This window comes from Streptomyces sp. NPDC004609, assembly GCF_042873655.1.
Lineage (GTDB): Bacteria > Actinomycetota > Actinomycetes > Streptomycetales > Streptomycetaceae > Streptomyces.
On record NZ_JBIALS010000006.1, the window covers coordinates 1 to 57,317 of the forward strand.

Below are 57,317 nucleotides of genomic sequence, written 5' to 3' on the forward strand. Positions count from 1 at the left end.
CGCAGCCCCATCACCTACGAAGCCACACTCGAAGCACCACCAACTACGCTGGCATCAGCCGCATAACCCGTGTTCAGGATTCGGGGTCAAGGCCCGTCAGCCCGACGGCCGCGCTGCTGTTCGCGGACAGCCCGCAGCAGTACTTCGACCAGACCCAGCTGATGGACCGGATGACGGACCGTCAGCGCGAGGTCATCACCGACTACGAGACCCGGCGGGCCGAGGCCACCGAGCAACGGGCGCTGGCCGCGCGGAGCCTGGAGTCACTCGCCGAGTCGCAGGAGACCCTGCGCAACGGCAAGCAGCGGGTGCAGTCGAAGCTGGCCGAGGCGCGCTCCCTGCTGTCCCAGCTGACGGCGGAGAAGAAGGCCCGGCTCGCGGCGATCGAGCGCGAGAAGGAGGCCGAGGCCCGCCGCCGGGCCGAGGCCAAGGCCGAGCAGGAGGCCCGGGAGCGGCAGAAGGCGGAGGCCGAGCGCAAGCGCCTGGAGAAGCAGCGCGAGCAGAGCCGCCCGCCCGGGAGCGGCACAGGCGGCGGCTCCGGAACGGGTACGGGATCGGGCACCGGTACGGGCCAGGGGCAGGGGTCCGGCAGCTCCACCGCCAAGGCCGACAAGGTTCTCTCCTTCGCCCGCGCCCAGCTCGGCAAGCCGTACGTCTGGGGCGCGGCCGGGCCGAGCTCGTACGACTGCTCCGGGCTGACGCAGGCGGCCTGGAAGGCGGCCGGCGTGACTCTCCCGCGCACCACCTGGGACCAGGTGAAGACCGGCACCCGGGTGGCGGCCAAGGATCTGCGCCCCGGTGACCTGGTCTTCTTCTACAGCGACATCAGCCATGTCGGTGTCTACATCGGCGGCGGCAAGATGATCCACGCGCCGAAACCCGGCGCGGATGTCCGCGAGGAGTCGATCTACTACATGCCGACCCACAGCGGCGTGCGCCCCGCCTGACGGCGCCCGCGCCCGGACCGGCACGGCGGCGCTGCCGTACGACCGCGCTCCCGGGCGCCCGGCGTCCTCCGGCGCCCCGTGCCCGCCGGGCTGCCGGGCGTGGGCGAGCCCGGTCGCGCACGTCGCCGGGAAGCCGTCGCCCCCGCGGTCCGGCTCCCGGCGGGCTCGCCGCCGCGCGGGGTACACGGGCCGTTGGGCTCCCCGTACCGCCGGGCTCGTGGTCACGGGTTCACGGACGGCTGACGTCCGGATCCGGCGGGCGGCGGGTCCCGGTCCGGCACCATGGGCCCGGGTACGGCGGGCGGGTCCCGGTCCGGAGCGACAAGGCCCGGATCCGGCGGGCGGCGGGTCAGGTCCAGACCGTCGCGATGAAGATGTTCGCCATCGTGAGGCCGCCGACCGTGCCGAACAGGGCCTTGTCCACCGTCTCCTCGTCCCGCTTGACGTACACCAGGCCCAGGATCACCACCAGCACCGCCATCTTGACGCCGATCTTGATGTTGTTGACCGTCTGGTCGTCCGCCTGGTTCAGCCCGACCAGCGCCACCCCCGTGACCAGCATCGTCAGCGCGCCGTGGAGCATGCCCGGGGTGAAGCGGGCGGTGCGCTGCCCCATCGCCTTCATCTGGGTGAGGAAGCCGCCCAGCAGGGCCGCGATGCCGATGACGTGCAGGGCCACGAAGACATTGATGAGTACGTCCATGTGGCGGAGCCTAACCTCCCCATTTCGCCCCACTCAGGGCAGGTGGACCTCACCCGGCGCCCCACCCCGCACCTCACCCGGCGCCGCCCCACCCGGCGCCTCGGCCGTGGAGCCCGTGGCCCTCCCCGAACCGGAACCGGAACCCGAACCCGAACCGGAACCGACGTCGACCGAGGGGCCGCCCGGGGCATCGGCCGGGCCGCCGTCCGGCGTCCGCCGCGCCCGGCTCCCGCCGCCCCAGTCCTCCAGGCCCATCCGCAGCGTCAGCCACTCGAAGAGATACGGGACCTGCGCCTTCCACACCCAGGTCGAGTGCCCGCCCTTGATGGCCCGCATGTCCACCCTCGTCGGCGGCTCGGCCTCCGCCCTGAGCGCGAGGCCGGGCAGATAGCCGTCCGCGCCCTGCCCCACCGCCAGCAGGGAGACCCGGGGCGGGACCGCCGCCGACCGCAGGATGTTCAGTACGTCGTTCTCACGGCGCAGCTCCGGGTCCGCGCCGGTGAGCGAGGACTTCTCCGCGGCCGGATCGTTGTAGCCGGACAGGCTGACGGCGGCGGAGTAGCGGTCGGGGTGGGCGAGGGCCAGCTTGGCCGCGCCGTGCCCGCCCGACGAGTAGCCCGCGATGGCCCAGCCTCCAGGGGCGAGGGAGACGCGGAAGTTGTCGGCGACCATGTTGCGGACGTCGACGCTCAGCCAGCTGTCCGCGTTGATCCTGCCCGGGATGTTCGCGTACCCGTGGTCCTCCGCGCCCAGCAGCATCGTGCGGGGCGCGACCAGGATGAACGGCGCGACCCTGCCCGACTCGATCAGCGGCTCGATCTGGTCGGGAGTCTTCAGCTTGGTGAACCAGTTCTTCGAGGATCCGGGGAAGCCCGGAAGCAGCTCAACGACGGGGAACTTCCGGTTCCGGTGGGCGGGGTGGCCGTACTGCGGCGGCAGCCAGACGTAGACCTCGCCCTCCACGCCCGAGAGCCCGCCCTTGAGATGGGTGCGGAGCATCTCACCGCCGGTCCCGGAGTCCGTCACCTTCTCGAAGTCCTGGCGCAGCGGCGGCATCGACGAGACGCGCCCGCCGCCGGTTCCGTCCGGCCCCAGGTCGGCGGCCCGTTCCACATGGCTCGACATGCCGAGAAGGTCGCTCCAACTGTCGTACAGGCCGTTGGAGTTGTTCACCATGACGAAGACCATCAGGACGGCCGCGGCCTGGGCGGAGACCACCATGAGCAGGCGGAACGCGCCCCGTACGAGCGCGGGTCCGCGCACCCGGCTCCACAGCAGGAGCGGAAGCAGCACGGTGATCACGACCAGCGCGATCGTGGTCGCGAAGAAGGTGTTCCCCGTCAGATTCATTACGTACGGCAAGAGGTGAACACTACGTGGACGGTTGCCCGGCGCTGTCCCGATCGGCCCACGCGACCGACCCGCACACACGCGAACACGGCCACGACGCCAACCACGGCCACGGCCATCGCGGCGGCCGCCACCACGACCACGGCACGGCCACGGCGACGACCGCGGCCATGGCCCCGGTCAGGAGTGCGCCCGCGCCGCGATCACGTCATGCACGGGAAGTACCGGACGGACGCTCCGAAGCGTCGGCCAATTCGTCCCGTCACACCAGCCGACGCGCCGTGGCCCACCTGGTCAGCTCATGACGGTTCGACAGCTGGAGCTTGCGCAGCACCGCGGACACATGGGACTCGACCGTCTTGACGGAGATGAAGAGCTGCTTGGCGATCTCCTTGTACGCGTATCCGCGGGCGATCAGGCGCAGTACTTCCCGCTCGCGCTGGGTGAGCCGGTCGAGATCCTCGTCGACCGGGGGCGCGTCCGTCGACGCGAAGGCGTCGAGCACGAAGCCCGCGAGCCGCGGCGAGAACACGGCGTCGCCGTCCTGCACCCGGAAGACGGAGTCCACCAGGTCCGTACCCGTGATCGTCTTGGTGACATAGCCCCGGGCGCCGCCCCGGATCACCCCGATCACATCCTCCGCCGCGTCCGACACCGACAGGGCGAGGAACCGCACGGGGTTCTCGGAGGCCGCCATCAGCGAGGCGCAGCGCCGCAGTACCTCGACCCCGCCGCCGCCGGGAAGGTGGACGTCCAGCAGCACGACCTCGGGACGGGTCGCCGTGATGACGGTGACCGCCTGGTCCACGTCGGCGGCCTCGCCGACGACCTCGACGCCGGTGAGGTCGGTCCGGCCGATCTCCGCCTGCACCCCCGTACGGAACATGCGGTGGTCGTCGACGAGCACGACCCGCACCCGCCGCCCGGCCGCGCCCTCCGTCTGTCCGGTCTGTTCGGCCGTCATCCGTCCTCCCTCTCCATCCTCAGCTCCACTTCCGTGCCCTCCCCGGGCGTCGAGGTGAGCCGCGCCGTCCCGCCGTTGCGCTGCATCCGTCCGATGATCGATTCCCTGACGCCCATCCTGTCGCGTGGCACGGAATCCGGATCGAAGCCCGGCCCCCGGTCCCGGACGGAGACGAAGACCGTACGGCCCTCGACCTCGGCGAAGACCTGGACCGCGCCTCCCCCGCCACCGTACTTGGCCGCGTTCACCATGGCCTCACGCGCGGCCTGCATACATGCGGCCATTTTCTCGTCGAGCGGGCAGTCGCCGACGACGACCACCTCCAGCGGCACGCCGTGCTGGTCCTCGACCTCGGCGGCGGCCTTCTTCACCGCCTCCGCGAGGGTGTCGGGTTCCTCGTCCTCCTCCTTGCCGGTTCCTTCCGGTTTGTACAGCCAGTTCCTCAGCTCGCGCTCCTGGGCGCGGGCGAGGCGGCGCACCTCCCCTGCGTCGTCCGCGTTCCGCTGGATCAGGGTGAGGGTGTGCAGGACGGAGTCGTGGACATGGGCGGCGACCTCGGCGCGCTCCTGGGCACGGATGCGCATCGTCCGCTCCTCGGTGAGGTCCTGGGTCATCCGTACGAGCCAGGGCCCGGCGAGCAGCGCGACCCCCGCGATGACGGCGATCGCGGCGGTGAGGACATTGCCGAGCTGGGCGGCGGAGCCGCGGACGACGATGAAGACCGCGAGTCCCATGCCGACCAGCGCCACCCCGGCGACGCCCCGGGCCAGCTGAAAGAGCCGCAGACGGCGGGTGTCGGCCTCGGTCCAGCTGGCACGCCGCGCGTTGTCCGCCTGGCGCCAGACCAGGATCACGCCCGCGCCGGTCAGCAGCATCGGCCAGACGTAGCGGTTGGCGCTGCTGGAGGTGTCGAGGTCGCCGATGAAGATCGCGCCGCCGAGGAGCAGCGCGAACATGGCGAACAGCTGGCCCTTGTCGGGCTTGCGGAGTCGTCGTCTGCCGTCGTCCGTGAGCTCGAAGAGGGAGCGCGGCTCGGCGGTCCGGCCCCCGACGCCGAGCGGGACGACGACCCAGAACACCGCGTACAGCAGGATGCCGAGGCCGTCCGTCATCACCAGCGCGAAGAAGACGAGACGCACCCAGATGACGGGCAGACCCAGATGACCGGCGAGCCCGCGCGCCACACCGCCGAGAAGCCGGCCGTCGGCACTGCGGTACAGCTTGCGCAGCGGTACGTCCTCGGCCGCGGGGGCGCGCGAGGATGCGGCGGAGCGTGGCATGGCGACGGGCATGACCCGATCGTCACACGGGATGACGGGTGCCGGGTATCAGGGTCGCCCCCCAATTGGATATCAGGGAAGCGCCAGGGTCACCTCGGGTGCCGTCGCGGGCGGGCGCCCGTCACCATGGGGGTATGACTCAGCACCATGGGGGTACGACTCGGCCGGCCTCCACCGAGACGCTGTGCGCTCCGGCCACCGGCGGCGGCCCGCGGCGCGCCGCGCCGTCGCCCGACGGCCCGCGCCGGGACACCGCGTACCGGGTCACCGCGTACCGGATCAGCGCCCGGCGGGTCACGGCCCCTCCCGTCATCGCTCACCGGGCCGGTCGCCCGCGGGTCGCGGTGCACCGGGCCGGCGCCCGCCGGGCGGTGTGCGCATGACCGGGCAGCCGACGGCTCCGTCCGGTACGGCCGAGGTGCACCCCGGCGGGCCCGGCGGCCCGCCGCTGCGCCGTGATCCCCGCCACAAGGCGCTGGCCGGTGTCTGCGGCGGGCTCGGCCGGCACTGCGACATCGACCCGGTGATCTTCCGGATCGTGATCGGGGTGCTCTCGGTGACCGGCGGTGTCGGCCTGATCTTCTACGGCTTCGCCTGGCTGCTGATCCCCGCGGAGGACGACGAGGAGAGCGAGATCCGGCGGCTGCTGTCAGGGCGGGTCGACGGCGCGGCGCTCACCGCGGTGTTCCTCGCGCTGATCGGCTGCGGGATCTTCCTGACGATGCTGAACAGCAGCGGAGCGCTCGCGTTCGCCGCTCTGCTGTCGCTCGCGGTCGCGGGCGGGAGCGTGTGGTCGCAGCGCCGCCGCGGCGCGCCTCCGGACGCCCCGCTGGACCCGGCGACGGCGCACGCGGTGGCCGACGCGCCGCCCGAGACGAAGGCCCCGCCCGCTCCGGACAGCCCGTCGTGGTGGCGGGATCCGATCGTCAAGGACGGTACGACGGGTCCGGTGCCGTCGGGATACCTGTGGGGTCCGGAGAACGCGGCGGACGAGAGCGCGGACAAGCCCTCGCCCTGGTACCGCAGCGGCGCCCCGCTCCGCCGGGAGCGGCCCCGCGGCCCGCGCGGGATCGGGAGCACGGTCTTCGGCCTCGCGGTCGTCGCGTGCTTCCTGGGCACCCGGCTGAGCTGGGACGGCAACCCGCTGGGCACGAGCCTGCAGATCGGGCTGGCCTGCGCGCTGGGTGTGTTCGGCGCCGGGATGACCGTCAGCTCGGTGCTGGGCCGCACGGGCATCGGTACGACCCTGTTGACGATGGTCACGGCCGTACTGCTGGCGGGCGCGGCCGGCCTCCCCAAGAGCATCAGCACCCAGTGGGTGGACGCCTCCTGGACACCGGCCACCGTCGCCGCCGTCGAGCCGCGGTACGACCTGGGCTCGGGCGTGGCGACCCTCGATCTGTCGGCGCTGAAGGTCCCGGCCGGGCAGACCGTCGCCACCCGCGCGGACGTCGGAGCGGGCCGGCTCAAGGTGGTCCTGCCGAAGGACACGCGGGTCACCCTGCTGGCCGAGACGGGCATCGGTGACATCCGGCTCCCCGGTGACACGCCGAACGACATCGACGTCGCCATCGGCCAGGAGCGGAAGCAGGTCCTGGCCGCGCCGAAGGGCGCGAAGCCCTCGGGCACGGTGACGCTGCATCTGGAAGTGGGCCTCGGACAGGTGGAGGTGTTCCGTGAGGCGTCCTGACCCTCTGACCCGGACCGGCGGACCGGCAGGTGAGCGCGGCGCCGCGAGCCGGCCGGGCGCGGACCCGGACGACCCGCGCCCCGGGCTCGTACACGGATTCAGGCCCGGCAAGGTGGTCGCCGGAGCGGCCGTGCTCACCGCGGCCCTGCTGTACGCGGGGGACGCGGCCGGTGCCTGGCGGATCCCCTGGTTCGTGGCCTTCCCGGTGGTCTTCGGCGGACTGTTCCTGGCCGCGGTGGTGAGCGTCGCCGACTACGGCATCCGCCGCCGCCGTTCGGCGATCCAGGCGTCGAGGGAGAGCATCGGCGCCCCGGCGAGCACCAGCGGCAGCCAGGCCATCAGATAGACGAGGTCGTTGCCGTAGTAGTACGGATCGGCCTGCCAGCTGACCGTCAGCCACAGGCTCAGGGAGATCAGCGCCCCGCCGAGCGCCGCGAACCGGGCCAGCAGGCCCACGATCGTGCCGACGCCGACGGCCACCTCGCCGAGGGCGATGGCATAGCCGAAGCCCTCCGGGTTCCTGAGCGCGAGATCGACCAGTTGGGGCACGGCGGAGCTGTCGCGCAGACCGCGCATCAGCGCGCCGATGGAGCCATCGCCGGTGGCCGCCAGGAACCGGCTGTCCGTGAGCTTGTCGATTCCGGCGTAGATGAAGGTCACGCCGAGGAAGAGGCGCAGCGGGAGCAGGGCGTACCGGCCCGCCCTCTCCCGCAGACCGGCGCCTTCCGGCTGCCCGCCGTCGACCGTGCCGTACCCGGTTGTGGTCCCGTATGTGTGTGTCATCGCTGGTTCCGCCTTCGGTGGACGCGTCCGACCCGTCAACTGACGATACGTACGACATCGCAGCCCCGCTCATCTGACCCCGACGCGATCCGCCGAAACGGTCTCACGGCCGGTCCTGAGCCCCGGAAGTGTCCTCGCACCACTGCCGCCACAGGGGCTGATAGCTGATCCAGGCGACCAGATCGGTGCCGAGCTGCTCCCTGGTCGCCACCGCGTCACGGTGCCCGATCGGTACCGGATTGCCCGCCGCGCCCGCCGCCAGCTGCACCTGTGCGCAGCGCTCCATCGAGATGAACCACCAGGCCGCCGCGTCGACCGAGTCCCCGACGGTCAGCAGACCGTGATTGCGCAGGACGACCGCTTTGTACGCCCCGAGGGCCACCGCGATCCGCCGCCCCTCCTCCTCGTCGACGGCCACCCCGGTGTACGCGTCGACCAGCGCGTGGTCCTCGTAGAACGCGCACGCCTCCTGGGTGATCGGTTCGATCAGCTGCCCCAGCGCGGCGAGCGCCCGCCCGTGGACCGAGTGCGTGTGCGCAACGGCGACGACCTCGGGCCGCGCCCGGTGGACCTGGGCGTGCACGGCGAAGGCGGCCTGGTTGATGTGGTGAAGCCCGGAGAGGACCTGGCCCTGCTCATTGACGAGGACAAGGTCGGCGGCGGTGAGCCGGGCGAAGGGGACGCCGAAGGGGTTCACCCAGAAACAGCCCGCGAACTCGGGGTCCCGCGCGGTGATGTGACCGGACACCCCGTCCTCGTATCCCAGCCGCCCGAAGATCCGCAGCGCCCCGGCGAGCCGCTCCTTGCGGTGCGCGCGCTCGTCGTCCGGGGACTCGTGCACGGCCGGAAGGGCGAATCGCAGCTGGTCGACCGGTACCGGGAGGGGGGCTGGCGTCTGCGTCATGCGCGGAAGGTAGCGCGCGTCGGTGCAGGTGAACAGAGACGTGCGGGATCAATCGGCCCGGGGGCGGCGACGGTTCACGGCGGTGAGGTCGATGTCGATGTCGAAGGGGGCGGTGAGCTTGAGACGGTCGCGGTGGATGCCGTTGGGGGTGTACGACTCGGTGGAGGGGTCCAGCTCGTAGACGTACACGATCGGCAGGCCGTTGTTCTCCTCCACCCGCCAGAAGTGGGGGACTCCGGCGGCGGCGTACTTCCGGGGCAGCACCTCGCGGTCCCGCGCCTCCGAGTCCGGGGAGACGATCTCGACGGCGAGGACGACGCCCTCGGGCGCGTACCAGGTCTGGTCGGGTCCGGTGTCGGCCTCGGCCTTGTACACGAGGATGTCGGGCTCCGGGCGGTTCTTGAGATCCAGCTTGATCGTCATCTCACGGTCGACGTCGAGATGATCGGGCATCTGCCCCAGGAGGCTGCTCTCCAGCAGGTACATCATCCGTCCGTGGAACTTGCGTTGCGGACTCACGAAGACGAGGCTCCCGTCGATCAGCTCCGTGTGCGGAGGAAGGTCCGGAAGCCGGTCGAGGTCGTCCGCCGTCCAGCCGCCCGGGGGCGGAACCGGATAGTCGCGGAACCGCTCATCCAGTTCGTACTCGGGTGCGGCGCTCATGATTGCTCCCATGCGACGCGTCTCGCGTCCCAGGCCAGCGTATCGAGCCGGTACGACAATGCCGTCGCTCAATCGAGTGAGCGACGGCATGACGTTGACGCTGCGGGCGCCCCGCGTGGGGCTACTCCCACTCGATCGTGCCCGGCGGCTTGCTGGTCACGTCCAGGACCACGCGGTTCACATCGGCGACCTCGTTGGTGATCCGGGTGGAGATCTTCGCGAGCACGTCGTACGGCATACGCGTCCAGTCCGCCGTCATCGCGTCCTCGGAGGAGACGGGACGGAGCACGATCGGGTGGCCGTACGTCCGGCCGTCACCCTGGACGCCGACGCTGCGGACATCCGCGAGCAGGACCACCGGGCACTGCCAGATGTCACGGTCGAGACCGGCGGCCGTCAGCTCCTCCCGGGCGATGGCGTCGGCCTCGCGCAGCAGGTCCAGCCGCTCGCGCGTGATGTCACCGACGATACGGATACCGAGGCCGGGGCCCGGGAAGGGCTGGCGCTGGACGATCTCCTCCGGCAGGCCCAGCTCCTGGCCGACCATCCGGACCTCGTCCTTGAACAGCTTGCGCAGCGGCTCGACGAGCTGGAACTCCAGGTCCTCGGGGAGCCCGCCCACATTGTGGTGGGACTTGATGTTCGCGGTGCCGGTGCCGCCGCCGGACTCGACGACGTCCGGGTAGAGCGTGCCCTGGACGAGGAAGGCGACCTCCTCGCCGTCGGCCGCGCCCTCCGCGACGATCTCGGCCTGCGCCTGCTCGAAGACGCGGATGAACTCCCGGCCGATGATCTTCCGCTTCTCCTCGGGGTCGGAGACTCCGGCCAGGGCGGTGAGGAACCGCTCCTCGGCGTCGACGACCTTCAGCTGGACGCCCGTGGCCGCGACGAAGTCCTTCTCGACCTGCTCGGTCTCGCCCTTGCGCATCAGCCCGTGGTCGACGTACACACAGGTCAGCTGGGAGCCGATGGCCTTCTGGACGAGCGCGGCGGCCACGGCGGAGTCGACGCCTCCGGAGAGTCCGCAGATCGCGCGCCTGGTGCCGACCTGCTCGCGGATGGCCGCGACCTGCTCCTCGATGACGTTCCCCGTGGTCCAGTTCGGCTCGATGCCGGCGCCCCGGTAGAGGAAGTGCTCCAGGACCTGCTGGCCGTAGGTGGAGTGCATCACCTCGGGGTGGTGCTGTACGCCGTACAGCTTCTTCTCGTCGTTCTCGAAGGCCGCGACCGGCACGACGTCGGTGGACGCGGTGACGGTGAAGCCCTCGGGCGCGGCGGAGCAGGCGTCGCCGTGCGACATCCAGACGGGCTGCTCGGCCGGGGTGCCCTCGAAGAGCGTGGAGCCCGTCTTGGAGACGTGGAGCGCGGTACGCCCGTACTCCCGCGCACCCGTGTTGTCGACCGTGCCGCCGAGTGCCGTCGCCATCAGCTGGAAGCCGTAGCACATGCCGAAGACGGGCACCCCGGCCTCGAAGATCTCCCGGTCCAGGCGGGGCGCGCCCTCCGCGTAGACGGAGGAGGGACCGCCGGAGAGGATGATCGCCCGCGGGTTCCTGGCCAGCATCTCGGCCACGGGCATCGAGGACGGAACGATCTCGCTGTAGACCCGGGCCTCACGGACGCGGCGGGCGATGAGCTGGGCGTACTGCGCGCCGAAGTCGACAACGAGGACGACGTCCGGGGTGTCCGGCGTGGTGTTGTCGGGCGCGGCAGCGGGGGACGCTGATGACACTGGCGGCCTTCCGGCGGGATGGGGCGGGGGTCGGTCTTTCCGATTCTACTTGGGGGCGCGGGGTGACCTCTCCGTGCAGGCGTGACTTCTCCGTGCAGGCGTGACTTCTCCGTGCAGGCGTGACTTCTCCGAGTACGGGAGGGCCGCGGGCCCGGTGCGGGTCCGCGGGCGGTGCCGGCCGGGGGTGTCTCACGATCCGGGTCCCGCTTTGTCCGCCGGGCGGCCACGGGGCCATACTGTCCGCATGCGTCAGCAGCTCAGCTCCGTCTTTATCTATGGCACCCGGCCCGTCCGGCTGCCATGGTCGTGCTGCTTGAGCCACTGACAAGCGACTTCCACAGGCGCCCCGGGCCGACAAGGCCCGGGGCGCTCTGCCGTTTCCGGACCCTGTGCCCGGGGGCCACCCGAGTACCCGACTACGAGGAGCCACCCGATGCCCATGAACACGAGCACGAGCACGAGCGTGAACCCGAGCACCAGCACGACCCCGATCCCGAGCGCGAATGCAGGTGCGGACACGGTGATCGATGTGAGGAGCGCGACGCCCGGGAGGAACCCGAGGCCGGCCGCCGCGGACACCGGCGCCCGTACCGAGGAGGCGGCCGATGTGATCGCCTCCGCCCGTGAGCGGATCGACGCGCTCGACGACCGGATCATCGGTCTCGTACAGGAGCGGATGGCGATCTCCGCGGTCGTCCAGGAGGCCCGGATCTCCTCCGGTGGCCGCCGGGTCAGCCTCTCCCGCGAGATGGAGGTCCTCGGCCACTACCGCGACGCGCTCGGAAAGCCGGGCACCTCGCTGGCCATGACGCTGCTGGAGCTGTGCAGGGGCCGGATCTGAGGCCCCGCGGCACCCCGGGGCCGCAACTGAGTTCGGGTCCGCTCTCACCCGTACGGAGCGTGACCGCGGGCGACGGGGCTTCGTTGGTCCCGATGTCCGTGCCAGCCAGGGGCGGCCCCGCAGGAAAACCACGCGTGGCTTCGCTGGAGCGTGTGACGTACCCGGGTACTCCCCGGGTACGTCGTGGGACCTCGCCCCAGCGCACGTGACCGGTCGGCAGGGGACAGCAGCCCGGTCACCCAGGCGGTCGGTTCCGGGGACGCCCGGAACCGGCCGCAATCCGTCCCCAACGGTTGCGCAAGCCGCGACTCGTCCAGGACGATGCAAAACCAGCGCATCCCCCCACTGCGCGCCCCCCGAGCGCTCCCACACGCCGGGCCGACCGACCCCTCCCCACGCGGCGCAACCCCCCGGCGCCGCGTCTCGGCACCGACGCTGCCCTGACGTCGGTGCTGACCGCCAAGGGCCCCGCGGCACACATCCCGCGGGGCCCTTGCCTTGCGCCCCGGCGCCCACGACGCCGGTACCGGCGGGCGCCCGGCACGGGTTGCCGCACACCTCAGCGAGGTCTCACCAGCTCCCCGTGACCGATGCCACATAAGGTTTTTGTGAAGCCGAGTGCAACCGTTTTGGCCATCCGGGGGTCATTCATGGCGTACCAACGGCCACATCCGTACATCCGAGTCACGGAGTGGCCCGCTCGATGCAGGTGCCGCGTGATGTGGTGCCCCTGGATTCACCGAGGTCTGAATGAAGCTCCGCCGCGCTGTGGCCGCCGCCGCCGCGACCGCAGTCATGGCTCCGGCCGTCCTCCTGGCCGCGCCGGCCGCGTATGCGACGGAGGCCGGCCCGTCGGCATCGCCGTCGCCGGACGGGTCCTCGCCCGCTGAGGAGCCCGGCGGAACGGAGAAGACCCCGGGTCAGGACCAGAAGCAGGACCAGGACCAGGGTCAGCAGGACAAGACCGGGGAGTCCAAGGCCGGCGAGTCGGGCAGCGACACGCCCGGGACGTCGAAGGACGGGGCGAAGGACGGCAAGGACGCCCCCGCCGGCGGCAAGGACGGCGCGGTAACGGCACCCGGCAAGGAGGACTCCCCCGCCGAAGGCGAGGAGGAGTTCCAGGAGTGCGCCACGGACTCCGACACCGAGGAGATCGTCACCGGGCTGCGCGGGCTGCCCACGAAGGTCGTGGCCGGATCGGGCTGGGTCGACTTCACCTACCGCGTGACCAACGAGTCCGAGAAGACCCTGGACTCCGTCGACGCCTATCTGGATCTCGGCGTCTTCACCGAGAAGGGTGAGGACGTCGCCGACCTCCTCACCTTCCAGTGGTGGTACGACGGCGCCTGGGAGGACATCGACCCCACGGATGACGCCTACATCGGTTCGCCCGAGCAGATCGAGCCGGGCGAGTACGCCGAGGCCAAGATGCGGCTGAAGGTGGACCGGAAGGCACCTGCGGCGTTCGCGGTGCTCATCACCTCCGGGGTGCACGTCACCACCGAGGGCGACTGCCTGTACACCGCGGACACGGAGTTCGAGTTCGAGATCCTCGCGGCGGGCAGCAAGCCCGGCAAGGTCGACGACGCGAAGGGCAAGCCGGGCAAGGGCAAGGACAAGCCCACCACCAAGACCGAACCGCAGGGCGGCCGGAAGGACATGCCCGTCACCGGCAACCTCGCCGCGACCGGTTCCAGTGACGTCCTGCCCACCCTCGGGATCATCGGCGGGATCGCCGTCGTCGCGGGTGCCGGTGTCGTCTTCGCCGTGAAGCGCCGCCGCTCGGACTCCGTCGCGTAGACGGGGGACGGCGCAGGACCGCGCCCGCCGGTTCCCGCGCCGGAGCAGGACCCACGACCGCCCCCGGCGGTCCACAAGAACACAGAGAGGCCGCTGCACTCGGAGGGGGGTGCAGCGGCCTCTCTGTCATGTCGTCCGGTCGTCGTTCAGGTCCGTCGTTTCGTCCGGTCGTTCAGGCCGCCCCATCCTCCGGTCGTTCCGGCCGCTCGGACGACACGACCGCCGTGAGACCACCGGGGACGGCCCGGTCGCCGTGGACGGTCAGGAGCGTTCACCGGGAAACGTGGGCATCCCCAGGAAGGGCAGCCGCAGCGCGCCGAACGCGTCCTCGGGCACCGCCGGGGACTTCGGGGCGACCGGAGCCGTCCGCCGGTACGGCTCCCCCTGCGCCGGACGGGGATCGGGCTCACCGCGGTTCGGCCACAGGGACATCGCCCGCTCCGCCTGAGCGGTGATCGTCAGGGACGGGTTGACCCCCGGATTCGCGCTGACGGCCGCGCCGTCCACGACCGAGATGCCCGGGTGGCCGAACAGCCGGTGGTACGGGTCGATCACACCGGACCCGGCGCTCGCCCCGATGGGGCAGCCGCCCAGGAAGTGTGCCGTGAGCGGGGTGCCCATCAGCTCGCCGACATTGGATCCGGCGAATCCGTTGATCTCCTCCGCGAGGAGGGACGCGGCTCGGGTGGCGGCCTCGATCTGGTTCGGGTTGGGAGCGCCGTGGCCCTGCCGGGCGGTGAGCAGCCCTTTGCCGGGGCCGCGCGGTCTGCGGTAGGTCGTCAGGGAGTTGTCCAGCGACTGCATGACCAGACCGATGATGGTCCGCTCCGACCAGCGCCGGTTGGACAGGGAGCGCGCGGCGAGCAGCGGGTGCCGGGCCATCGCGCCGAGCCAGCCGGCCACCCGGCCCCGGGGGCGGTAGGGGACCTGGAGGATCGTCAGCCCGCCCATGGCGTTGGATCCCCTCCCGTAACGGACCGGCTCGATATGGGTGTCGGCGTCGGGGTGGATGGAGGACGTGATCGCGACACCGCGCGTGAAGTCGACCCGGTCCGCGCCGTGGCGCTTGCGGTAGCGGCGGTCGTCGGTCTGCGCACCCACCAGGGCCTCGGAGTTCGTACGGGTCAGCTCGCCGAGCCGGGCCGGGATCCGGGGCAGCAGACCGGTGTCCCTCATCCGGTGGAGCAGGGTCTGGGTGCCGTACGTACCGGCCGCGAGGACGACCCGGCGGGCCGTGAACGTACGTCCCCTGCCCTTCCGTCTGTTGTCGCTGGGCAGGGTTGTGACGGCGTAGCCGCCCCGGCCGTCGTCGGTGAGGGTGACGGCCGTGGTCATCGGGTGGACGACGGCGCCCGCCCGCTCGGCGAGATGGAGGTAGTTCTCGTTCAGGGTGTTCTTCGCGCCGTGGCGGCAGCCGGTCATGCACTCGCCGCACTCGGTGCACGCCCGGCGGGAGGGCCCCGCTCCGCCGAAGTACGGGTCGGGCGTCTCCGTACCCGGTGCGGCCCGGGAACTGCCGTCGCCGTCCCGGCCGTCGCCGAAGTACACCCCCACCGGCGCCATGTGGAAGGTGTCGCCGATGCCCATCGCCTCGGCGGTCGCCTTCAGATGGACGTCGGACGGCGTCATGGTCGGGTTGAGCCGGACGCCGAGCATCCGCCGCGCCTGGTCGTAGTACGGCTTCAGCTCGTCCTGCCAGTCGGTGATGTCCTTCCACTGCGGATCCCGGAAGAACGCCTCCGGCGGTACGTAGAGTGTGTTGGCGTAGTTCAGCGAGCCGCCGCCCACCCCGGCTCCCGCCAGCACCATGACCTTGCCGAGGAGATGGATGCGCTGGATGCCGTAGAGCCCGAGCGCGGGGGCCCAGAGGAAGTTCCGCAGGTCCCAGGAGTTCCTGGGCAGCGTTTCGCGGGTGAAACGGCGGCCGGCCTCCAGGACACCGACCCGGTAGCCCTTCTCCGTGAGTCTCAGCGCCGAGACCGCACCGCCGAACCCGGAGCCGACGACGATCACGTCGTAGTCGTAGTTGTACTCGTGGTTGTGGTTCTGGCCGTGGCCGTACTCGTGGTCAGGGGCGGCGTCGGCGGAGGCGGCCGTGACGGGGGCGGGGTCGGTGCCGGGGTCGTACACTTCGTCGCCTCCGGACGGATCCTCCGGGCGTTCGCGGGCAGGGGGTATCTGCGGCATGGCTCTCCTCCGTACGGGAAACGGCCGGTCAGCGCAGGCGCAGCGCCTTCATCACCCTCAGCGAACGGTTCATCAGCTCCGCGTACGCCCCGTCGTCCATCCCGAACGACGGTGCCAGCGGCATCAGCCGCTGCTGGGCCACCGTCTGCGCCTCGGTGTACTTGAGAATCCCCTCCGAGCCGTGCCGCCTGCCGAGGCCGGAGTCCTTCATCCCGCCCATCGGGGACCGCACACTGCCGTACGCGGAGGCGTACCCCTCGTTGATGTTGACCGTGCCCGTGCGCAGCCGCGCGGCGATCTCGTGGCCGCGCCGGCCGTCACGCGTCCAGACGCTGGAGTTCAGTCCGTACGGGGTGGCGTTGGCCAGCTCGACGGCCTCGTCCTCGTCCGTGAAGCGGTAGACGGAGACGACCGGCCCGAAGGTCTCCTCCGTGCAGACGGCCATCGGCGGCTCGACGCCGTCGAGGATGGTCGGCTCGTAGAACAGGGGGCCGATGTCGGGGCGGGCCACACCGCCCGCGACGAGCGTCGCGCCCTTCGCGACGGCCTCGTCGACATGGCGGGTGACGGTCTCCAGCTGGCGCTCGCCGGCGAGGGAGCCCATATCCGCTCCGTACGACAGCGAGCCGCCGAGGCGCATCGCCTTCGTACGCTCGGCGAACCGCTCCACGAACCGGTCGGCGACCGACGCGTGGACGTACAGCCGCTCGACGGAGACGCAGAGCTGACCGGCGGAGGAGAAGCAGGCGCGGACGGCTCCGGCGGCGGCCTCGTCGAGGTCGGCGTCGTGCAGGACGAGCATGGCGTTCTTGCCGCCGAGTTCGAGGGAGACGCCGACCAGCCGGGCCGCCGCGCCCCGGGCGACTTCTCGGCCGGTGCGGGTGGAGCCGGTGAAGGAGACGTAGTCGGCGTGCCTGACGACCTCGGGGCCGACGACCGGGCCCTCGCCGAGGACGATCTGGAAGACGGCCTCGGGCAGACCGGCCTCGATGAGCAGATCACGGGCCCACAGGGCGGTCAGCGCGGTCTCGGTGTCGGGCTTCATCACGACCGCGTTGCCGGACACGAACGCGGGCAGCGCATCGCCGACGGACAGTTCAAGCGGGTAGTTCCAGGGCGCTATCTGGCCGACGATTCCGCGTGGATGGCGCAGTTCGGTGGTCTTGGTGAGGACCGGGATCACGCCCGTGTGCCGCCGGGGGCGCAGATACGCGCCCGCCCTGCGGCCGTAGTGCCGGGCGGCCACGGCGACGGCCTGGACCTCCTCGTGGGCGTGGAGGCGGGCCTTGCCGGTCTCCAGCTGGATGAGGTCGAGGACCTCGGCCTGGCGCTCCAGAAGGAGATCGTGGAAGCGCAGGAGGACGGCGGCGCGGGTGCGGACCGGTGTCGCGGCCCAGACGGGCTGCGCGGCGCGGGCGCGGGCGTACGCCTCGGCGACGTCCTCGGGTGTGGACTCGGGCAGGTCCGCCAGCTTCTTCCCGGTGAAGGGGGTGTGGTTGGCGGTACGGCCGGATCCGGCGACCCCCCGGGTGAGCTGGGCGACCACCTCCGGCGTGACCACGTCGGCGGCGGTCCGCGCGCCCGCCGGCGAGGGGGCGGCCGGATTGGTGCGGGGGCGCCCGGCCGTGGCGGCCCGCGCGTCCGCCGGGGCGACCGCGAGGGCGACCGCCGGGGATTCCGTGAGGGCGACCGCCGGGGATTCCGCCGGGGAAACCTCCTGGGAGTCCGCCGGTGCGGCCGACGAGGGGATCCCCGACCGGGCCGCCGGCGGGGCCGCCCGGTCGGTGGAGCCCGGGGAGCCGGCGGAGCCGGGGGAATCCGTCGAGCCGGTCGAGTCCGTCGCGTCCTTCATGGGGCCGAGGGTATGCCGGGTTCGCCGCTTTGGGTACCCGCCGGTAACAGCTTTCGACCACACCGCGCCATCACGCCAGCGTTCGCTGGCACATAAGCCCTGATCAGGGGCTCCTCGGGTGGTACGACGGCTACAGACCCTCGATCTTCAGATGTCCGACGACCTGGTCGAACAGTTTGTCGCCCTCCTCGGCGGCCCAGCCCTCGGCCGGCCCGGCGACCCGGAGCCGCCAGTAGACCTCGCTCCCGCCCGAACCGGTCGCCACGATGCGCTCCTGCCAGCGGAAGCGGACCTCGTTCTTGTCGACCGACGAGTAGCTGTACGGCACGTAGTCGACGACCGTGTCGAACGCGTCCTTGCCCTGGTGCTTCGTCCCCGAGACCGTCACCTTCTGGCCCTGGATCTCCCGGCGGTCCTTGCCGCCGTCGCGGTAGTGCTGCCGCCATGCCTCCTTCGTGGGCGGGATCTCCTTGTCCACGTCCGCCCGCACGACCCGCTCCAGATAGATCTGGAAGACACCGCTGGGGTCCGTGTAGGTGACGCTGGTGTCTCTGTCGTCCTGGGCCCGCCGGTAGTCGGAGGGAACGGCGACGTTCGCGGAGACCACCTCGCGGTCGTTGCGGACCTCCCAGCCCCCGGGGAGCCCGTCGCCGCCGCCGAACGGGTCGGCGACGATCACTCCGGCGCCGATCGCGACCGCCAGCAGCCCGCCGAGAATCCCGTACTGCGCGGGCCTGTTCCGGTGGAGGACCGGCGGGACCCAGCGGCTACCCCCTCCGGCCCCGGTGCCGGTGAAGGCCCGCGTCGGGTCGGGCACCGGCTGCGGCGGACGGGCCACGGCCTCCAGTGTCTGCCGGATCTCCCCCGCGTCCGGCCGCATCCCGGGATCCTTGCGCAGCAGCCGCATCACCAGCGTGCCGAACGCGCCCGAGCCGCGCGCGGGCATCTGCGGTTCCGCGGAGACCACGGCCTGGAGGGTCGCCGGACTGTTGGAGCGCCGGTACGGGGACATGCCCTCGACCGCCGCGTACAGCACCACACCGAGCGACCACAGGTCGGACTCCGGGCCGGGGCGCTGCCCCAGTACTCTCTCCGGCGCGACGAATTCGGGCGAGCCGACGAAGGCGCCCGTCTCGGTGAGCCCCTGCTCGCCCTCGACCTGCGCGATACCGAAGTCGGTGAGGACGACCCGGTCCCCGCGCCCCAGCAGGACGTTGTCGGGTTTGACGTCCCGGTGCAGCACCCCGGCCTCGTGGGCCGCGGTGAGCGCGCCGAGTACCGCGAGCCCGATCCTGGCCGCCTCGCGGACATCGAGCGTGCCGTCCTGGAGCCGGGCGGCCAGCGACGGCCCCCGCACCAGCTCCATCACGATCCACGGCTTGGCGTCCTCGATCACCACATCGTGCATGGTGACGACACACGGGTGCTCGATCCGGGCGGCGGCGCGCGCCTCGCGCTGCATGCGCAGATAGACCTTGTCCCGCTCGGACTCGTTCAGATGGTCGGGAACACGCGGCTCCTTGACGGCGACCTCCCGGTCCACCACCTCGTCGTGCGCCCGCCAGACCGTGCCCATGCCGCCGTGCCCGAGGCGGCCCACCAGGCGGTAGCGCCCGCCGATCAGGCGGCCGGAATCGGGCCCCCGCCCGCCGGGAGCCGGCGCGTGCGCGGGCGGATGACCGGGCGCGGCATTCGGGGACGCGGACGTCTGCCCGGGCAGGTAGGGCGACGCCGACGGCTGCGGGGAGGCGGACGCCGCGGCGGGAGGAAAGCCGGGAGCGGGCGCCGGATACCGAGTGCCCCGGGTAGGTGTCTGAGGGGCGTTCGGGGGCCTGAGCTCGTAGCTTGTGGGCTCGTTGGCCCGTCCTCCGTCGTTCGTCATGCCCTCATCCTGGCCAGACAGGAGCGCCTGATGCCACCGGCGACCGGAAGCGGATGCAGAGCCGTGACACGGGAAACACCAGGAAGGGCCCGTCGGCCCGACCGGAAGACGCGGACGAGGTTCCGACCGTGCGGCGATATGAATCGGCCATCTCCGTACACCTGGACGCCGCGCACGGGCGGGCGGGGCCTTCGGGCCGCCGAACGTGCCGGGCGGGCGGGGACCGCCGTGGCGCGGGCGTGGCAGGGGGCCGTCGGTGCGCCTGCACCCGGCGCCGTACGGGGCCGTGCGGGGCGAGTGCGCGATCGGCCGGGTCCGGCGGACCGGGCCGGTACGGGGCCGGGAGCGCCCGGGGCCGACGGCGGGCCCGCGGCCGGGTGGACGTGCCCGGCCGGGTCAGCCCGCCGTCCGGTAGGTGCCGACGGCCTGCTCGTACGCCCGCGTGACCTCGTCGCGCCGGTCGCCGGGGCCGATCACCTGGATCACGTGGTACCGGCCGCCGATGGCCAGCGCGCGATTGCGGACGTACACCTCGCGGTCGCTGCTGTCCCGCCAGGTGAACTCGCCCTCGGCCATGACCTGCCGTCCGACCTCGATCCGGCGCAGCCCGGTCGACGTGGCCCAGGAGGAGTCGCGGAACGGCTGGAGTTCCCGCTCGCGGTCGCGCTGGTAGACCAGCGGGTCCTCCCCCGCCGACCGCACGCTGTCCCGGCCGGGTACGACGATCAGGGTGAAGTCGCCGTCGCTGTAGCGCACTTGACCGGTGTCGTTGATCGGGCGGCGCTGCCAGGACTCGTCGACGGCGATACGGAAGCCCTCGGGGTCGCTGCGCAGGGCGAAGCCGTCCGGGAGGTCTCCGGCGGCGGGGGCGGAGGTCTGGGGCGCCTGGGAGCCGGGGCTCCTGCTCGACTGCCCCGAGGCCGGGCCCGTACGCACCGGTTCCGGGACCTGGCCGCCGGAAGCCGTGGGACGCGGGCTGCCGCTGCCCCGCGGTGCGGTGCCGTCCTGCTCGCCGGCCTTCGGCATGAACAGCACGGCGTACGCGACGGCCGCGGCCATCAGCAGCAGGACCACCACCAGCAGCACGCGCCCGAGGGACCTCGGGCCGCGCTCCCGCCTGGCCTTCCTGTGGCGATGCCGGCCGTGGACGACCTCGGCCGAGCCGGAGCGCCGTCGGCGCACCAGCTCGCCCCGGCGGCGTACGACGGGGAGCCTGCTGCCGTCCACCGCGCCGGCCGGAAGCGGCACCACGTCCATCCCGGCCTCGGGCTCGGGCGCGGACCGCACCAGGGAGCGCAGCCAGCCGCGCAGCTCCTCGAAGTCCGGGCGCTCGGTGGGGTCCTGGCGCAGCAGCGATTCGACGACCGGGCGCAGAGGGCCGCACTCCTCGGCGAACGCGGGCGGCTCGGCGCAGACGAGCTGGACCAGCTCGGCGGCGCTCTCCTCCGGGTAGGGCGCGTGGCCCTGCACCGAGCGGTAGAGCAGCGCGCCGAGGGCCCAGAGATCGGTGGCGGGGCCGACGGGCGCCGCCAACTGCCAGTTCTCATGGACCGGTCCGGCCTGCTCGGGGGCCCAGCGCTCGGTCACCGCCCCGACGACGGCGATCCGGGCCTGGCGGGCCCGCTCGGCGGCGAGCGGAGTGGCGGGTCCCCGGTACACGGGGGCCTCGGCGGGGCCGACGGCCTCGTCCCACCGGGCGGCGGGGGGCTGCGCGACGGCCGGAACCGGCTGTCGCTGGGAGTCCGCCCGCAGGGCCTCGCGCCCTGCGCCTCCACGGTTCCAGCTCCCGGGCGCGGGCGCGGCGGACTCACGCGGTCCGGTCGTCCGGGGCGGTGCGGTGCTCCGGTCCCGGTACGGGTCACCGGAGCCGCCGGGCCCGGAGCCGCCGCCGCGGGCCGCGGGAAGAGCGGGACCGCGGCCACTGCCGGGGGACGCGCCACGGGTCCGGCCGTGGCCGGGCTGCCCGCCCGCGGGCGGGTACCCGGAGGACGCGGCGGTGCGAGGCGCCTCGGCGTGGGGAGCGTCGGTGCGAGGAGCGTTGGCCCGGGGCGCGTCGGCGTGGGGCGTGCGGGCGCCGGAGGGGTCGGCGGAGGGGTGGCCGGGCCCGCTCCCGGAGGGAGTGCCGCCGGGCGGGAGGGCCTGGCGGACGCCGTAGGGGTCGTTGTCCCGGTGGGGGTTCCGAGGCTGGGCGGCCGGGAGGAAGCCGCCTCCCGCCGGAAGCGGAGGAGGGCCGTCCTGCCCGGGCAGCGGGCCATCGTGCCAGGCCCCGGCGAGCCGGGTGCGCCCCGGGCCGCCGGCCCCGTACTCGTCCTCGAACCCGTCCGGGTCGTCGTCGTCCCGCCCGCTGCCCCCGCCCTCCCCGTACGGGCGGTCGTCCCCGCGGCCGACGGCGTACGGGGGTTGGCCGCCCTCGCCGGGCTTCCTCGCCCACCAGTCCGGGTCGTGGCCCGACTGCACCGGGCGGCCGTCCTGCCGCCCGCCCTGCCGCCGGTCCTCGCTGATGCGGGCAGCGGCCCGTGCGCCCGCGCGGTACGCCGCGATGGCGCCCGCCCTGGCGGCCCGTACATCCGGCGCACCGGCGCCCGTGACGGCGTTCGGGTCCGGATGCGCCGGGTGGTCGGGCCCGCCTCCCCGGCCCGGGTGATCCGGGCGGTCGGGGTGGCCGGGGTGGCCGGGGTGGTACGCCTGCTGTGCGCGGGGGCCCCCGGAGGGCGGGCCGTCCCCGTCCTCGCCTAGCGCGCCCGGGTCGTCGTACTCGCCCTCGCCGTACTCCTCGTGTTCGCCGTGGTCGCCGGAGTCCCCGTAGGCCGTGGCGTCGCCCTGCTCGTCGAAGTCGCCGTGCTCCCCGAACTCACCGTGGTGCTCCTGCGGCTCGGGCACGGGGGCGTACCCGCACAGGGCCTCCTCCGCCGCGCCGGACGCGAGGCCGGTGAGCACGACCCGCCCGTCGTCACAGACGAGGACGGTCCGGGCGGTGATGTTCCGGTGGGTCCAGCCGTAGGTGTGCAGGGCACGCAGGGCGGTCAGCACATCGGAGGCGACCTCGGCCGCCCGGTAGGGGCTGAGCGGCTTCTCCGCGAGGAGCGCGGCGAGCGGCCGTCCGGCGACCCGCTCGCTCACTATCCACAGCGAGCCCTCCTCCGCGAACACGTCGAAGACCTGGTCCAGGCGCGGATGGTCGGGCACCTGCGCGGCGGCCTGGGCCGCCTCGACGGCCCGCAGCACGGCGGGGTCCGTGGGCCTCAGCGGCGCGCCGGCCTGGCCCCGGCGGGGCGTCCCGTACCCGGCCGGACCGTCGGCTTCGACGACCTCGGCCTCGACGATCTCCGGCAACGGCACCTGCCGGACGAGGACTTCCTGTCCACTGTAGGTGTCAAACGCACGCGTCTCGGCGAATTCGTACGCCTCGGACGGGGGCAGCGGCAGACGATAGCGGTCGGCCAGCACCCTTCCCGTGTAGTCGTCCATGTCCCGCCTCCCCTCGTGCGGCGTGCAGGTGTCGTCGGCCGTGGCGGCCGTGCCCGGGCCGACCGCCTCCGCGGCGGGCCACCGCGCGCACCCCGAGCGTCAGCACGCGCCGTTGCGTGGCAACTCCGGTCACTCGGCGGCCTTTTACGGCTGCGTACCGTCCGCGACCTCTCACGATACGTGTCCCTGGTCACTCCTTGGGCTTGAATGTGCCGAACGCCGTCTTGCGCAGCGTTTTGCACTCCTCCTCGTCCCACTCACTCGCTTTGCAACTGATCATGATCGAGTAGCCGCGCTTGTCGTCCACCTTGAAGCCACGGTTGAGGACACGCATCCGCTCGCCGCCGTGCTTGCGCTCGAACTGCCAGTCGGCGACGGTCGGATAGCCGTTGTACTCGACCTTCTTGATGCTCAACTGCTTGAAACCGTCGCTGGAGGCGCGCGTCACGGCGACCGCGGCGGCCCAGGCGGCCGCCGCGTCGTCCAGAGGACTGTCGTTGAAGTCGACCTGGACCCGGGGGAACGCGCCCTCCCCGGCATTGAATATCCCGCCCGAATTCACTCCCGCTACAGCGGTCATGGTGAAGCCCTTGGGCATCGCCATAGTGAATCGGAACCGGTCGTTCGACACCAACGTGTACCCGTCGGGCAGGCCGCCCTTCGGCTGATTGTCGCCCTTCGGGGATCCGGGTGCCTGGCCGCTGCCGACCGGGGCGGGGCTCTGCTTGCCCGTGCCCCGGGGCTCTTCCCGGCCCGCGCCCCCGGGCTTGTTGCCGCCCCCCGGAGCGGTGGTACCGGCCGAGGTGCCCGGGTCGGGCGTGGTGCCGCCCTGGCCCTTGGTGTCGCCCGGGTCGCGGCCGAGCGTCAGGTACAGCACCGTGCCCAGGACCGCCAGCGCCACCACGACGGCGACGATCACCAGGGTCCGGCGCGGCACCACGTCCGTGAGCGGTGCGCGCACGGGCGCGGCCCGCTGGACCGGCGGACGCGGTGGCTTCCGCGGCGCGGCTGCGGTGGGGTGGGCGGTGTCGGCCGCCGGGGCCGCCGCCGCGTTCCGCACGGACCGCAGGGCGCCCCGCACCCTGTCGGAGGCCGGGCCCTCCGGCTCGGGCGGGGGCGGCGTGATCACCGGCAGTGCCATCGCCCGGGTGGTGTCGGCGGGCGGCTCCGGTGCCTCGGGCGCGCTCACCACCTTGGTGAGCAGGGCCCGCGCGCCGACGTCGTCGAGCCGCTGGGCGGGATCCTTGGCGAGCAGGCCGTAGATGACCTCCTCCAGCGGGCCCGCGTTCTTCGGCGGGTCGAGCGGCTCGGTCATCACCGCGGTCAGCGTCGCGATCGCGGAGCCCTTGTCGTACGGAGGCGAGCCCTCGACGCTCGCGTACAGCAGCCCGCCCAGCGACCACAGGTCGGCGGCCGGGCCCGGCCGGTGGCCCCGGGCGCGCTCGGGCGAGATGTACGAGGGCGCGCCGACGAGCATGCCGGTGGAGGTGATCGACGGATCGCCCTCGACCTGCGCGATACCGAAGTCGGTGAGCACGACCCGGCCGTCCTCCGAGATCAGCACGTTGGACGGCTTCACATCCCGGTGGAGGATGCCCTCACGGTGGGCGGACCGCAGCACATCGAGGATGGCGAGGCCGACTTCGGCGGCGCGCCGCGGTGTCAGGGTGCCGTCCTCCCGGATGACCTCGGCGAGGGATTTGCCCTCGACCAGCTCCATCACGATCCACGGCCGGTCGTCCTCGTCGACGACGTCGTAGACCGTCACGGCGCTGTTGTTGCGGATCCGGGCGATCGCCTTGGCCTCGCGCAGCGTCCGTGTGATGAGCCGCCGCTTCTCCTCCTCGTCGATGCTGTTCGGGAAGCGCAGTTCCTTGACGGCGACGGTCCGGCTCAGGGTCTCGTCCTCGGCCCGCCAGACGGTCCCCATCCCACCGCGCCCGAGCACCCCGCCGAGCCGGTACCGCCCGGCGAGCAACCGCCCGTCGGCCTCCCGCCCCGACCGCCACGCGCGCTCATCGCCGCGCCCTCCGGTCTTGGCCGGCCGCGCCGTCGGCGCACCGGCCGCCGCTGCCCCGGCCTTGCCCGCGGGAGCACCGGCCCCACCGGTCCGGGCGTCGGCCTTGGCGCCCCGCCCGGACGCACCGGATGCGGACGCACCGCCCTCGGACGCACCGGGCACGGCGTCGGCCTTGGGCGCCTCGGCTGAAGTACCGGGCAGGTCCTCGGCCTCGTCCAGGGACTCGGCGGACGCCCCGCCGGTAGCACCGGACTTGTCCACGGACACGGCCGCCCCACCCGACCCGGCGTCGGCCTTGGCGCCCCGCCCGGACACACCGGATGCGGATGCACCGGGCACGGCGTCGGCCTTGGGCGCCTCATCCGTCGTACGGGGCGTGGCCCCGGCCTTGTCCGGAGAGGATCCGGCCGTGCTCCCCGGCTTGTCCGTGGGCGCGGCGGCCGACGCACTCGTCCGGGGATCGGTCCGGGTGGCCTGTCCGGCGGCGGGTGCACCAGCCGTGCGTTCGGCCCCGGCCATCTCTCCGCCGCCGGGCGCGCCCCGCCCGGCGCCGGCCTTCTCCGCCCGTATCGCGGCAGGCGTATCCGTCCCGGCGGCGGCCGGACCACGGCCCTCGCCCTCGGGCCGGCCGACCCCGGTACCGGACGGGTCCGAATCGGCGGGTGTACCGGGCACGCGTCCCGTCCCGGCCTCCGGCGGGGCCCCGGGCCCTTGCGGAGTGGAATCCGCCCGGTCCGCCGCAGGCACGGCGGCCGACCCGTCCGACGCCGCCCCCGGGTCGTCGGCGCTGTCTCCCTCGGCGGCATCCGTCACGGCCGTCCCGGCGGCGGAACCGCGCCGAGGCCGGGCATCGGTCCGCTCGGCGGCCTCAGTACTCCCGGCGCCCCGCCCGGATCGAGTGCCGTCGACCGCACCGGTCTTGGCAGCCGCCGGGGAAACTGCCCCGGAGCCATCCGTCCCACCGGACGGATCGGCGGCCGCGCCGGACCCGGCTGGTGTCTCCGGGCCGCCGCCCGGCTCATCCGTGGCCCGGCGCCCGCTCGCCGAACCGCCGCGCGACGCCCTCGGGGCATCCGCAGCCTTCCCCCCGGTCCCGTCCGCAGCGTCGGCTCCGGCACCACCCGGCTCACCGCCGGTCCGCTTCGCGGCGCGCCCGGGGCGAACGCCGGCCGCCGCGGAGGACTTGGGCTCACCGCCGTCCGGGCCGGTGCCCCGCCCGGGGCCCGAGGCGGCGGAGTCGCCGGAAGCGCCGGAAGCGCCGGAAGTATCGGAAGTATCGGAAGTATCGGACCGGCCCGTACGGGACACCGCGGGCGAAGACCTCTTGGGAGGGGCGGGCTTGGGGCGGGACGCGGAACCGGAGGACTTCGCACCGGCGCGGGAGGACGGTTTGGTCCCGCCGCCCGCCGCCGACTTCGTCCGGGCGCCGGACCGGCGCCCGGCGGAGCCCGCGCGGGCGGACTCCTTGCCGGATGCCTGGCGCGGCACCTCGGGGCGAACCTCCGTACCGGAGCGGGCGCTTGTGTCGTCTCCGGCGGGCGCGGGCCTGCGCGGGTCCTCGGGCGCAGAGCCCGGGCGCTCCTCGGAGTTGTCCTGCTGGGGCTTCCGCGACTGCTCTGCCTCCGACATGCGTCCCCTCTGCGATCCCTGGTCTTCGCCCGCGCCTGCCGCTCCCGCGCGATGCGGTAACACGCCCTGGCAGAGCTTTCATTGTCCCTCACTCCGGGACCGGCACCGCTTCCGGGTCCGGCCCCTACCAGGGGTGGTCCGGAAGACGGTGACCCCCCACCATGCCACTACTCGGGGTGAAGTTCACCGCCTGGCTGGTCGGGAACCCGCCGGATCACCGCACGGGCCATCGGCCCTCGGGGACCGCGGGATCACAACGGCACAATGTCCCGCGCCCCCAGCCTCGCCGCGTCCGCCGTCAGGTCGTCCGGCTGCCGCTGCGACTCTCGCTCGGCCTCCACCCGCTTCTCGTAGTGCTCGACCTCCTTCTCGATCTGCTCCTTCTCCCAGCCCAGCACGGGCGCCATCAACTCCGCGCACTCACGGGCGCAGCGCGTGCCCCGGTCGAAGGTCTCGATGGAGATCCGGGTGCGCCGGGTCAGGACGTCGTCGAGGTGGCGCGCGCCCTCGTGGGACGCGGCGTAGACGACCTCGGCCCGCAGATAGTCGTCCGCGCCGGTGAGGGGCTCGCCGAGGGAGGCGTCCTCGGCGATGAGGGAGAGGATCTCCTCGGTCAACGAGCCGTACCGGTTGAGGAGATGCTCGACGCGGACCACATGGAGGCCCGTGCGGGCGGCGATGCGGGCGCGCGCGTTCCACAGCGCCGGATAGCCCTCCGCTCCGACCAGCGGGACGTTCTCCGTGACACAGGCGGCGACGCGCTGGTCGAGGCCGTGGACCGCCGCGTCCACCGCGTCCTTCGCCATCACGCGGTACGTCGTGTACTTGCCGCCCGCGACGACGACGAGCCCGGGGACGGGATGGGCGACGGTGTGCTCGCGGGAGAGCTTGCTGGTGGCGTCGGACTCACCGGCGAGCAGGGGCCGCAGCCCCGCGTACACCCCCTGGACGTCGTCCCGGGTCAGGGGGACGGCCAGCACCGAATTCACATGCTCCAGGAGGTAGTCGATATCGGCGCTGGAGGCCGCCGGATGGGCCTTGTCGAGGTCCCAGCCGGTGTCGGTGGTGCCCACGATCCAGTGCCGCCCCCAGGGGATGACGAACAGCACCGACTTCTCGGTCCGCAGGATCAGGCCGGTCGTGGAGTGGATGCGGTCCTTGGGGACCACGAGGTGGATGCCCTTGGACGCGCGGACGTGGAACTGTCCGCGCTCTCCGATGAGCGCCTGGGTGTCGTCCGTCCACACGCCCGTCGCGTTGACGATCTGGCGGGCGCGGATCTCGTACTCCCCGCCGGCCTCGACGTCCTGGACGCGGGCGCCGACGACCCGCTCGCCCTCGCGCAGAAAGCCGATGACGCGGGCGCGGCTGGCGACGTGCGCCCCATAGCTCGCGGCGGTCCGCACCAAGGTGGCGACGAAGCGGGCGTCGTCCATCTGGGCGTCGTAGTACTGAAGGGCGCCGACCAGGGCGTCCTTCTTCAGGCAGGGGGCCACCCGCAGTGCGTGCCGACGGGAGAGATGGCGGTGGACGGGCAGTCCGCGGCCGTGCCCGGACGACACCGACATGGCGTCGTACAGCGCGACGCCCGATCCCGCGTACAGCCGCTCCCAGCCCTTGTGCTGGAGGGGGTAGAGGAACGGCACGGGCTTCACCAGGTGCGGTGCCAGCCGCTCCAGCAGAAGCCCTCGCTCCTTCAGCGCCTCGCGGACGAGCGCGAAGTCCAGCATCTCCAGATAGCGCAGTCCGCCGTGGATGAGCTTGCTGGAGCGGCTCGATGTGCCCGACGCCCAGTCACGCGCCTCGACCAGCCCGGTGGACAGGCCTCTTGTCGCCGCGTCCAGCACGGTGCCCGCGCCGACCACTCCGGCGCCTACCACCAACACGTCCAGCTCCCGCTCGGCCATTCCGGCGAGTGCCTGGGCGCGCTCCTCGGGTCCCAGTGTCGCTGTCCTCACTGCGCTGCCTCCCGTCGCCCCCGTGTGCCCCGGATGGGGCTCTGTCCCTGCCGCGGCCGGGCCCGCACCGCCCGCGCTCGTGACCGACCCGGGGCGATGTGCCCTGTCACGGGCCCGTGTCCCGGGTCGCCGCCGGTGTGCGGCCCCCTCCGCTCATGTGCCCCGCCACGGACGCTCACACCCCGCGGCCGGGCTCACAACATCGATTCTGTCCGCAGTCACCGACTTCAGCCACCGCCTGTGGATACCGCCTGTGGACAACACCCTGACTGTCACAAGCCCGCAATGCCGCATATCGGTCATATTTACGCCTAGTCTGACATTGCGCCCGCCCGTTCTGCCCACAGGGCTTGCGCCAACGCTCCCCTCCGGTTACGGGAAGGACGGCCAACGCCATGCCCGCAGATCTCGCCGTCATCGGACTCGGTCACGACGGCCTGCCCCTCGCCCAGGCCGCGGTCGCCGCCGGCATCCAGACCATCGGCTACGACACCGACCCGCGGCAGCTCACCGAACCGGCGGCGGGCCGCACCCCGGCCGACATCCGCCGCATGGTCTCCGGCGGATTCAGGACCGTCACCAACCCGGCCGAACTCGGCCGCGTCCGCACCGCCGCCATCTGCGTGCCCACCCCGGTGGGCGCGGACGGCAACCTCGATCTCACGGAACTCGCCGAAGCCGCCCGCGCGCTGGCCGCGCGAATGCGCCCGCACACCACCGTGCTGCTCGAATCGGCCGTCCAGCCCGGCACCACCGAAACCTTCCTGCGCCCCCTCCTCGAAGAGGGCTCCGGGCTGCGCGCGGGCCGCGACTTCCATCTCGCGTACTCCCCCGGCCGGGTGGACCCCGGCAGCCGTACGCACGACTACGCCAACACCCCCAAGGTCATCGGCGGCCTCACCCCCGCCTGCACCGAGTCCGCCGCCGCCTTCTACGGCCGGCTCACCGACAAGGTGGTCCGTGCCCGCGGACCGCGCGAGGCCGAGACCGTCAAGGTCCTGGAGACGAACTTCCGGCATGTCAACATCGCTCTGGTCAACGAGATGGCGGTCCTCTGCCACGGCCTCGGCGTCGACCTGTGGGACGTCATCCGCTGCGCCGAGACCAAGCCGTACGGCTTCCAGGCGTTCCGCCCGGGACCCGGCGTCGGCGGACACGGCGTCCCCCTGGACCCGAGTCCCCTCCCCCACCACGGCCGCGCCCCCGGCCATCCGCTGCGGATGGTGGGCCTCGCCGAGGAGATCAACAGCCGGATGCCCCAGTACGTCATCCAGCGCTGCGCCACCCTCCTCAACGAGCACGGGAAGTCGGCGCGCGGCGCACGCGTCCTGCTCCTCGGCATCACCTACAAGCCCGATATCGCCGACCTCCAGGGCTCCCCCGCCACCGAGATCGCCCGCCGGCTGATGGACCTGGGCGCGGCCGTCAGCTACCACGACCCCTACATCCCCGACTGGCGTGTCCACGAGCAGCCCGTACCGCGCGCCGACTCCCTGTACGAAGCGGCCTCCGGAGCGGATCTGACGGTGCTGCTCCAGCACCACCGCACCTACGACCTCCAGGGCCTGGCCGTGAAGGCGCAGCTCCTCCTCGACACCAGGGGCGCCACCCCCGCCGGTGCGGCGCACCGCCTGTGACCGGCAGCGCGAAGGGCCCGGCACCTCGCGGGTGCCGGGCCCTTCGCCGGAAACAGCGGACGGAACGCCCGGCGGAACGCCGGACGGCCGCCGGGGGTCAGCGCTTGTGCTGGGAGTCCGCGACCGTGACCTCGACGCGCTGGAACTCCTTGAGCTCGCTGTAGCCCGTCGTCGCCATGGCCCGCCGCAGCGCGCCGAAGAAGTTCATCGAGCCGTCCGGAATGTGCGAGGGACCCGTCAGGACCTCCTCCGTGGTGCCGACGATGCCCAAGTCGACCAGCTTGCCGCGGGGGACGTCCTCGTGGACGGCCTCCATGCCCCAGTGACGGCCACGGCCGGGCGCGTCCGACGCGCGCGCCAGCGGCGAGCCGATCATCACCGAGTCGGCGCCGCAGGCGATCGCCTTCGGCAGGTCGCCCGACCAGCCCACACCGCCGTCGGCGATGACGTGGACATAGCGGCCACCGGACTCGTCCATGTAGTCACGGCGGGCCGCGGCCACATCGGCCACCGCCGTCGCCATGGGCACCTGGATGCCGAGCACGTTACGGGTGGTGTGCGCCGCGCCGCCGCCGAAACCGACGAGAACGCCCGCCGCGCCCGTACGCATCAGATGCAGGGCCGCCGTGTAGGTGGCGCAGCCGCCGACGATGACGGGGACGTCCAGCTCGTAGATGAACTGCTTCAGGTTCAGCGGCTCGGCGGCGCCCGAGACGTGCTCCGCGGAGACGGTGGTGCCGCGGATGACGAAGATGTCGACACCCGCGTCCACGACGGCCTTGGAGAACTGCGCGGTCCGCTGCGGCGAGAGCGCGGCGGCCGTCACCACTCCGGAGTCGCGGACCTCCTTGATGCGCTGCCCGATCAGCTCCTCCTTGATCGGGGCGTCGTAGATCTCCTGGAGCCGGCGGGTCGCGGTCTCGGCGGGCAGCTCGGCGATCTCGTCGAGCAGCGGCTGCGGGTCCTCGTAGCGGGTCCACAGACCTTCGAGGTTCAGGACGCCGAGCCCGCCCATCTCACCGATGCGGATCGCGGTCCCCGGGGAGACCACGGAGTCCATGGGAGCGGCCAGGAAGGGCAGGTCGAAGCGGTAGGCGTCGATCTGCCAGGCGATCGAGACCTCCTTCGGGTCCCGCGTGCGCCTGCTCGGTACGACGGCGATGTCATCGAACGCGTACGCCCGGCGGCCGCGCTTGCCGCGCCCGATCTCGATCTCAGTCACCTGTGTGGGCCTTTCCCTCTGTGTCAGCGCCTACCAGTATCCCCGACGCGCACACGAGGGGCGGTACCGGAATCCCCGGTACCGCCCCTCCACGCGCGCGTGCGCGACGCTCCGCCACGCCGGCTGCCAGGGGGCGCTGTTTCCGCCTGCCGCCGGTCCTGGCTGCCGCTGTCTTCTACCGCTTCCCGATATGTACTGCCGCCTGCCGCTACTTCCTGCTGTAGTTCGGCGCCTCGACCGTCATCTGGATGTCGTGCGGGTGGCTCTCCTTGAGACCCGCGGAGGTGATCCGGACGAACCGTCCGTTCGCCTGGAGGTCGGGGACCGTACGCCCGCCGACGTAGAACATGGACTGGCGCAGTCCGCCCACCAGCTGGTGGACGACGGCGGAGAGCGGCCCGCGATACGGAACCTGGCCCTCGATGCCCTCCGGCACCAGCTTCTCGTCGGAGGCGACGCCCTCCTGGAAGTAGCGGTCCTTCGAGAAGGAGCGCTGCTCGCCACGGGTCTGCATCGCGCCGAGGGAGCCCATGCCGCGGTACGACTTGAACTGCTTTCCGTTGATGAACAGCAGCTCGCCGGGCGACTCCTCGCAGCCCGCGAGCAGGGAGCCCAGCATCACCGTGTCCGCGCCCGCCACCAGGGCCTTCGCGATGTCTCCGGAGTACTGGAGGCCGCCGTCGCCGATGACCGGGACACCGGCCTCCTTGGCGGCCAGCGACGCCTCGTAGATCGCGGTGACCTGGGGTACGCCGATCCCGGCGACCACCCGGGTCGTACAGATGGAGCCGGGGCCGACGCCGACCTTGATGCCGTCCACACCGGCGTCGATCAGCGACTTCGCGCCGTCGCGGGTGGCGATGTTGCCGCCGACGACGTCCACGCCGGCCGAGTTCGACTTGATCTTGGCGACCATGTCGCCGACCAGCCGGGAGTGGCCGTGCGCGGTGTCGACGACGATGAAGTCGACGCCCGCCTCGATCAGTGCCTGGGCACGCTCGAAGGCGTCACCGGCCACACCGACGGCCGCGCCGACGAGTAGCCGGCCGTTGGCGTCCTTGGCCGCGTTCGGGTACTGCTCGGCCTTGACGAAGTCCTTGACCGTGATCAGGCCCTTGAGCACACCGGCGTCGTCGACCAGGGGAAGCTTCTCGATCTTGTGGCGGCGCAGCAGCTCCATGGCGTCCACACCGGAGATCCCGACCTTGCCCGTGACCAGCGGCATCGGGGTCATGACCTCACGCACCTGGCGGCTGCGGTCCGACTCGAAGGCCATGTCGCGGTTGGTGACGATGCCGAGCAGCTTGCCGCCCCGGTCGGTCACCGGGACACCGCTGATACGGAACTTCGCACACAGCCGGTCGGCGTCGGCGAGCGTCGCGTCCGGGTGCACGGTGATCGGGTCGGTCACCATGCCGGACTCGGAGCGCTTGACCAGATCCACCTGATTGGCCTGGTCGGCGATGGAGAGATTGCGGTGCAGCACACCCGCGCCACCCTGCCGCGCCATCGCGATGGCCATCCGGGCCTCGGTGACCTTGTCCATCGCGGCGGACAGCAGCGGGATGTTCACCCGCACATTCTTCGAGATGTGCGAGGAGGTGTCGATCTGGTCGGGAGCCATGTCGGACGCGCCTGGCAGCAGCAGCACATCGTCGTAGGTCAGCCCGAGTGTCGCGAATTTTTCGGGCACTCCGTCGACGTTGGTCATGACACCTTCCCCAAATGGCCTTGATCGGTGCGGATGTCCATGCTAACGGCCCCGGACCCCGTCTCATTCCACGATCAAGATCGCTCAGCAGCTTTACGCAGGTCCCCGTACGTCATACGGATGGGAAAGGGCGTACGACTCATCGCACCGCCGACCGATTCGCCGTCGGGCCGATGTCTTCTCCCTGCGGTCGGGCCGACGGTGTCCCCGGGGCGCGCCCCGGCCTCCCGGGCGGCTTGCGGGTGATCCGTACCGCCGTCACCGGGCGGCTTTCCCCGCCGTCCGCCCGTGCCGGGCGCTCACTGCTCGGCGAGCGCGCGCAGGCGGCTGAGCGCGCGGTGCTGGGCGACCCGCACCGCGCCGGGGGACATGCCGAGCATCTGTCCGGTCTCCTCGGCGGTCAGGCCGACCGCGACCCGCAGCACCAGCAGTTCCCGCTGGTTCTCGGGGAGATTGGCGAGGAGTTTTTTGGCCCACTCCGCGTCGCTGCTGAGCAGCGCGCGCTCCTCCGGGCCGAGGGAGTCGTCAGGGCGCTCCGGCATCTCGTCGGACGGTACGGCCGTCGAGCCCGGGTGACGCATGGCCGCGCGCTGGAGATCGGCGACCTTGTGCGAGGCGATGGCGAAGACGAAGGCCTCGAAGGGCCTGCCGGTGTCCCGGTAGCGCGGGAGCGCCATCAGCACCGCGACACAGACCTCCTGGGCGAGGTCCTCGACGAAGTGGCGCGCGTCACCGGGCAGGCGGTTGAGCCGGGTACGGCAGTAGCGCAGGGCGAGGGGGTGCACATGCGCGAGAAGATCATGCGTGGCCTGCTCGTCTCCGTCGACGGCACGGTGAACGAGCGCACCGATCACCGTGGTGTTGTCGTCACGCATCGGTCCATGGTGCCTTGGCGGCCGTTCTTCCGTGGCACCGCGTCCCATGTTGTGCACCGAAGCGTTATGAGCAGGTGCGCCGGAACTCATGGCCTGCGCCCTCCCCTTCCGCTCGACCGACTCCCCGAGGAACTCCACATCTCAAGGATGCGGCATCGCGTGGGAAACGGGCGCCCGAAGCCGCCCTTACCCCCGCCCACCGTACGGCGGGCGGGGTTCGTACGGCCCCGGGGGGAGCCCATGCCCTGTCCCGGAGCCGGTCCCGCGGATGCCGCCGGGCGGGCCCGCGTGCCCCTGGCACCGCACGCCGGCCCGGCCTGATCGACGGGACGGGCCCTCGGTCACCGCACTAGCGGACCAGACCCCAGCGGAATCCGAGCGCGACGGCGTGTGCCCGGTCCGAGGCGCCCAGCTTCTTGAACAGCCTGCGGGCGTGGGTCTTGACCGTGTCCTCGGAGAGGAAGAGCTCCCGGCCGATCTCCGCGTTGGAGCGGCCGTGGCTCATTCCTTCGAGCACCTGGATCTCCCGCGCGGTGAGCGTGGGCGCGGCGCCCATCTCGGCGGAGCGCAGCCGGCGCGGGGCGAGCCGCCAGGTCGGGTCGGCGAGGGCCTGGGTGACCGTGGCGCGCAGTTCGGCGCGCGAGGCGTCCTTGTGCAGATAGCCCCGGGCGCCCGCGGCGACCGCGAGTGCGACGCCGTCGAGGTCCTCGGCGACGGTCAACATGATGATCCGGGCTCCCGGATCGGCGGACAGCAGCCGCCGGACGGTCTCGACGCCGCCCAGGCCGGGCATGCGTACGTCCATCAGAATCAGGTCCGAGCGGTCCGCGCCCCAGCGGCGGAGGACTTCCTCGCCGTTGGCCGCGGTCGTCACGCGCTCGACGCCGGGCACGGTCGCGACCGCGCGGCGGAGCGCCTCTCGGGCAAGCGGGGAGTCGTCGCAGACGAGGACGGATGTCATGGCCGCCCTCCGCAGCTGATGCGCGTCACCTTGTGCCTCCAGGCTGGGTACGTTTTGTCACCTGTGCGGTTGAACGCACTCGGACATGTGCCCGAGCACTCGTTCCTTCAACCGCCTCCGACCTACCAACGACGGTCACTCGAAAGAGTTACGGGTTCCCCGATTCCTTTCAACACTCCACGCGAGGGGCCGTGTGCGGAGCGGAGTCGACGGCGTGTCGCGGTGAATTTCCCGGAGGGGGAGAGCGGGTGCCCGGCGGAGGCGGATCGGAGCACCGCAGGTCAGCGGAGTTTCACTCGGACGCTATGCCCCATTTAGACGCATTTCTTCACTTTGAGTAGTGTCTGGGGCTAGATTCGCAATGAATCATATTTACATCTACTTCGATAGTAGATGTACGGTCGTGGGGCATGGTGCGGGTGCCGGGTGCGGCTCGTATCCGGCGCGCGCACGACCTGACCGAATCCACTCAGCACGGTTTCAAGGGGCAAGCGCTATGGCAGATTTCTCCCGCCTTCCCGGACCCAACGCCGACTTGTGGGACTGGCAGCTCCTCGCGGCCTGCCGTGGGGTGGACAGTTCACTCTTCTTCCATCCCGAGGGCGAGCGGGGTGCCGCGAGGAGTGCGCGCGAGAACTCGGCGAAAGAGGTTTGCATGAGGTGCCCGGTACGCGCGGAATGCGCGGCGCACGCGCTGGCGGTGCGGGAGCCGTACGGCGTGTGGGGCGGACTGACGGAGGACGAACGCGAGGAACTCATGGGGCGCGCGCGGCACCGGCTGATTCCGGCGACCAGCGCGTCGGGGGCGGGCGGACGGGGATGATGCGCCCCGAGTCCGAAGAAACGTTTCTGTAGGGCAGAGGTCCACGGGGCCCTGCCGGGGGCGATGTCTCCACGCGGTCCGGGCGCCGCCCGGGCGCGTGGGCCCTTGCCGGGGCTCCGCACCTCCTCCTGCATCTCCTGCTTCCCTGCTTCCCCGTAGCCCGTACGGGTACGGGGGTGTCGGCGTGCCCGTACGGGCTACGGGCACCCGGCGGGGGCGGGGCGGGTTCGGCACACCCATGCCCGTGGTGGACCTGTGCCCCGCGGCGGACCGTGTGCCCTCGGCGAACCAGGAACGCGGGCCCTTCCGGGCTCCGCCCTCGCCCCCCGCGCCTCCGAGGCGGGCGCGCCGAAGCCGCCCGCGCCCCGACGGAAGCGCCTTGGTCACATGCCCGGCAGAGGCGGGACTCCGCAGGACCCCCGGACCCGGCGCAGACACCAGACCCCCACCCCGACCCCGTACATCGACCACCCGCGCGACGGAAACAGCCCACGCTCCGGCCGGGAGCGCTGCGACCGCGCGCCCGGGGGTGCGGCGGCGGCACCGGGCGGTGGGGGCCGGGTCAGGGGGAGGCGGCGAGGGCGAGGTGGGTGAGGGTGGCGTCGACGGCCGGGACCTGGGCCAGGTCGGGGAGAGTGAGGGCGACGATTTCACGGGTCACCCGAGGCTCGACCTCGACCGTGCGGGTGGCCTTGGGGCGTACCGACTCCAGGGCCAGTTCGGGGAGCACCGCGACGCCGAGGCCCGCCGCCACCAGTCCGATCACCGCCGGGTAGTCGTCGGTGGCGAAGTCGATACGGGGGGTGAACCCGGCCGCTTCGCAGACCTCCACGAGTTGGCGGCGGCAACGCGGGCAGCCCGCGATCCAGGGCTCGTCGGCGAGGTCGCCGATGGTGACCGAGCCGGACTCGGCGAGGGGGTGGTGCTCGGGGACGAGCCCGACGAGACGGTCGGTGAGCAGGGGGCGGACGATCAGGTCGTCCCATTCCGCGTCGCGTTCGGCACCGGCGTAGCGGAAGGCGAGCGCCACATCGCAGTCGCCGTCGCGCAGCATCTCCACCGAGCGCGGCGGCTCCGATTCGACGAGGGAGACCCGGGTGCCGGGGTGGGCGGCGCGCAGTGCGGCCAGAGCGGTGGGGACCAGGGTGGAACTGCCGCTGGGGAAGGAGACGAGACGGACCCGGCCGGCACGCAGTCCGGCGATGGCCGCGATCTCCTCCTCGGCCGCGGTGAGCCCGGCGAGGATGCCGGAGGCGTGGCGCACGAGGGCCTCTCCGGCCTGGGTCAGCCGCATCTCACGGCCCGTGCGGACGAGCAGCGGGGTGCCCGCCGACACCTCCAGGGCCTTCATCTGCTGGCTGACCGCGGGCTGCGTGCACCCGAGGGCGCGGGCCGCGGCGGAGAACGAGCCAGTGGTGGCCACCGCGCGCAGGACTCGGAGATGACGGGCCTCGATCATCCTTCGACTATAAGAGATGCTTGGGGGAGGCGGTAATTACTGACTGGATGGTTTGAGCCACCGACGTTAGCGTGGGGCCATGAAGCTTCTGACCGTGAATGTGGGCCGACCCAAGGCCGTGGGGTACACGGATACGCCCGATGGGCTCACCGGCATCGACAAGCGGCCGACGGACGGACCCGTTCGGGTGATGGAACCCGGTCCGAAGGGCGAGGGCGGCAGCGGTGTCGCCGGGGACACGGTCTGCGATCGGCGCCATCACGGCGGCACCCATCAGGCGGTGTACGCGTTCGCACGGGAGGATCTGGACTTCTGGGAGCGGGAGCTGGGCCGCCCGATCCCCAACGGCACCTTCGGTGAGAACCTCACCACGACCGGGCTCGACGTCAGCGGCGCGCTGATCGGCGAGCGCTGGCGCATCGGCGAGCAGGTGGTGCTGGAGGTGGCGAGCGGCCGTGTTCCGTGCCGCACGTTCGCGGGCTGGCTGGGCGAGAAGGGCTGGGTCAAGCGCTTCACGCGGCAGGCCGAGCCCGGCGCCTATCTGCGGGTCGTCGAACCGGGGGAGATCCGCCCGGGTGACCCGATCGAGATCGTGCACCGTCCGGACCACGAGGTGACGGTCTCCCTGGCGTTCCGCGCCGAAACCACCGAGCGGACCCTGCTGCCGTCCGTGCTCGCTGCGGCCGACGCGCTCGATCCCGGACTCGTTCGCAAGGCGCGTGAATACCAGGAGAAGTACGGGGACCGTCAACTCCCGCGGTAAGGGAACTCCCCCAGGGGACGTTCGCGCCGTTTCGGGGGCGGTTGGGGGCCGGCCCCGATGCCGCCACCGGGCCCCGCTCGGGACGCTCGTCGCATGCCACGGATACCTCGAATATCTCGAACCAAGCGTGTCCTCCTCATCGTCACCTCGGCCCTGGCCGTGTCGGCCGCCGCGCTCGGCGGCGGCCTGCTCTGGGTCTACGCGACGGCGGACGTCTCCACAGCCGGGGCCGAGTTCAGCCGTGAGCTGGCCGTGCCGCCGCTCGCCGCATCGACGGTGCGTGCCGATGGGACCCGGGTCTTCGACCTGACCATGAGGGCGGGTCAGAAGGAGTTCCGGCCCGGTGAGAAGACGCCGACCTGGGGCTTCAACGGCGACCATCTGGGACCCACACTGCGGGCCGGGCGCGGTGAGAAGGTCGCGGTGCGGATCAGGAACACGCTGGGCGAGGAGTCCACCGTCCACTGGCATGGCATGCACCTGCCTGCGAAGGCGGACGGCGGCCCGCACCAGATGGTCGCGCACGGTGCCACCTGGACCCCCCGGTGGACCGTGGACCAGCCCGCCGCCTCGCTCTGGTACCACCCGCATCCGCACGGCCGAACCGAGAAGCACGTCCAGCGCGGCCTGGCCGGGATGTTCCTCCTCGACGACGACCGCTCGCGGAGGCTGGCCCTGCCGAAGACCTACGGCGTCGACGATCTGCCGGTCATCGTCCAGGACGTGACGTTCGACGGCGCCCGGTTCGACGTCGAACACGGTTTGCTGCGCGACACCGGCTTCCTCGGCGAACGCACCATGGTCAACGGCACCCTCGACCCGTACAAGGTCGTGGGCGACGAACTCGTACGGCTGCGCCTGCTCAACGCCTCCACCGCCCGGATCTACGACTTCGGGTTCTCCGACGACCGCGGCTTCGCCCTGATCGGGACCGACGGCGGACTGCTGGAGCGGCCCGCCCGGATGGACCGGGTCCTGCTGTCTCCCGGCGAGCGCGCGGAGATCGTCGTGCGGATGAAGCCGGGTGAGCGGACCGTGCTGCGCAGCTTCCCGCACGACGTCTACGGCGGCGGCTGGCAGCGGCGGCTCGCGGGCGGCGACGACAGCTTCGACGTCCTGGAACTGCGCGCGGCCGACACCCTGCGCCCCTCCCCCGAGGTGCCGGCCGAGCTGGGCGGGCTGGAGGTCCCGGACGGCGCGGACTCGGTGCGCGAGCGCCACTTCGGGCTGCTGACCAGCGGGATCAACGGCAAGAAGGTGCGGATGGACCGGATCGACCTGACCGTCGTCCGGGGCACGACGGAGATCTGGACCGTGCGGAACGAACACGACACCCCGCACAACTTCCATGTGCACGATGTGCAGTTCCGGGTGCTGGAGGTGGACGGCGAGGAGCCGCCGCCGAGGCTGCGCGGCGCCAAGGACACGGTCTTCGTCCCGCCGAACAAAGCGGTGAAACTCGCGGTGCGCTTCGACGGGTCGGCGGACCCGAAGACCCCTTACATGTACCACTGCCATCTGCTGTACCACGAAGACCAGGGGATGATGGGGCAGTTCGTGGTCGTGGAGAAGGGGCAGCGGGCGGCGAAGGTCCGTACGCCGGACCCCCACGCGGGGCACTAACGTGCCGCCTATGACGACTGCACTGATTACGGGAGCGACCGCGGGGATCGGTGCCGCGTTCGCGCGGCGGCTCGCTGCCGATGGACGCAATCTGGTCCTGGTGGCCCGCGACACCAAGCGGCTGCAGGAGCAGGCGACCGAACTGCACGACCGCCACGGGATCGAGGCCGAGGTGCTGACGGCGGACCTCTCGCGGGACGCCGGGATCGCGGCGGTCGAGCGGCGGCTCGACGATCGCCGCCACCCCGTGGATCTGCTGGTCAACAACGCGGGCTTCGGCAACAAGGGGCGCTTTCTCGAAGTGTCCATGGCCGATGAGCTGACGATGCTGAAGGTCCACTGCGAGGCCGTGCTGCGGCTCACCGCCGCCGCGGCCGGGCCGATGCGCGAGCGCGGCCGGGGCGGGGTGGTCAATGTGGCGTCCGTGGCGGCTTTTGTGCCCCGGGGGACCTATGGCGCGTCCAAGTCGTGGGTCGTGCAGTTCACCCAGGGCGTCGCGCGGGACATGGCGGGGTCGGGGGTACGGCTGATGGCCCTGTGCCCGGGCTTCGTCCGCACCGAGTTCCACCAGCGGGCCGGGATGGGGACGGACAACATCCCCGGATGGATGTGGCTGGACGCGGACAAGCTGGTGGAGGCCGCGCTCGCGGATCTGGCGCGCGGAAAGACGGTCTCCATTCCCGACCCCCGGTACAAGGCGCTGATGGGAGCGGTGAAGCTCGCGCCGCGCGGACTGCTGGGCGGGATCACGTCCAAGACGGGCAGGAAGTACGGCCCGCGGTAAGCGCACGGCCGCTCGCGCCCCGGCCGCCCCGGCCGTCTCCCCGATCGGTACCCCCGGCTCCCCGGCCGGCGCTCCCGGCGCAGGCCCTGTCGCCCTGGCCGTCCCCACGGTGGCGGCTCCGGTCACAACCAGGGCGATAACCAGGAACTCGGTGAGAGCGAGGACGAGAACGAGGACGGAGGCCGGGATGGGGATGGCGCCGGGAACCGGGCCGAGGACGACCGCGAGAACAAGAACCGACGTCAGGGCGAGGGCGGGGCTCAGGCTCGGGGCCGGGCCAAAGCAGCGGGGCAGGCAGCGGCCGGGGCCGGGTGCGGGCGGAGCGAGCGGGCCCGGCCGCCCGGTGCGACACGGCTTCATGGATACCTCCGACAAGACGTCAATGGTCACGGACTGTGCACCATCCCTGTACGAGGAGTGCTGAATCCACCATGCACCACGCCACTGACAGTGACGCCCGCGGAGGCAGGACGGCGACGGGGACGGAGGCCGGGTCATGAAGGAGTACGGGGACACGGGCGGGGATGGAGAGAAGAGCCCGGACGGAGGGACGGGCTCGGACGGAGGCCGTAGCCGGGACCCTGCGGGGCTCCCCGCCAGGTCCGGTCGTCGCCCCGAGGTCCTGCTCGCCATGGAGCCCGGCCTCGCCGAGCGGCTGTTCACCGACCGCCATCTCGCCCGGCTCACCGCGCTCGCCCGCACCGATCCCCGGCTGATCGCCCATCAACTGACCGGCCCCGACCCCCGGACGAGGACCGCGCTCGCCACGGCCGAAGTACTGCTGACCTGCTGGGGAGCGCCCGAGCTGAACGCCGCCGCGCTCGAAGCCGCTCCCCGGCTGCGCGCGGTCGTCCACGCGGCCGGTTCCGTGAAGCACCACATCACCGCCGCCTGCTGGGAGCGCGGGCTCGCGGTGTGCTCCGCCGCGTCGGCGAACGCACTGCCCGTCGCCGAGTACACGCTCGCCGCGATCCTCCTCTCGGGCAAGCGGGTCCTGCGCTCGGCACGGCTCTACGAGGGCCTGCGCTCCTCCCACGACTGGCGGCGGGAGCTCGCGGACGCGGGCAACTACCGCCGTACCGTGGGGATCGTCGGCGCGTCCCGGATCGGACGTCGGGTGATCGAGCTGCTGCGCCCGTTCGATGTGCGGGTCCTGCTGTACGACCCGTACGCGACCGACGCGGACGTGTCCGCGCTGGGGGTCGTACGCACCGACCTGGACGGGCTCTGCCGGCGCAGCGACATCGTCTCCGTCCATGCCCCGGAACTGGCGACAACTCGCCGGATGATCGACGCCCGGCGGCTGGCGCTCATGCCCGACGGCGCCACGCTGATCAACACCTCACGCGGTTCGCTGGTCGACGGGGACGCGTTGCTGGCGGAGCTGGTCTCGGGCCGCCTGTACGCCGTACTCGATGTGACGGAGCCGGAGGTTCCGGACGGTGACTCACCCCTGTACACCCTGCCGAACGTCCTGCTGACCCCGCATGTCGCGGGATCGCTCGGCAATGAGCTGCACCGGATGGCGGATCTGGCCCTCGATGAGCTGGAGCGCTACGGGAAGGGGCTGCCGTTCGCCGAGCCGGTGTCGGCGGAGACGCTGGAGCGCTCCGCGTAGACCGCGGGCGCGGGGCCGGAGCGCCACCGGGCCGCCCGGACCTCCCGGACCTCCCGGACCGCCGGGCCACGGGTCGGCGAACCACCCGCCCGGCCCCGGCCGGAGCCACCGGAAACGGACCGGCCGGAAACGGACCGAGCCCGGTGCCCCCGCGACGGGGGCACCGGGCTCGGCCGGGGCGTGCGACCGGGTCAGTGGGAGTGACCGTGACCGCCGTGGCCCGCGTCGGCCTCTTCCTCGGCCGGCTTCTCGACGACCAGGGTCTCGGTCGTGAGCAGCAGGGACGCGATGGAGGCGGCGTTCTCCAGGGCGGAGCGGGTGACCTTGACCGGGTCGATGACACCGGCCTTCACCAGGTCGCCGTACTCGCCGGTCGCGGCGTTGAAGCCCTGGCCCTTGTCGAGCTCGGCGACCTTGGAGGTGATGACGTAGCCCTCAAGGCCGGCGTTCTCGGCGATCCAGCGCAGCGGCTCGACGGCGGCGCGGCGGACGACGGCGACACCGGTGGCCTCGTCGCCCTCCTTGCCCAGGTTGCCCTCCAGCACCTTGACGGCGTGGACGAGCGCGGAGCCACCACCGGAGACGATGCCCTCCTCGACCGCGGCGCGGGTCGCGGAGATGGCGTCCTCCAGACGGTGCTTCTTCTCCTTCAGCTCCACCTCGGTGGCGGCGCCGACCTTGATGACGCACACGCCGCCGGCCAGCTTCGCGAGGCGCTCCTGGAGCTTCTCGCGGTCCCAGTCGGAGTCGGTGGACTCGATCTCGGCCTTGATCTGGTTGATCCGGCCCTTGACGTCATCGGCGCTGCCGCCGCCGTCGACGATGACCGTGTCGTCCTTGGTGATGGTGACGCGGCGGGCGGTGCCCAGCACGTCCAGACCGGCCTGGTCGAGCTTGAGGCCGACCTCCTCGGCGATGACGGTGGCACCGGTGAGGGTGGCCATGTCCTGGAGCATCGCCTTGCGGCGGTCGCCGAAGCCGGGGGCCTTGACGGCCACGGCGTTGAACGTGCCGCGGATCTTGTTGACCACCAGCGTCGACAGGGCCTCGCCCTCGACGTCCTCGGCGATGATCAGCAGCGGCTTGGAGCCACCGGACTGGATGACCTTCTCCAGAAGGGGCAGCAGGTCCTGGATGGAGGAGATCTTGCCCTGGTTGATCAGGATGTACGGGTCGTCGAGGACGGCCTCCATACGCTCCTGGTCGGTCACCATGTACGGGGACAGGTAGCCCTTGTCGAAGGCCATGCCCTCGGTGAAGTCCAGCTCCAGACCGAAGGTGTTGGACTCCTCGACGGTGATGACACCGTCCTTGCCGACCTTGTCCATGGCCTCGCCGATCAGCTCACCGACCTGCTGGTCCTGAGCGGAGAGCGCGGCGACGGCGGCGATGTCGGCCTTGTCCTCGATCGGACGGGCGGTGGCGAGCAGCTCGTCGGAGACGGCCTTGACGGCGGCGTCGATGCCCTTCTTGAGCGCGGCCGGGGAGGCGCCGGCGGCGACATTGCGCAGACCCTCGCGGACCAGCGCCTGGGCCAGGACGGTGGCGGTGGTGGTGCCGTCACCCGCGATGTCGTTGGTCTTGGTCGCCACCTCCTTCACCAGCTGGGCGCCGAGGTTCTCGTACGGGTCCTCGACCTCGACCTCGCGGGCGATCGTGACACCGTCGTTGGTGATGGTGGGGGCGCCGAACTTCTTGTCGATGACGACATTGCGGCCACGGGGACCGATCGTCACCTTGACCGTGTCGGCAAGCTTGTTGACGCCGCGCTCGAGGGCGCGACGGGCGTCCTCGTCGAACTTCAGGATCTTCGCCATGAGAGCGTTCCTGTCCTCTTCTGAATACGAACTGCGCCCCCAGCGCCCGGATATGAGGTCAGCGGGGGCCAGGGGCGCAGATCAAGACAAACGGAGTACGTGCCGGGTGCGGGGTTCGCGGGAGCGATACCCGGGAACCCCGACCTGTTCCGGCTTACTTCTCGACGATCGCGAGAACGTCGCGGGCCGAGAGGACGAGGTACTCCTCGCCGTTGTACTTCACCTCGGTGCCGCCGTACTTGCTGTAGAGCACGACATCGCCGGTCTTGACGTCGAGCGGCAGGCGCTCGCCGTTCTCGAAGCGACCCGGACCGACCGCGAGGACGACGCCCTCCTGGGGCTTCTCCTTCGCGGTGTCCGGGATGACCAGGCCAGAGGCCGTGGTCTGCTCGGCGTCGAGCGGCTGGACCACAATGCGGTCCTCAAGCGGCTTGATGGCAACCTTGGAGCTGGCGGTCGTCACGATCCGACCTCCCCCTTCGGAGATCTCACGGGGTTAACTGTCTGAGGTGGCGACCAGGTGGATCCGTCGTCGCGGGTGCCGGACCTGCCCGTCGCCGTGTTGGCACTCTCCGGTGGAGAGTGCCAGAGCCGAGACTATGACTGCGATTAGCACTCGGTCAAGCGGAGTGCCAACACGGCGGGCGTGGCGGGGGTACGGCGGGAGCGATCCACGGGCGCGCACGCCCCCCGGGCGCCGCGCCGGAGACGCCCCCGGCACCGGTCCGCGGCACGGGCGGAGAACGGTCGCGGTACGTACGCGGTACGGCGCCGGCAGCCTCGGACGCTTGCCACGAGCCGGTGACGGCGGCCCCGGCGAACATGAGCGCCGCCCGGGTGACACCGGCGCCGGACCCGGGCGACACGCGCGCCGGGTGTCTCAGGAGGTGAGCCCGTCTGCCCCAGGGGTCCCGGTTCTGGCCTCCGAGTCCCCGGCACCGGCTCCGGCTCCGTGAAGTCACCGGGCCGGGTCCGGGAGGCCGGGTCTGGGGCCCGGGTCCGGAAGGTCGCCGGGCCGGGGACGGCAGGGGGAGCCGGGCGCCGTGCAACGAGGGCGTGTCCGCGGTCCTCCTGCCCGAACCCGGCCCGAAAGGCCGTGCGCCGGGCCCGGGAGGCCGACGCGCCCTGGGAGGTCCGTGCGCCGGGGCCCTTCGGCTTCCGGTCCGGCGCCTCAGGGAGTACGGCCGTACGGGCGCGCCGGGCGGGTGGCCTGACGGAGGCGCGCGGGAGAGCTGCGGACACGGTGGATGCGGTCCAGCAGCCGCGTGGTGGATTCGGTGAGCGCCGGGGCGCGCATCCCCTGGGCGGACGGGTGCGGGCCCGGACGCGCGGCGGCACGGGATCGCCCAGGGCGTACGGGGCGTACGGAGGCCGCAGCGGGCGTCTCGCGCGCGGCCTTCCGCACCGGGGCCGGCAGGGGGGCGTGCGCAGGAGGACCGGGAGCTCCTGACCGGGTCACTCCGGCTCCCGGCCGGATCTTCCGCGCGCCGGCCCCGGGCAGGGCCTCCACCGCGCCCGACCCGCCGGACCGCCCGCTCCGGGGCCCAAGGGGCTCCGCCCCGGGCCCGGGGCGCACACCACCGGCCCGGGTACCCGGCATGTCGCCCTGCGGGCGAACCGCCTTGCGCCCGAGCCGTTCGATGGGATCGACGGAGACGGCCGGGTCCATGGACGGCGGCACGCACCCGGTGGTCCCGAACATCACCCCGGCCACCACGGCGAGCGGACCGGCCCATCCCGTGACCAGCCCGCGGACCCGTGTCATGCCCGCCCCTCCCCGGCAGGCCGCCCGGACCCGCTTCTCCGGCCCGGGAGGGACGTGGGCCGCGGATTCGTCACGCGCATGAGAGCGCGGAGGGCCCACAGGTGGGGGGCCCGCAGGCGGAGAGCCCACAGGCGGGGGTCGCCGGGCGGCGGCTCATACGTAGTCCTCCAGCCTGGCCACGGCGTACCCCTTGTCCGTCACGGTCTTCATGACCTGGCGGATCATGTCGGGCATGGAGCCCTTCCAGTCGTCCCGTCCCCGGAAGTGCGTGAGGATGATGTCGCCCGGGTGGAGGTCCTGGTCCCACTCCCGCCACTCCATGTGGTCGGGGAACGCCTCGGCGGCCCACAGCGGCACCGCGTTGACGCCGCAGGACTGGGCGGCGCGCAGGGTGTCCACGTTGTAGTTGCCGTACGGCGGGCGGAAGAGCGGGGGACGCTTCCCGTACAGCTTCTCGAGATTGTCCTGCTGACCGCAGATCTCCTTGCGCTGCGCGTCGTACGAGAGACCGGGCAGATAGCGGTGGTTGAGGGTGTGGTTGTGCAGAGAGACGCCACGGTCGCGCATCTTGCGGAAATAGCCGTAGTTGTCACTGATCACATAGTCGCTGAGGAAGGCGCTGTACGGGATCTTGAGGTCGGTCATCATGCGGAGCAGCTCGGGGTCCTTCTCCGCGCCGTCGTCGATCGTGAGGAAGACGATCTTCTCCTTCACCGGGACCGCCGTGAAGACTGGTGGCAAGGACTCGCCATCCTCCACCTCGAAGCCCTTGCGGGTGGTGATCTTCGGCTTGACGGTGGGCGGCTGGGGCGCGGGCAGCGGGGTCTTGGCGAGCCCCCACTTCTTCGCCGCCGCGGCGCGCGCGGCCTGGGCGCGCTTGACCCGGTCCACATACGCGGCCAGCGATCCGGCGGGCCCGGCCTGCCGTGCCGCCTTGTCCGCCTTCTCGACCTGTTCGGCCTCGGCGTTCTGCCCGGGCTGCGGGGTCGCGCCGGCGTGACCGTCCGGGTCCTGGGCGGCACAGGCCGAGCCGAGGAATCCGGCGAGCAGGGCGGCCGCGATCGCGCGGCGCCGCGACCGGCCGCGGGCCGACCCCGGAGTGCCCCTCCCACCCGTCACCACACGGCTGTTGTCATCCTTTGCCGCGCTGTTTCCGTTTTGTCTGACTAGCTGCATGGCGCCGGATCCTGTCAGCACCGGTCCGCAGGACCCGGACGACACCGCCGCCGCCCGCGGACCGAAACTCTCCTGGCCGACAGCGGACACCGCTCCTGGCCCACAATGGACCGGGTGAACGACCTCTCCGCGCTCCTCACCGACGAGGGCCAGACCCTGCTCGCCCGGCTCCGCGACCACGACCCCTCGCAGGAGCTGGCACTCGCCACCCGGCTGCGCCGCGACCACCCCGCCGACCTGGTCTCGGCCGCGCTCGGCCAGGCCCGGCTGCGGCAGCGGGCGGTGGCGAAGTTCGGCGCGGAGGACGCGTACCGCATGTACTTCACACCGAACGGTGTGGAGCAGGCGACCCGCAGGCCGGTCGCCGAGTACCGTGCCGCCCGCTTCAGCGCGCTCGGGGTGCGCTCGGTGGCGGATCTGTGCAGCGGTATCGGCGGCGACGCGATCGCTCTGGCCCGCGCGGGCATCCGGGTGCTGGCGGTCGACCGCGACCCGCTGACCGCCTCCGCCGTCCGCGCCAACGCCGAAGCCCTCGGGCTGGCGGATCTGATCGAGGTCCGGTGCGCGGATGTGACGGAGACGGACACGTCCGCGTACGACGCCGTCTTCGCCGACCCGGCCCGCCGTGGCGGCAGGGGGCGGGTGTTCGACCCGGAGGCGTACTCCCCGCCGCTCTCCTGGGCGATCGCCGCCGCCCGGACCCGCCCCCACGCGGCACTCAAGATCGCCCCGGGCATCCCCCACGAGCTGGTCCCCGACGACTTCGCGGCGGAGTGGATCTCGTACGGAGGCGAGGTGAAGGAGGCCGTGCTGTGGTCCGGTACGGGCCCCGGGACCGTCGCCGCGACCCTGCTCCCCGGCCCGTACACCCTGACCGGCCGGGGCCTGCCGAACCCTCCGGTCCGTCCCGTCGGGCGCTACCTCCACGAGCCGGACGGCGCGGTGATCCGCGCGCATCTGGTCGCCGAGGCCGCCGAGGAGCTGGAGGGCGGGCTGATCGACGAGACGATCGCGTACATCACCTCCGATGTGCTGCGGCCGGTGCCGTACGCCACCGCGTACGAGATCACCGATCGGCTGCCCTTCGGTCTGAAGCGGCTCAAGGCGCTGCTGCGCGAGCGCGGGATCGGGTCGCTGACGGTGAAGAAGCGCGGTTCGGCGGTGGAGCCGGAGGAACTGCGCCGCAGGGTGAAACCGCAGGGACCGAACGCGGCGACGGTCTTTCTGACCAGGGTGGCGGGGGCCCCGTCGATGCTGATCGGCCGGCCCGTGCCGGCAGACGGGTGAAAGGCCTGCCGACGGGCGCGTGAGGGGTCCCTCGGCGAGCGCTCCGCATGCGCCTGAAGACCCGTAGAGGGGCCCTCAGGCACGTGCGGGACCGCCCACGGACAGGTTGACCGAGGGGCCCGTGAGGGACCGACGGCGCGCACGTGGGGGCCTTCCGGCGCGCACGTGGTGAGAAGTGCGAGGTGCCGTCGCCCGGCTGTCAGCGATGGGCTCCGCCGCGTTCACGGGCGGGGACGACCACGAGCAGCCCGGCCGCCCAGCGGTGGTGGACGATCGCCTTGACCAGGCCCAGAACACCCGCCGCGCACAGGATGAGACCCGTGCCCACGGCGTACGCGAGCAGGCTGTACGTCGTGCGGCCCGTCTCCCGCGCGGGGTCGGCGCTCGCGGGGGCGTGGGCGGTGAGCCACAGACCGCCCGCGGTGAACGCCAGGGACACGAGGAGCCAGCACAGGATCGTCCCGGGCCTCTGATGGCGGGTGTCCCCCGCCGGGTCGACGGCCACGGCCGCCCACTGACGGAGCAGCACGCGTACGGCCCGGTCGCGGCGGACGCCGACGACCAGGGCGGCCATCGACGGCGCGAGGGCCAGCAGCGCCAGGAGGCAGGTGACGACGGCGAAGATCAGCGTGAACCCGTCCACGGTGTCGTCCAGCGAGATCAGCGCGGTGCTCAGCAGGGCCCAGCCGAGTTCGCACCCGGCCACCACCAGCACCAGGAGCAGCAGCCGCGCCGGGCCGACGGACCGCCGGGTCAGCTCCTCCAGGGCCCGCCTCCGGTCGGCGAGCAGGGTCTCGCGGTCCGGGCGCCGGGGCGCTTTCCCCGAGCGCGGGCAACGGGGGTGTATCGGCTCGGAGGGCGGAGGTGGGGGGAGGTCCGGCATGCGCGCGAGACTATCGGCCGGGCCGCGTACGCCCGGCCCAACTCGCCTGATCCACAAGGTGCTTGCCGTTCCGGGCCCGGGGGTGCCGGCCGGGTGCGGGCCGGCACCCCTCCGCGCGGCCACCGGGCTCAGCCGTCCAGCAGGGCCGCGCGGGCCAGCAGAAGGTCCCGCTCCCGTTCGTTCCGGGTCAGCGCGGCGGCGCGTTCGAACTCCTCGCGTGCCTCGGGGACGCGGCCCAGCCGGGCCAGCAGATCACCCCGCACACTCGGCAGCAGGTGGTACTCCTTCAGCGCGGGCTCGGAGGCCAGGGCGTCCACCAGGGCGAGGCCCGCCTCCGGACCGTCAGCCATGGAGACGGCGACCGCGCGGTTCAGTTCGACGACCGGGGAGGGGGCGAGCGCCGCCAGCTGACCGTAGAGGGTGGCGATGGTCCGCCAGTCGGTGTCCTCGTAGCGGACCGCCTGCGCGTGGCAGGCGGCGATCGCCGCCTGGAGCGCGTACGGCCCCGGCCGCCCGCCCGGTGCGGCGGCCCGGGCGAGTGCGGTGAAGCCGCGGCGGATCAGCAGACGGTTCCAGCGGGTGCGGTTCTGGTCGGCGAGCAGGACGGGGGCGCCGTCCGGTCCGGTACGGGCGGCGATGCGGGACGCCTGGATCTCCAGCAGGGCGGCCAGGCCGTGCACCTCGGGCTCGTCGGGCATCAGACCCGCCAGCACCCGGCTCAGCCGCAGCGCGTCCTCGCAGAGGCCGGGGCGCAGCCAGTCGTCACCGGCGGTCGCCGCGTACCCCTCGTTGAAGATCAGGTAGATGACTTCCAGCACGGAGTCGAGACGGGCCGCGCGGTCGGGGCCGTACGGCACCTCGAAGGGGACACCCGCCCTGGCCAGGGAGCGCTTGGCGCGGACGATGCGCTGGGCGACCGTCGGCTCCGCGGTGAGGAACGCGCGCGCGATCTCCTCGGTCGTCAGCCCGCCCAGGAGCCGCAGGGTGAGCGTGATCCGGGCGTCGGTGGACAGCACCGGATGGCAGGCGGTGAAGATCAGCCGCAGCAGGTCGTCGTCGATGTCCTCGGGGTCCGCCGGCTCGGCGGGGGGCCGGGCGTCCTCCAGGCTCCGCCCGACCTCGGCGAGCTTGCGGGCGTAGTTCTCCTTGCGGCGTACGAGATCGACGGCGCGGCGCCTGGCGACGGCCGTGAGCCAGGCTCCCGGCCTGTCCGGCACGCCGGACTCCGGCCACTGCTCCAGCGCGGCGACCAGGGCGTCCTGAGCGATCTCCTCGGCGATGCCCACGTCCCGGACCATCCGGGCGACACCTGCGATGATCCGCGCCGACTCGATCCTGAATACCGCTTCCACCGCGCTCGCTGTCGTCACGGCCACCCATCAGAACAGCCGTGGACACCGGCGGCAAGCAAGGTGGCCGGGGACCGGGCCCGCGCCTCGCCGGTACGCGGGCCCGCCTCCCGTCCCCGTCCCCGTACCGCGCGCCGGTTCCGCTCCCGCCCCGGGCACTCCGTCCCGGCGGTCCGTGCCCGGCTGCCCGCCCCGGCCGGTCGGGCAGCCGTTCTAGTCCTCGGCGATCTGGCGGACCTCACAGGTCACGGTGAAGCTCTCGTCGTGGACCTGGAGGAAGCGCTTGGCCCACTCGACGGCCTCGGCCATGTCCTTGCACTGCGTGATCGAGTAGCCGCCGATCACTTCCTTGCTCTCGGTGAAGGGCCCGTCGGTGTACGACAGCTTCCCGCCGGACCAGGTGACGCGGGTGCCCTGGGCGGTCGGGGTGAGACCGCCCGTGTCGAGCATGACCCCCGCCTTGGTGATCTCCTCCAGGAGCGCGCCCATCCGCTGTTCCATCTCCGGCGTGAAGCCGCCCTCGGAGTTGTTCTCGTCGACACGGACCATCGTCAGAAAGCGCGGCATACCGGTTCCTCGTTCCCTTCTGTCGTGACGGTGGGGCCGTCCCCCGCCTCTCTCGTTCCTCTGTCGAACGGGAGAGGACGGGATCGACGCCCTCTCCGGAATTCTTCGCGGAACTCGCGCCGTCGGCCACTTCGGGGCCCGCCTCCCGCCCGGGAAGGAGCAGCCTCCGGCCCCTCGTCCCGCCGGCGGTCCGGCTCCTCGTGTCGCTGGACGGTCAGTCGGTGCCCAGGGACTCGAAACGCCACCGGTGCACCGGACGGGTGATCAGGTCCGCCGCGGGCTCCGGCAGTTCGGGAAGGACCGCGCCCGGGTCCGCCGTCTCCCACCAGGTGATCACGAGCACCCGGTCACTGCCGGCGCGGAAGGACTCCCGGCGCACCGGGTCATGGGACAGCTCCTGGGCGCGGGCCCACTCCAGCAGCTCCGCACCCCGGCCCCGGACCGCGCGGGCCTCCCACATCAGCGCGACGGTCGTCATGAGTAGAGGTTGTCCTTGCTGATCTCGTGGACATGGTCGTGGTCGTGGGCGTGACCATGCCCCTGGCTCTGCGCGCCCGGCACATGCGGGTCCGTCACCGGCAGCGAGGAGTCCGCCGACAGTTCCAGATCGGAGGCAGGTCTACCCCGCGCCACCATCTCCGCGCCCAGCGCGGCCACCATCGCGCCGTTGTCCGTGCAGAGCCCCGGGCGGGGCACCCGCAGCCGCACGCCCGCGCGCTCGCAGCGCTCCTCGGCGAGGGCGCGCAGCCGGGAGTTGGCCGCCACACCGCCGCCGATCATCAGATGGTCGACGCCCTCGTCCACACAGGCGCGCACCGCCTTGCGGGTCAGCACATCGACGACCGCCTCCTGGAAGGACGCCGCCACATCGCGTACCGGCACCTCCTCCCCCGCCGCGCGCTTGGCCTCGATCCAGCGGGCGACCGAGGTCTTGAGCCCGGAGAAGGAGAAGTCGTACGCGGGGTCGCGCGAGCCGGTGAGCCCGCGCGGGAACGCGATCGCCGCCGGGTCGCCCTCCCTCGCCAGCCGGTCGATCACCGGACCGCCGGGGAAGCCCAGGTCCAGCACGCGCGCGATCTTGTCGAACGCCTCGCCCGCCGCGTCGTCGATGGTCGCGCCCAGCGGCCGTACATCGCTGGTGATGTCGGGCGCGAGCAGCAGCGAGGAGTGCCCGCCGGAGACGAGCAGCGCCATCGTGGGCTCGGGCAGCCTGCCGTGCTCCAGCTGGTCGACACAGATGTGCGAGGCCAGATGGTTCACCCCGTAGAGGGGTTTGCCCAGCGCGTAGGCGTACGCCTTGGCCGCCGACACCCCCACCAGCAGCGCGCCCGCGAGGCCGGGTCCGGCCGTGACCGCGATCCCGTCGAGGTCACGCGCGTGGACGCCCGCCTCCTTCAGCGCGCGCTCGATCGTCGGAACCATCGCCTCCAGGTGCGCGCGCGAGGCGATCTCGGGGACCACGCCGCCGAAGCGGGCATGCGCGTCCACGCTGGAGGCGACGGCGTCCGCGAGCAGCGTCGTACCGCGGACGACGCCGACGCCGGTCTCGTCGCAGGAGGTCTCGATACCGAGTACGAGCGGTTCGTCAGCCATCAGTAAACATTCCCTTGCACATGGAGCCGCATGACGAGCGCGTCGACGTTGCCCGGCTGGTAGTAGCCGCGGCGGAATCCGATGGGCTCGAAGCCGAAGCGCTCGTACAGCTTCTGGGCCCTGGTGTTGTCCACCCGCACTTCGAGGAGCACCTCTTCGCACTCGAAGGCGGTGGCGTGCCGCAGCAGATCGGTGAGGAGCCGGGCGCCGAGGCCGGTGCCCCAGTGCTCACGGGCGACGGCGATGGTCAGGACGTCACCGAGTCCGCCGGCCGCCGCGAGGCCCGCGTATCCGACGATCGACCGCCCGCCCGCTCCCGCGGTCCGGGCGGGCTTCCCGGTCCCGCCGTTCGCAGTGGCCTCAGCGGTCCCTGCCGTCTCCGCTGTCTCCACCGTTTCCGCCGTCTCCGCGACGACATAGCGGCGGGTGGCCCGCGGTCCCCTGGCATGGGCCAGATCGGACCAGAACATCCCGAGCGACCAGGCGTCCTCCGGGAAGAGCTCGACCTCCAGCTCGTACACCGGCCCGATGTCCCACCAGCGCATCTCCCGCAGCACGGGGTCGGCCGGTAGGGAACCGGGACGCGCGGAACCCGCGGGACCGGCCGGTACGGGGTCCGGCGACGCGGCGGCCTCCGGCGGTACCGGTGCCTCAGCCGGTACGGAGCCGGGGTCCCGGTGACCGGGTCGTACGGGGTGCTGGGCGCCGGTCACCGGGGCGTGACCACCTTGTAGTTCTTCGGCACCTGGGCGTCCGGCCTGCGCAGATACAGCGGCAGCGGCGGCAGGAACCCGCCCACCGGACCGACTGCCTCCGCACCACCCGCCTCCGCCTCCCCCGCCGCCAGTTTCGCGGCGGCGAGCGACGCCAGCGCGCCGGCCGAGACGTGCTCGGGGCCGCGGGCGTCCGGGAAGGTCTCCGGGTAGAGCACCGCCCCCGCGCCGACGGCCGGCAGTCCCGCGACCCGCTCCGCGATATCGGCGGGCCGGTCCACGGCGGGCTCGCCGACCCGCTCGCGCGCCGACGCGTACCGCGCCCAGTAGACCTCCTTGCGGCGCGCGTCCGTCGCCACCACGAAGGGCCCGTCGAGACCGGAGGCGTACGCGAGCCCGTCCAGCGTGCACAGCCCGTAGACGGGCACGCCCAGCGCGGAGCCGAAGGTGGAGGCCGTGACCAGGCCGACCCGCAGCCCGGTGTAGGGGCCGGGGCCGACGCCTGCCACCACGGCGGTGACGGCGTCGAGCTTCACCCCGGCCTCGGCGAGCACCCGGTCCACGGCGGGGAGCAGCAGCTCGCCGTGGCGACGCGCGTCGACGCGACTGGACTCGGCGACGACGGACGTCCCGTCGTGGAGGGCGGCGGTGACGGCGGGGGTGGCGGTATCAACGGCGAGCAAGAGCACGCAAACAGCCTACGGCTCCCGCGCCGGAGCCACGGCTCGCCGCCGGAGGGGGCCGCTGCTGCTACCGTCGCCCCCGGACACACAACGTTCGATTGGCATCGAAAGGTGGGGCACGGTGGCACGGAGCAGCTCGGGACTGGTGGCCGGGCTCACGGCGGCCGCTCTGGCCGGCGTCTGTTTCCTCGCCTATCAGGCGCAGGCGAGCGCCCCCGGCGCCCAGGCCAAACCCGGCACCCCCAGTGCGGCGCCCTCGACCAAGGCGCCCGGCCAGAAGCCCGTGAACCCGCTGGCGCTGCCGCAGAACTCGGGCCGGGGCACCCGGGTCGTCTACGCCCTGGACGCCCGCCGTGTCTGGCTCGTCGGCGGGAAGAACAAGGTCACGCGGACCTTCGAGGTCATGCCGTCGACGGTGAGCCCGCGGCCCGGTTCGTACGCGGTGACCTCGCGCTCCGGGCAGGTCCCGGGCTCGGACGGGGTGCCGATCGAGCACGTGGTGCGGTTCGCGATGGTGAAGGACGTGTCGATCGGCTTCAGCGCCGCGATGAACGGGTCGATGAAGAGCCCCGACCCGGAGAAGAAGACGGGCGGCGTGCGGATGACGCGCGAGGACGGCGACGCCATGTGGCGGTTCGCGACGATCGGCTCGAAGATCGTCGTCGTCCCGTAGCGATCGCACCGCCACCGGGCTCGTCTCCGGGCGCTCCCGCCCCGGCGCCCATGAGGTGACACGCGGCTCGCGACTCCGGCCGTGGACCGCTCGTACCGACGACTCATACGTAAGGCTCGTACGTACCTGCGACCCGTACGCGGCGATGACCCGTACGGATGACCCGCGGGCGTGCCCCGCCGGGTCCCCGGGGCTACGCGGCGTCGCGCGTGTCTTCCTCCGGGAGCGCCGGGAGCACGTCCTCACGGGGCTCGCGCGGCGGGGTCGAGACGGCACTCGCCGCGGCGCAGGACGCCAGCAGCTCCCCCATCGACGGTGACAGCGGCGGGATCTTCGGCCCGGCCGCCTCCGCCGGGGACCGCCACGGCTGCCGCCGTGACTGCTGCCGCTGCTCGGACTCGCGCTCGGACGCCGGCATGGATGCCTCCTGGGTCGCGGGGGCAGAGTGGTGAGGCAGACCTAACCAAGCTTCCGTACCATGTGACCACGCAGGGCACGGCCCGCGCAACATTTTCCCGACGCCGTGTCGGAAAATCCATGGTTCGGCTGTCGGCAACCCACCAACGGGGCGGGAGCGCGGTGCGGGGCCGAACTGCCCGCCCGTCCCTCAGACGCCCGGGCGCCTCCCGTGGCCCCACCCGGGGACGCGCGACCCCCGCCGGAGCCGTACGCCGATCCCGTCACCGGAGCCGCCAGTCCCGTACGCCATCGCCGGAGCCCCCACCCGGCCGTGCGCCACTCCGCCCGGCCCGGCGCATCGGACGGGGTTCTACACCCCGGAGAGATCCACGTCCGCCCACCGGCCGCCGTACCCCGACAGGGTCACCTCGCGCCGGTCGGCGCCCGGCCCGTCGTCTCCCGGGGCCCCGTCGGCCGTGCCGTCCCCGAGGGCTTCGCCGGCGCGACCGGTGATCCGGTGGATCACCACGTGCAGCCGGTCGTCCGACAGGTCCTCGACCTTCCCGTCGCCCCACTCCACGACCACGACCGAGTCCGGCAGCGAGACGTCGAGATCGAGGTCCTCCATCTCGTCGAGCCCTCCGCCGAGCCGGTAGGCGTCCACGTGCACCAGGGCGGGCCCGCCGGTCAGCGACGGATGGACGCGGGCGATGACGAAGGTCGGCGAGGTGACCGCGCCCCGCACCCCGAGGCCCTCGCCGAGCCCGCGGGTCAGGGTCGTCTTGCCCGCGCCCAGTTCGCCGGTGAGCATCACCAGATCGCCGGGGCGCAGCAGCTTCGCGAGCCGTCGTCCCAGCTCCCGCATCTCTTCGGCGGACTCGACGGCGCGGTGGGAGACGGCGGTCTCAGCCGCCGGGCTGTGCGGTGCTTCCATACGGGCCAACGTTAGCCGCTGCCGGTACGGCCCCGACCCGGGCGAGCAGGTCGGCCAGCCGGTCCGTGACGACTTCCGAGTGCTCCAGCATCACCAGATGCCCGCCGTCCGGCACGATCACCAGCTCCGAGTCGGGGAGCAGATCGGCGATGGCCTCGCTGTGCGAGCTCGGAGTGACCAGGTCCCTGTCACCGGCCAGGACGAGCACGGGGACCTCCTGGAAGACGAGGAGCGCGCCCGCCTTGTCGTGTTCGTCGAAGGCCGGGTAGAACTCCGCGACGACGTCGATCGGCGTGGACTCGATCATCCGCTCGGCGAACCGGGCGACCGCGGGGTCCACGTCCCGCGACGAGAACGAGTACCGCTTGATCAGGCCCGCGAACAGATCGGCGGTGGCGCGGCGGCCCCGCTCGACCAGCTCGGCCTGGGAGCCGAGGGCGCGCAGCACCCCGGGGAGCACCCGGCGCACGACGTTGACACCCGCGACCGGAAGGCCGTAGTTCACCTCGCCGAGCCGGCCGCTCGACGTGCCGACGAAGGCGATCCCGACGATCCGTTCCCGTACGACCTCGGGGAACTGCTCCGCCAGCGCCATGACGGTCATCCCGCCCATGGAGTGGCCCACCAGCACCAGCGGGCCCTCGGGGGCCGCCGCGTCGATGACGGCCATCAGATCGCGGCCCAGCTGGTCGATGGAGACGGGCACCCGGTCGGGCCCGGACTGGGAGGCGCCCCGGTCCGAGCGGCCGTGGCTGCGCTGGTCCCAGTGCACGGTACGGACCAGTCCGCGCAGGGCGGCGCGCTGGAAGTGCCAGGAGTCCTGGTTGAGGCAGTAGCCGTGGCTGAAGACGACGGTGACGGGGGTGGGGGTCCGGCGTCCGAAGAGCCTGCGCTTGCGTGGTCCGCTGATGTCGGGGTCGGTCTCGTCGACCTCGTAGTAGAGCTGGGTGCCGTCGTCGGCGAGCGCCTTGCCCGGGGTGCCGCGCAGCGAGCCGTACGGCCCCGAGGCGTCGAGCGCGAGCCGGGCCCTCTTGCGCATACCGCGGCCGACGGTGAGGCGCTCGACCGCGACGCCCGCCGCCGCGCCCGCGGCGATCACGCCTATCGCGGCGCCGGCGAGGCCCGCGCGGCGCCAGTTGCCGTTCGTGGCGGCCGAGGCGGCGGTCGCCGCCGCCGCTACGGCGTCCCCCGTGCTGGTCTCGCTCACCGTGCCGCTCCTCGCTCGTGCAGTCCTTGCAGCCTCGCGGCTCCCGCCGCCCTCTCGTTCACCGGGTCCCTCCGCCCGGCCGGGTGGCCCGGGTGCTCTCGCCCCGGCCCTCCGGTTCAACCCTTCCCACGGAGAGTCTCCC

At 72.5% G+C, this 57,317-nt stretch carries 45 protein-coding genes; 13 read left to right on the forward strand and 32 right to left on the reverse strand.

Annotated elements, in window-relative coordinates; all coding sequences use genetic code 11:
• Window positions 1-947 (forward strand): C40 family peptidase (locus tag ACFYT4_RS07610; RefSeq protein ID WP_389266299.1); only part of this gene is annotated, 947 nt, incomplete at its 5' end.
• A gap of 349 nt (window positions 948-1,296) precedes the next feature.
• Here ACFYT4_RS07610 and ACFYT4_RS07615 read toward each other — a convergent pair.
• The 4 genes from ACFYT4_RS07615 to ACFYT4_RS07630 all read right to left on the reverse strand — a co-directional run bounded on the left by ACFYT4_RS07615 (window position 1,297) and on the right by ACFYT4_RS07630 (window position 5,256).
• On the reverse strand, window positions 1,297-1,650 hold the full coding sequence (locus ACFYT4_RS07615) for a hypothetical protein (RefSeq protein WP_389266301.1): 354 nt from the start codon (window positions 1,648-1,650) through the stop codon (window positions 1,297-1,299).
• A 33-nt stretch (window positions 1,651-1,683) separates the two neighbouring features.
• The gene (locus ACFYT4_RS07620) at window positions 1,684-3,012 is read right to left on the reverse strand and encodes an alpha/beta hydrolase (protein ID WP_389266303.1); all 1,329 of its coding nucleotides are present in this window, start codon (window positions 3,010-3,012) and stop codon (window positions 1,684-1,686) included.
• A 250-nt stretch (window positions 3,013-3,262) separates the two neighbouring features.
• Window positions 3,263-3,964, reverse strand: coding sequence for a LuxR C-terminal-related transcriptional regulator (locus ACFYT4_RS07625; RefSeq protein WP_389266305.1), 702 nt, complete (start codon window positions 3,962-3,964; stop codon window positions 3,263-3,265).
• A complete protein-coding gene (locus ACFYT4_RS07630) occupies window positions 3,961-5,256 on the reverse strand; it encodes a PspC domain-containing protein (protein WP_389266307.1) in 1,296 nt (431 codons plus the stop codon). The genes ACFYT4_RS07625 and ACFYT4_RS07630 overlap by 4 nt, the downstream gene beginning before the upstream one ends.
• Window positions 5,257-5,623: 367 nt before the next feature.
• Here ACFYT4_RS07630 and ACFYT4_RS07635 point away from each other — a divergent pair, with 367 nt between their 5' ends.
• Window positions 5,624-6,934 carry a PspC domain-containing protein gene (locus tag ACFYT4_RS07635; protein WP_389266309.1) on the forward strand — a complete coding sequence of 437 codons (1,311 nt, stop codon included), beginning with the start codon at window positions 5,624-5,626 and terminating at the stop codon, window positions 6,932-6,934.
• Window positions 6,921-7,280: a hypothetical protein gene (locus ACFYT4_RS07640; RefSeq protein ID WP_389266311.1), complete on the forward strand. Its 360-nt coding sequence runs from the start codon at window positions 6,921-6,923 to the stop codon at window positions 7,278-7,280. The genes ACFYT4_RS07635 and ACFYT4_RS07640 overlap by 14 nt, the downstream gene beginning before the upstream one ends.
• On the opposite strand, the gene ACFYT4_RS07645 is transcribed toward ACFYT4_RS07640, so the two are convergent.
• From ACFYT4_RS07645 to guaA, 4 genes are all read right to left on the reverse strand, one after another.
• A complete protein-coding gene (locus tag ACFYT4_RS07645) occupies window positions 7,187-7,717 on the reverse strand; it encodes a DoxX family protein (protein WP_389266313.1) in 531 nt (176 codons plus the stop codon). The genes ACFYT4_RS07640 and ACFYT4_RS07645 overlap by 94 nt on opposite strands.
• Window positions 7,718-7,820: 103 nt before the next feature.
• Window positions 7,821-8,621: a class II aldolase/adducin family protein gene (locus ACFYT4_RS07650; protein WP_389266315.1), complete on the reverse strand. Its 801-nt coding sequence runs from the start codon at window positions 8,619-8,621 to the stop codon at window positions 7,821-7,823.
• A 48-nt stretch (window positions 8,622-8,669) separates the two neighbouring features.
• On the reverse strand, window positions 8,670-9,284 hold the full coding sequence (locus tag ACFYT4_RS07655) for a Uma2 family endonuclease (RefSeq protein ID WP_389266317.1): 615 nt from the start codon (window positions 9,282-9,284) through the stop codon (window positions 8,670-8,672).
• Window positions 9,285-9,405: 121 nt separating this feature from the next.
• Window positions 9,406-11,016, reverse strand: a complete 1,611-nt coding sequence (gene guaA / locus ACFYT4_RS07660; RefSeq protein WP_389266319.1) for a glutamine-hydrolyzing GMP synthase — start codon at window positions 11,014-11,016, stop codon at window positions 9,406-9,408.
• Window positions 11,017-11,449: 433 nt separating this feature from the next.
• Between guaA and ACFYT4_RS07665 the strand changes: the two genes are divergently transcribed.
• Both ACFYT4_RS07665 and ACFYT4_RS07670 read left to right on the forward strand, forming a co-directional pair.
• Window positions 11,450-11,857, forward strand: a complete 408-nt coding sequence (locus tag ACFYT4_RS07665) for a chorismate mutase (RefSeq protein ID WP_389266321.1) — start codon at window positions 11,450-11,452, stop codon at window positions 11,855-11,857.
• Window positions 11,858-12,607: 750 nt separating this feature from the next.
• On the forward strand, window positions 12,608-13,657 hold the full coding sequence (locus ACFYT4_RS07670; RefSeq protein ID WP_389266323.1) for a hypothetical protein: 1,050 nt from the start codon (window positions 12,608-12,610) through the stop codon (window positions 13,655-13,657).
• A gap of 261 nt (window positions 13,658-13,918) precedes the next feature.
• Here the strand turns inward: ACFYT4_RS07670 and ACFYT4_RS07675 are convergent, their stop codons facing one another.
• The 6 genes from ACFYT4_RS07675 to ACFYT4_RS07700 all read right to left on the reverse strand — a co-directional run bounded on the left by ACFYT4_RS07675 (window position 13,919) and on the right by ACFYT4_RS07700 (window position 28,653).
• The gene (locus ACFYT4_RS07675; protein WP_389266325.1) at window positions 13,919-15,844 is read right to left on the reverse strand and encodes a GMC oxidoreductase; all 1,926 of its coding nucleotides are present in this window, start codon (window positions 15,842-15,844) and stop codon (window positions 13,919-13,921) included.
• Between the two features lie 28 nt (window positions 15,845-15,872).
• Window positions 15,873-17,696 carry a succinic semialdehyde dehydrogenase gene (locus ACFYT4_RS07680; RefSeq protein ID WP_389266327.1) on the reverse strand — a complete coding sequence of 608 codons (1,824 nt, stop codon included), beginning with the start codon at window positions 17,694-17,696 and terminating at the stop codon, window positions 15,873-15,875.
• A 130-nt stretch (window positions 17,697-17,826) separates the two neighbouring features.
• A complete protein-coding gene (locus ACFYT4_RS07685; RefSeq protein WP_389266329.1) occupies window positions 17,827-19,578 on the reverse strand; it encodes a serine/threonine-protein kinase in 1,752 nt (583 codons plus the stop codon).
• A 396-nt stretch (window positions 19,579-19,974) separates the two neighbouring features.
• A complete protein-coding gene (locus ACFYT4_RS07690; RefSeq protein ID WP_389266331.1) occupies window positions 19,975-23,046 on the reverse strand; it encodes a protein kinase in 3,072 nt (1,023 codons plus the stop codon).
• Window positions 23,047-23,236: 190 nt separating this feature from the next.
• Window positions 23,237-25,585 (reverse strand): protein kinase, encoded by a 2,349-nt coding sequence (locus tag ACFYT4_RS07695; protein ID WP_389266770.1) that lies wholly within the window; start codon window positions 25,583-25,585, stop codon window positions 23,237-23,239.
• Window positions 25,586-26,946: 1,361 nt separating this feature from the next.
• Complete coding sequence (locus ACFYT4_RS07700; RefSeq protein WP_389266333.1) at window positions 26,947-28,653, reverse strand: glycerol-3-phosphate dehydrogenase/oxidase; 1,707 nt, start codon at window positions 28,651-28,653, stop codon at window positions 26,947-26,949.
• Between the two features lie 395 nt (window positions 28,654-29,048).
• On the opposite strand from ACFYT4_RS07700, the gene ACFYT4_RS07705 reads away from it, so the two are divergent.
• The gene (locus tag ACFYT4_RS07705) at window positions 29,049-30,290 is read left to right on the forward strand and encodes a nucleotide sugar dehydrogenase (protein WP_389266335.1); all 1,242 of its coding nucleotides are present in this window, start codon (window positions 29,049-29,051) and stop codon (window positions 30,288-30,290) included.
• 97 nt (window positions 30,291-30,387) lie between these two features.
• Here the strand turns inward: ACFYT4_RS07705 and ACFYT4_RS07710 are convergent, their stop codons facing one another.
• The 4 genes from ACFYT4_RS07710 to ACFYT4_RS07725 all read right to left on the reverse strand — a co-directional run bounded on the left by ACFYT4_RS07710 (window position 30,388) and on the right by ACFYT4_RS07725 (window position 35,059).
• The gene (locus ACFYT4_RS07710; protein WP_389266337.1) at window positions 30,388-31,512 is read right to left on the reverse strand and encodes a GuaB3 family IMP dehydrogenase-related protein; all 1,125 of its coding nucleotides are present in this window, start codon (window positions 31,510-31,512) and stop codon (window positions 30,388-30,390) included.
• Window positions 31,513-31,720: 208 nt separating this feature from the next.
• Entirely contained in the window at window positions 31,721-33,223 is a 1,503-nt protein-coding gene (gene guaB, locus ACFYT4_RS07715) for an IMP dehydrogenase (protein ID WP_389266339.1), read from the reverse strand.
• A 299-nt stretch (window positions 33,224-33,522) separates the two neighbouring features.
• A complete protein-coding gene (locus tag ACFYT4_RS07720) occupies window positions 33,523-34,098 on the reverse strand; it encodes a sigma-70 family RNA polymerase sigma factor (protein ID WP_389266341.1) in 576 nt (191 codons plus the stop codon).
• 349 nt (window positions 34,099-34,447) lie between these two features.
• Window positions 34,448-35,059: a response regulator transcription factor gene (locus tag ACFYT4_RS07725; protein ID WP_003948568.1), complete on the reverse strand. Its 612-nt coding sequence runs from the start codon at window positions 35,057-35,059 to the stop codon at window positions 34,448-34,450.
• A 496-nt stretch (window positions 35,060-35,555) separates the two neighbouring features.
• Between ACFYT4_RS07725 and ACFYT4_RS07730 the strand changes: the two genes are divergently transcribed.
• A complete protein-coding gene (locus tag ACFYT4_RS07730) occupies window positions 35,556-35,882 on the forward strand; it encodes a WhiB family transcriptional regulator (RefSeq protein WP_389266343.1) in 327 nt (108 codons plus the stop codon).
• A gap of 562 nt (window positions 35,883-36,444) precedes the next feature.
• Here the strand turns inward: ACFYT4_RS07730 and ACFYT4_RS07735 are convergent.
• A complete protein-coding gene (locus ACFYT4_RS07735) occupies window positions 36,445-37,341 on the reverse strand; it encodes a LysR family transcriptional regulator (RefSeq protein WP_389266345.1) in 897 nt (298 codons plus the stop codon).
• A 79-nt stretch (window positions 37,342-37,420) separates the two neighbouring features.
• Here ACFYT4_RS07735 and ACFYT4_RS07740 point away from each other — a divergent pair, with 79 nt between their 5' ends.
• The 4 genes from ACFYT4_RS07740 (at window position 37,421) to ACFYT4_RS07755 (ending at window position 42,129) form a co-directional block, all read left to right on the forward strand.
• Window positions 37,421-38,104, forward strand: coding sequence for an MOSC domain-containing protein (locus ACFYT4_RS07740; protein WP_389266347.1), 684 nt, complete (start codon window positions 37,421-37,423; stop codon window positions 38,102-38,104).
• Window positions 38,105-38,197: 93 nt separating this feature from the next.
• Complete coding sequence (locus ACFYT4_RS07745) at window positions 38,198-39,727, forward strand: multicopper oxidase family protein (protein ID WP_389266349.1); 1,530 nt, start codon at window positions 38,198-38,200, stop codon at window positions 39,725-39,727.
• Between the two features lie 10 nt (window positions 39,728-39,737).
• Window positions 39,738-40,511, forward strand: a complete 774-nt coding sequence (locus ACFYT4_RS07750; protein ID WP_389266351.1) for an SDR family NAD(P)-dependent oxidoreductase — start codon at window positions 39,738-39,740, stop codon at window positions 40,509-40,511.
• A 631-nt stretch (window positions 40,512-41,142) separates the two neighbouring features.
• Window positions 41,143-42,129, forward strand: coding sequence for a hydroxyacid dehydrogenase (locus tag ACFYT4_RS07755; RefSeq protein WP_389266772.1), 987 nt, complete (start codon window positions 41,143-41,145; stop codon window positions 42,127-42,129).
• 191 nt (window positions 42,130-42,320) lie between these two features.
• On the opposite strand, the gene groL is transcribed toward ACFYT4_RS07755, so the two are convergent.
• From groL to ACFYT4_RS07770, 3 genes are all read right to left on the reverse strand, one after another.
• The gene (gene groL, locus ACFYT4_RS07760) at window positions 42,321-43,946 is read right to left on the reverse strand and encodes a chaperonin GroEL (protein WP_389266353.1); all 1,626 of its coding nucleotides are present in this window, start codon (window positions 43,944-43,946) and stop codon (window positions 42,321-42,323) included.
• A 154-nt stretch (window positions 43,947-44,100) separates the two neighbouring features.
• The gene (groES, locus tag ACFYT4_RS07765) at window positions 44,101-44,409 is read right to left on the reverse strand and encodes a co-chaperone GroES (protein ID WP_266486653.1); all 309 of its coding nucleotides are present in this window, start codon (window positions 44,407-44,409) and stop codon (window positions 44,101-44,103) included.
• A gap of 1,455 nt (window positions 44,410-45,864) precedes the next feature.
• On the reverse strand, window positions 45,865-46,887 hold the full coding sequence (locus ACFYT4_RS07770) for a polysaccharide deacetylase family protein (protein WP_389266355.1): 1,023 nt from the start codon (window positions 46,885-46,887) through the stop codon (window positions 45,865-45,867).
• 105 nt (window positions 46,888-46,992) lie between these two features.
• Here ACFYT4_RS07770 and ACFYT4_RS07775 point away from each other — a divergent pair, with 105 nt between their 5' ends.
• Window positions 46,993-48,174: an SAM-dependent methyltransferase gene (locus ACFYT4_RS07775; RefSeq protein ID WP_389266357.1), complete on the forward strand. Its 1,182-nt coding sequence runs from the start codon at window positions 46,993-46,995 to the stop codon at window positions 48,172-48,174.
• Window positions 48,175-48,373: 199 nt separating this feature from the next.
• Here the strand turns inward: ACFYT4_RS07775 and ACFYT4_RS07780 are convergent, their stop codons facing one another.
• The 7 genes from ACFYT4_RS07780 to tsaB form a co-directional block, all read right to left on the reverse strand.
• Window positions 48,374-49,057, reverse strand: coding sequence for a hypothetical protein (locus ACFYT4_RS07780; protein WP_389266359.1), 684 nt, complete (start codon window positions 49,055-49,057; stop codon window positions 48,374-48,376).
• A gap of 128 nt (window positions 49,058-49,185) precedes the next feature.
• A complete protein-coding gene (locus ACFYT4_RS07785) occupies window positions 49,186-50,427 on the reverse strand; it encodes an RNA polymerase sigma factor (RefSeq protein ID WP_389266361.1) in 1,242 nt (413 codons plus the stop codon).
• Between the two features lie 192 nt (window positions 50,428-50,619).
• Window positions 50,620-50,973, reverse strand: a complete 354-nt coding sequence (locus ACFYT4_RS07790) for a YciI family protein (protein ID WP_389266363.1) — start codon at window positions 50,971-50,973, stop codon at window positions 50,620-50,622.
• Between the two features lie 214 nt (window positions 50,974-51,187).
• Window positions 51,188-51,451 (reverse strand): hypothetical protein, encoded by a 264-nt coding sequence (locus tag ACFYT4_RS07795; protein WP_389266365.1) that lies wholly within the window; start codon window positions 51,449-51,451, stop codon window positions 51,188-51,190.
• Complete coding sequence (gene tsaD, locus ACFYT4_RS07800) at window positions 51,448-52,566, reverse strand: tRNA (adenosine(37)-N6)-threonylcarbamoyltransferase complex transferase subunit TsaD (RefSeq protein WP_389266367.1); 1,119 nt, start codon at window positions 52,564-52,566, stop codon at window positions 51,448-51,450. Before tsaD ends, ACFYT4_RS07795 begins: the two co-directional genes overlap by 4 nt.
• On the reverse strand, window positions 52,566-53,111 hold the full coding sequence (rimI, locus tag ACFYT4_RS07805; protein WP_389266774.1) for a ribosomal protein S18-alanine N-acetyltransferase: 546 nt from the start codon (window positions 53,109-53,111) through the stop codon (window positions 52,566-52,568). Before rimI ends, tsaD begins: the two co-directional genes overlap by 1 nt.
• 164 nt (window positions 53,112-53,275) lie before the next feature.
• Window positions 53,276-53,968 carry a tRNA (adenosine(37)-N6)-threonylcarbamoyltransferase complex dimerization subunit type 1 TsaB gene (gene tsaB, locus ACFYT4_RS07810; protein ID WP_389266369.1) on the reverse strand — a complete coding sequence of 231 codons (693 nt, stop codon included), beginning with the start codon at window positions 53,966-53,968 and terminating at the stop codon, window positions 53,276-53,278.
• A 115-nt stretch (window positions 53,969-54,083) separates the two neighbouring features.
• Between tsaB and ACFYT4_RS07815 the strand changes: the two genes are divergently transcribed.
• Window positions 54,084-54,635 carry a hypothetical protein gene (locus ACFYT4_RS07815; RefSeq protein ID WP_389266371.1) on the forward strand — a complete coding sequence of 184 codons (552 nt, stop codon included), beginning with the start codon at window positions 54,084-54,086 and terminating at the stop codon, window positions 54,633-54,635.
• 193 nt (window positions 54,636-54,828) lie between these two features.
• On the opposite strand, the gene ACFYT4_RS07820 is transcribed toward ACFYT4_RS07815, so the two are convergent.
• The 3 genes from ACFYT4_RS07820 to ACFYT4_RS07830 form a co-directional block, all read right to left on the reverse strand.
• Window positions 54,829-55,053, reverse strand: coding sequence for a hypothetical protein (locus ACFYT4_RS07820; RefSeq protein ID WP_389266373.1), 225 nt, complete (start codon window positions 55,051-55,053; stop codon window positions 54,829-54,831).
• Between the two features lie 351 nt (window positions 55,054-55,404).
• Window positions 55,405-55,968, reverse strand: coding sequence for a tRNA (adenosine(37)-N6)-threonylcarbamoyltransferase complex ATPase subunit type 1 TsaE (gene tsaE, locus ACFYT4_RS07825; RefSeq protein ID WP_389266374.1), 564 nt, complete (start codon window positions 55,966-55,968; stop codon window positions 55,405-55,407).
• Window positions 55,940-57,175, reverse strand: coding sequence for an alpha/beta fold hydrolase (locus ACFYT4_RS07830; protein WP_389266376.1), 1,236 nt, complete (start codon window positions 57,173-57,175; stop codon window positions 55,940-55,942). Before ACFYT4_RS07830 ends, tsaE begins: the two co-directional genes overlap by 29 nt.
• Window positions 57,176-57,317: the final 142 nt, after the last annotated feature.

Excerpts from the sequence above, each read along its gene's own strand:
- groL (WP_389266353.1), bottom strand. The coding sequence starts at position 43,946 with ATGGCGAAGATCCTGAAGTTCGACGAGGACGCCCGTCGCGCCCTCGAG.
- ACFYT4_RS07670 (WP_389266323.1), top strand. The coding sequence starts at position 12,608 with ATGAAGCTCCGCCGCGCTGTGGCCGCCGCCGCCGCGACCGCAGTCATG.
- ACFYT4_RS07770 (WP_389266355.1), bottom strand. The coding sequence starts at position 46,887 with ATGCAGCTAGTCAGACAAAACGGAAACAGCGCGGCAAAGGATGACAAC.
- ACFYT4_RS07790 (WP_389266363.1), bottom strand. The coding sequence starts at position 50,973 with ATGCCGCGCTTTCTGACGATGGTCCGTGTCGACGAGAACAACTCCGAG.
- ACFYT4_RS07645 (WP_389266313.1), bottom strand. The coding sequence starts at position 7,717 with ATGACACACACATACGGGACCACAACCGGGTACGGCACGGTCGACGGC.
- ACFYT4_RS07705 (WP_389266335.1), top strand. The coding sequence starts at position 29,049 with ATGCCCGCAGATCTCGCCGTCATCGGACTCGGTCACGACGGCCTGCCC.
- ACFYT4_RS07795 (WP_389266365.1), bottom strand. The coding sequence starts at position 51,451 with ATGACGACCGTCGCGCTGATGTGGGAGGCCCGCGCGGTCCGGGGCCGG.
- tsaD (WP_389266367.1), bottom strand. The coding sequence starts at position 52,566 with ATGGCTGACGAACCGCTCGTACTCGGTATCGAGACCTCCTGCGACGAG.
- ACFYT4_RS07615 (WP_389266301.1), bottom strand. The coding sequence starts at position 1,650 with ATGGACGTACTCATCAATGTCTTCGTGGCCCTGCACGTCATCGGCATC.
- ACFYT4_RS07750 (WP_389266351.1), top strand. The coding sequence starts at position 39,738 with ATGACGACTGCACTGATTACGGGAGCGACCGCGGGGATCGGTGCCGCG.
- ACFYT4_RS07675 (WP_389266325.1), bottom strand. The coding sequence starts at position 15,844 with ATGCCGCAGATACCCCCTGCCCGCGAACGCCCGGAGGATCCGTCCGGA.
- ACFYT4_RS07650 (WP_389266315.1), bottom strand. The coding sequence starts at position 8,621 with ATGACGCAGACGCCAGCCCCCCTCCCGGTACCGGTCGACCAGCTGCGA.
- ACFYT4_RS07685 (WP_389266329.1), bottom strand. The coding sequence starts at position 19,578 with ATGACGAACGACGGAGGACGGGCCAACGAGCCCACAAGCTACGAGCTC.
- rimI (WP_389266774.1), bottom strand. The coding sequence starts at position 53,111 with ATGCGCTGGTGGGACATCGGGCCGGTGTACGAGCTGGAGGTCGAGCTC.
- guaB (WP_389266339.1), bottom strand. The coding sequence starts at position 33,223 with ATGACCAACGTCGACGGAGTGCCCGAAAAATTCGCGACACTCGGGCTG.
- ACFYT4_RS07635 (WP_389266309.1), top strand. The coding sequence starts at position 5,624 with ATGACCGGGCAGCCGACGGCTCCGTCCGGTACGGCCGAGGTGCACCCC.
- ACFYT4_RS07725 (WP_003948568.1), bottom strand. The coding sequence starts at position 35,059 with ATGACATCCGTCCTCGTCTGCGACGACTCCCCGCTTGCCCGAGAGGCG.
- ACFYT4_RS07625 (WP_389266305.1), bottom strand. The coding sequence starts at position 3,964 with ATGACGGCCGAACAGACCGGACAGACGGAGGGCGCGGCCGGGCGGCGG.
- tsaE (WP_389266374.1), bottom strand. The coding sequence starts at position 55,968 with ATGGAAGCACCGCACAGCCCGGCGGCTGAGACCGCCGTCTCCCACCGC.
- ACFYT4_RS07755 (WP_389266772.1), top strand. The coding sequence starts at position 41,143 with ATGGAGCCCGGCCTCGCCGAGCGGCTGTTCACCGACCGCCATCTCGCC.
- ACFYT4_RS07690 (WP_389266331.1), bottom strand. The coding sequence starts at position 23,046 with ATGGACGACTACACGGGAAGGGTGCTGGCCGACCGCTATCGTCTGCCG.
- ACFYT4_RS07780 (WP_389266359.1), bottom strand. The coding sequence starts at position 49,057 with ATGCCGGACCTCCCCCCACCTCCGCCCTCCGAGCCGATACACCCCCGT.
- ACFYT4_RS07630 (WP_389266307.1), bottom strand. The coding sequence starts at position 5,256 with ATGCCCGTCGCCATGCCACGCTCCGCCGCATCCTCGCGCGCCCCCGCG.
- ACFYT4_RS07740 (WP_389266347.1), top strand. The coding sequence starts at position 37,421 with ATGAAGCTTCTGACCGTGAATGTGGGCCGACCCAAGGCCGTGGGGTAC.
- ACFYT4_RS07680 (WP_389266327.1), bottom strand. The coding sequence starts at position 17,696 with ATGAAGGACGCGACGGACTCGACCGGCTCGACGGATTCCCCCGGCTCC.
- ACFYT4_RS07695 (WP_389266770.1), bottom strand. The coding sequence starts at position 25,585 with ATGGCCGGGGCCGAACGCACGGCTGGTGCACCCGCCGCCGGACAGGCC.
- ACFYT4_RS07735 (WP_389266345.1), bottom strand. The coding sequence starts at position 37,341 with ATGATCGAGGCCCGTCATCTCCGAGTCCTGCGCGCGGTGGCCACCACT.
- ACFYT4_RS07745 (WP_389266349.1), top strand. The coding sequence starts at position 38,198 with ATGCCACGGATACCTCGAATATCTCGAACCAAGCGTGTCCTCCTCATC.
- ACFYT4_RS07665 (WP_389266321.1), top strand. The coding sequence starts at position 11,450 with ATGCCCATGAACACGAGCACGAGCACGAGCGTGAACCCGAGCACCAGC.
- ACFYT4_RS07775 (WP_389266357.1), top strand. The coding sequence starts at position 46,993 with ATGGACCGGGTGAACGACCTCTCCGCGCTCCTCACCGACGAGGGCCAG.
- ACFYT4_RS07730 (WP_389266343.1), top strand. The coding sequence starts at position 35,556 with ATGGCAGATTTCTCCCGCCTTCCCGGACCCAACGCCGACTTGTGGGAC.
- ACFYT4_RS07720 (WP_389266341.1), bottom strand. The coding sequence starts at position 34,098 with ATGCGTGACGACAACACCACGGTGATCGGTGCGCTCGTTCACCGTGCC.
- ACFYT4_RS07820 (WP_389266373.1), bottom strand. The coding sequence starts at position 55,053 with ATGCCGGCGTCCGAGCGCGAGTCCGAGCAGCGGCAGCAGTCACGGCGG.
- ACFYT4_RS07655 (WP_389266317.1), bottom strand. The coding sequence starts at position 9,284 with ATGAGCGCCGCACCCGAGTACGAACTGGATGAGCGGTTCCGCGACTAT.